Below are 45,930 nucleotides of genomic sequence, written 5' to 3'. Positions count from 1 at the left end.
GAACCCACCGGCAACCTCGACTCCCGCTCCGGCGCCGAGGTCCTCAGCTTCCTGCGACGCTCCGTCCGCGAGCTCGGGCGCACCATCATCATGGTCACCCACGACCCCGCAGCCGCCGCCTACGCCGACCGCGTCGTCCTCATCGCCGACGGACGCATCGCCGGCGACATCGCCAACCCCACCCCCGAGTCCGTCCTCGCCGGACTCGACGCCCTGCGCACCTTCGAGACCACCGCCGCCGTGACGACCGAGGCACGTGATACGCACTGATGCTGCGCCTCACCCTCGCCCAGATGCGCCGCAGCATCGGGCGGCTCACCGCCGCCGGCATCGCCATCGCGATCGGCACCGCGTTCGTCGCGGCCACGCTGCTGGCCGGTGACCTCATCAAGCGCGCGACGTACGACTCCGTGACGGCGTCCTTCGGGGACGCGACCGTCGTCGCCCAGCTGCGCGACCCCTGGCAGTGGTCCCCGATCGACACAGACATGATCGAGGAGGTCCGGGCTCTGGGATCCGTGGTCGCCGCCGACGGCCTCGCCCGTGCCGGCGTCGACCTGCGCGTAGGACCACGCACCGTCTACCAGACGGTGAACCCGGTGCGTTCCGACCCGAGCCTGCAACCGTTGGTCGTCGGCGACGGACGCTTCCCGTCAGCCGACGACGAGATCGCGCTACCGCGGGACACCGCCGAGCGCCTGCGCATCGAGATCGGTGACACCCTCACCCACGAGAGCGGCTTCTGGTCCGAGGCCGACGAGACCTGGGTCCCGACCGACACGACCATGACGCTCGTCGGCCACGTGGACGACCCGAACGGCGCATTTCTCGTCGCCGGAGGCTCCGCAGTGGTCACCGACGCGACGTTCGAGGCACAGCTCGTGCTCGGCGGGGGCGGGCCGCCCGGCTACGAGGGCATGCTCGTGCGCACGCAGGACGGCGCCGACGTCGAGACGGCCATCGCTGACATCGGCGCGGCGCTCCCACCGGAGTACGAGGTCCGGACCAGGGACGACGCGGCGAGCGCCAGCCTCTCGGCCCGGACCGGTGGTCAGGACGTCCTGACCTACTCGATCCTCGCGTTCGCGGCGATCGCGCTGCTCGTCGCCGCGCTCGTCATCTCCAACACCTTCCAGGTGCTCGTGGCCCAGCGGACCCGGGCGCTCGCCCTCCTGCGGTGCGTGGGTGCGGGCAAGCGCCAGCTGCGCCGGTCGGTCGTGCTCGAGGCGACGCTCCTCGGGCTCGCGTCCTCCGTCGTGGGCATCGTGCTCGGCTCGATGATCGTGCTGGGCGCGCTCCTCGCCCTGCGCGACGTCGACCTCAGCGTCCCGCTCCCCGACGCCCCGTCGCTCTCCCTCCCGGCGATCGTCTGGCCGCTGGTCGTCGGGACCGTCGTCACGGTCACCGCGAGCCTCGTCCCTGCACGCGCCGCGACGCGTGTCGCCCCCCTGGCAGCCCTGCGACCGGCGGACACACCCGGCGTGGACACGAGCACGGGTCGGGTCAGGCTCGTCCTGGCCGCGCTCCTCGTCGTCGGCGGGGTGGCCCTCATGGCACTCGGCCTCGTGCTCGCCCAGCAGAACCAGGTCGAGATCGGCCTCGTCGCCGCCGTGCTCGGTGGCGCCGCGTCGTTCGTGGGCATCCTGCTGAGCGCGGTGCTCTGGGTGCCGAAGGTCGTCTCCGCCGTGGGTCGGCTCGTCGCCGCTGCTGGCCCGGCCGCTCGACTCGCCGCCGCGAACACGAGCCGCAACCCGCGGCGGACAGCTGCGACGAGCACGGCGCTGCTCATCGGCGTGACGCTCGTGGCGATGATGTCCGTCGGCGCAGCGACGGCACGCAGCTCCCTCGACGACGCGCTCGATGCCCAGTACCCGTTCGACATCACTGTCACGAGCCTCGGGGACGAGCGTGGAGATCCCGGCCTCACTCCCGAGATCGTCCGGGACCTCCAGGCGGTCGACGGGCTCGACGCCGTCGTCCCGGTGCAGTCCCACGAGGTCGAGCTCGGGCAGGGCACGTCCGAGTGGACGTTCGTGCAGGTCCAGGCGGTGAGCGCTGCCGACGCGTCCGTGGCGTCCCGCAACAGCGCGTACGTCGCCGGTCTCGGGCCCAGCACGGTCCTCGTCGCCGCGGGCGCCGCGGCCGACTTCGGCATCGGCGCTGACGAGCCGGTCGTCCTGTCGACGCTGTCCGGCGGAGAGGTGCACCTCGATCCGGTGCTGAGCGACATGCCGGGGTGGGCGATCCTCGTCACCCCGCAGGTGTTCGCCGCGCTCGCTCCGGACGCCACCGTCACCGACGCGTGGATCCGCCTGAGCGACCCGGACGACGCAGCAGCCGTCATCAGCGACATCCGGGACGCGATGGCCGAGCGCCAGGTCTACGTCACCGGTCCCGCGCTCGAGCGGGTCGAGATGGACAACCTCATCGACGGGATCCTCGGGGTGATCCTCGGTCTGCTGGGGGTCGCCGTGCTCATCGCCCTCATCGGCGTGGCGAACACGCTCTCGCTCTCCGTCCTCGAGCGCCGTCGTGAGTCCGCGACGCTCCGGGCGATCGGGCTGAGCCGCCGCCAGCTGCGTCGCACCCTCGCGATCGAGGGCATGGTCATCGCCGGCGTCGGAGCAGTGCTCGGGATCCTCCTCGGTCTCGTGTACGGCTGGGTGGGCTCGACGGTGGTCCTCGGGGTGGTCGGCGACGTGCGCCTCGAGGTGCCGTGGACGGACCTTCTCCTCGTCGCCGGGATCGCTCTCGCGGCCGGGTTGCTCGCATCGGTCCTGCCGGCCCGTGCGGCGGCACGGACCTCCCCGGTGGAGGCGCTGGCCGTCGAGTAGCGCGGAGCTGAGGGCGCCGGGCCTGTGGACAGACGCCGCTCGTCCACAGACCCCGTGCCGTCCCCCCTCCCCGGAGCCACCGGCGACCGAGGATCGGGCGCGTGCCCCACCCCACGACCGGATCCGGCGGTCCCCGCAGCGCGCCCGGCGGTCCCCGCAGCGCGCCCGACCCTGCGGCCGGTGTCCCGGTGACGATCCACCCCGGCCAGGACGTCCACCTGCTGCAGGGGCGTCCCCTGGCAGCACTGCGTCCCGCGCTGGCCCGGTGCACCGGGAGACCGGAGCTCGCGACGGCTGCCCTCTACGTCGATGACGTGCGGCTCGACGAGGAGCACGTCGTCGGGCAACCACCGCTCGTCGCGGGCGCGACGCTGCGCGGCGTCGCGTGCCCGGCCGACGGGGTCGGTGCTGCTCTCGCGGCGGATGCCCACGTCGCCGTCCTCACCGGTTCTCGTACCGGGGAGCTCCGGGCGGTCAGTGAGCAGGAGACGGCCGTCGGCGGCCTCGTGGTCCGCGCACGCCGCCACCGGGACGGCCGGACGTCGGTACGCGTCCGCGCCGCCTCCGGGTACCGCCTCGTACGGTCGCGACGCCGGGCCGCCGGGACGTCCCACCGCGTCCGGCGCTGGCACCGCTGGCGCGAGGGGACCCGTGTCGAGGTCGTCGGTGCGCACGGGGTGCGCACGGCGCTCGAGCTCCGCCCGCGCCCCGACCCCGCGCGGGTCTCGCTCGCCGCGCTGCTCGCGGAGCACGCCGCACCGGAGGCGTCGACGGGTGCGACGGCACGCGACACCGCGGTGGGCGGGACGACGACCATCGTGACGGCGATCCTGCCGGGCGTGACCGGGATCGTCCTCGCGGTCGTGCTGCGCAATCCCCTGTTCCTCGTCATGGCCGTCATGGGCCCGCTCATGGTCCTCGCGCCCCTGGTCGTCCGACGCGTCGCGCACCGACGCCAGGTGCCGGGCATGCTGCGACGTTCGCCGTCCGCCCCCCTCGCCCGGGCGGGTGGCACGCCCTCACCGGGGGCGAGCACAGCGCCCCACCCCGCGGACCTGCTCACGGGCGTCGCGCTCGCTGCTCGCGCCCGGTCGACCGGACACCCTGGGCTGCGGGGCTCCCCCCACGCACCCCCGGGTCGGCACGGGCTGGACATACCGGCTCCCGCCCGGGACCTGGCGGACGACTGCGTCTGGATCGGTGGGACACGGGCCTGCACCCTCGCGCTCGCAGGCCGGATGGTCGTGACGCTGCACGCCACGGGTCGCGCCCACGACATCCACGTCGTCGTCGCGGCCGACCGGACGGACGACTGGACATGGGCACGGTGGTTGCCGGGCTCCCGGGGCCGGCTCACGCATGCACCGCTGCCAGCGCCGGACAGGTCACCGGCCCGCCGGACGGTGCTCGTCGTGGACGCGCCGGTGTCGCCCGACCTCGCCGCCCGCCTCGGCGCCTGGCACGCGGCGCACGGCGAACGGGCCGCGCTCCTCGTCGTCGCCGAGCCTGGCGACCCCGTCCCCTCCTGGTGCCCGTCCCGCGCCGTCGTCGGCGAGCACGGCACGGTCCTGACCGGGCCCGACGGAGTACCGAGACGCTCGGCCTTCGACGGAGTGTCCCCTCGCTGGCTCGACACGTACGCGCGCCGGGTCGGCGACGTCGTGCGCCGCGGCCGGTGGACGCACGTCGCACCGACGCGCGCGGGCTCAGCGTCGACTCCCGGCGCGGTGACCGAGGACGGCCACCCGTCCCTGCCCGACACCGTCGCCCTGGCGGACACGCCGTCCGCAGCGGAACCCGGCGCCGCCTGGCGTGCCCCGCGACAGGGCGGGCTGCGCACGACGATCGGGACCGGGGCCAGCGGACCGGTGACCATCGACCTCGTCGACGACGGACCGCACGCGCTCGTCGCGGGAACGACGGGCGCCGGCAAGTCCGAGCTCCTCCAGACCCTCGTCCTCGGCCTCGCGCTCGGCCACCCGCCCGACGAGCTGGCGATCGCGCTCGTCGACTACAAGGGCGGCGCCAGCTTCGGTGCGTGCGCCGCACTCCCCCACGTCGTCGGCCAGGTGACCGACCTCGACCCCGGTGCGGCCGGGCGCGCGCTCACGGGCCTGCGGGCGGAGCTCCGCCGACGCGAGCACCTCTTTCGCGCCGTCGGCGCGACCGACCTCGAGGAGTACCGAGGCCGGTCCGCGAGCGCTCGGACGGAGAACCTCCCCCGGCTGCTCATCGTCGTCGACGAGTTCCGCGCCATGGCCGACGACCAGCCGGACTTCATCCCCGGCCTGGTCCGCATCGCTGCCCAGGGACGGTCCCTGGGCATCCACCTCGTCCTGGCGACGCAGCGCCCGAGCGGCGCGATCACGGCGGACATGCGGGCGAACATCTCCCTGCGGGTCGCGCTGCGCGTCGCGGACGAGTCCGACTCCACAGACGTCGTCGGCATGCCGGGCGCGGCCCACATACCCGCTGGCCTGCCCGGGCGGGCATACCTGCGGCGGGGGCTCGACACGCCTGAGCTGGTGCAGACCTCCTACGCGGCAGGTCCGCCGTCCGGGACTCTCCCCGGTGCCTGGCCCGCGCCCGGCTGGCTCGCCCCGCCGACGGCCGCGTGGCGCGCCGCGACCGCTGGTGGGAGCGGAGCCGGTGCGGAGACGCTCGGCACCGTCGCCGCCCTCGTCGCGGCGATCGGCGCCGCGGCGCGGGAGGCCGGCGCACCACGGCCCCGGGTCCCGTGGACGCCCGCGCTCCCGGACGACCTGCGGCTGTCCGACGTCCCGGTGACCCCAGCGGGCCCCGGGGCCGCGACCACGCTGACGCTCGGGCTCGTCGACGAGCCCGAGCGTCAGCGCCAGCGGGCGTTGACGTGGGACTGTGCGTCGGGCCACCTGCTCGTGCTCGGCCGAGCCGGCACGGGCCGGAGCACAGCCCTGCGGACGGTCGCGCGCGCCGGGGTCGCAGCCGGGATGACCGTGCACCTCGTGGGTTCGTCCACGCTGCACGAGGGCCGGACGGCGGGCACGGACGGCGTGGGGACGATCGTCGGGCCCGGGGATCCCCGCAGGATCGCGCGGCTGCTCTCCGTCCTGGCGGGCGCTGCGGGGCAGCACCTCGTCGTCGTGGACGGGCTCGAGGAGGTCCAGCGGAGCCTCGGCGCCGTGCTGCGCGGTGCGGGTGCCGACGTGCTCGTGTCCGCACTCCGTCAGGGCGCAGCGCGGACGGCGTTCGCCGTCGCGGCGAGCGCGGCGCCCCCCTCGGGCGTGTCGGCTCTCCTCACGCACCGCGTTCTCCTGTCCGGGAGGGACAAGCACGACGACCTCTTCCTCGGGATCCCGAGCGCTCTCGCTGGCCGGGGTGGGGTCCCGGGGCGCGGGGTGCTGCTCTCCGGGACGTTCCCTCCTGCCGCGTGCCAGGTGGCACGGGAGGACCCGTCGTCCCGGCCGGGCACGGACGCAGCCCGTGGCGACCCCCGTGACCTGATGCGCAACGACAGGCCGGTCCGCGCCGCCCCCCGGTCACCGACGACGATCCTGCCCGTGCCGCGCGACGTCCCACCGGACGCCGTGCTCGCCCACCCGGCGAAGATCGTCGTGGGACTCGGCGGGGACGGTGCGCAGGCGTCGGGGCCACCCCGCGACCGCGACGTGCTCGTCTGCGGTCCGCACGGCTCGGGTCGGACCACCGCGATCCGCCACATCGCCACGGACGCCCACCAGCGTGGCACCCTCGTGGCCGTCGCCACGCGCGACCCAGCGCTGGCTGCGACGGTTGACGCCTGGGCGGGCGTGCACCTCCTCCCGCGCTTCTCCGCCGCCACCGTCCCCGCCTTCGTCGAGGCGGTGTGCGGCGCAGCCCAGGGTCGCCAGCGGCACCGCTCAGGACTCGTGGTCGTCGTCGACGACCTCGACGTGCTCGGTCAGCTGCACCCCGTCGCTGTCGAGACGTTGCGCGCACACCTGACCGACCTCGACGTGCGGCTCGTCGCATCGGCGACGACGACCGCGGCCTCGTCAGCGTTCCGCGGTCCGCTCGCGGACCTGCGGGCCGGGCGCTGCGGGATCCTGCTGCAGCCTGGCTCACCCGGCAGCGCGGAGATCTTCGGCACGGAGCTCGGATGGCTCGTGGAACCGGACGTGCGCGCCCCGGGACGAGGCGTGCTCGTCGTGGGGCGCGACGCGGAGCTCATCCAGGTGGCACGGGCCGCGCACGGCTGACGGAGCTGCGACGCGGCCCCGTCAGTCCTCGTCGAAGGGTCGCGCGTCACGTCCGATGAACCGGGCGACCCCGGGGGTGAGCAGCCCGACGAGCGTGAGACCAGCGAGGACAGCGATGGCGACGGCCGCGACCGTCTGCTCAGCGCCGAAGAGGGTGTACGCCACGAGGAGCGCCAGAAGCTGGACGGTCACGGCGGGACCACGCACCCACGCACGTCCCGAGCCGAGCGCCCCGGCGCACACGAGCAGGAACCACGCGGCCGCGCCGGTGCACAGCGCCAGGACAGCCGTGACGGCCACGTCGCTCGCCTGCGTGTCCAGGAGGCTCAGCAGACCGAGGGCGGTGATCACGACCAGCGCGAGGGCCTCGGCGCCGAGGCCGACGCTCGTGAACGACACGACGGGAGGACGGGGCGCGGCGAGCCACCGGCGCACAGCGGCACCCCGTGACGACGCCGACGGGTCGGAGGGCACGTCGTTAGGCATAGTGGTCTCGACCATAACCGACGTCGGCCGCGGAGGAGGACAATAACCGCGGCGCGGGCAGGTGATCGTCAGCGACAGCGATGCTCCTGCGGGACGCGCAGGACAACGACTACGATATTTCGGCCAGATTCCGCGGCCCGTGGCACGTGCCCGGCCGCGGCGGCGACGCCGATGCACCTGACGGCTACGTCACAATGTGACGAACACCTCACGGGTCACTCGGAGGAAACCTCCTGGTAACCCTTGTGCCCCCCGTCGTTGGGGTGTGAACTGGTTACCAGCAGTCACACCTGCCCCACCCGTTCGGGTCACCCACCTTTTTTCTCGGTGACCCTCCCCTGCCTAGGAGATGACATGGACTGGCGTCACCGCGCAGCATGCCTCGACGAAGACCCCGAGCTGTTCTTCCCCATCGGCAACACCGGTCCTGCCATCCTGCAGATCGACGAGGCCAAGGCGATCTGCCGACGCTGCCCCGTGGTCGACACGTGCCTCAAGTGGGCGATCGAGTCCGGCCAGGACGCTGGCGTCTGGGGCGGACTGTCCGAGGACGAGCGCCGCGCGCTCAAGCGCCGCACGGCACGCGCCCGCCGGGCCAACTGAGCTCCTGCCACCCGTGCGGGGTGGCTGCACGACGACGCAAGGCCCGGTCCCACGGACCGGGCCTTGCGTCGTCGTGGCATGCAGCTCCGGTCGCCGGAGGCCTCAGCCCGCGACCCCCCGCAGGACCATCGACACAGACACCACGGTGCCGCCCGACTCCCCCGGTCCCCACTCGATCGATCCCTGCAGCTCGTTCGTCACGAGCGTCCGGACGATCTGGGTCCCGAGGCCACCCGCGGGCCCGTGGCCGTCGGGCAGGCCCACCCCGTCGTCGGTCACCGTCACGTGCAGCGCCGTGCCGTCGCGCTGGGCACGGATCTCGACGGTGCCACCACCCGCCTCGCTCAGGCCGTGCTCGACAGCGTTCGTCACGAGCTCGGTGAGGACGAGGGCGAGCGCCGTCGCGTCCTGAGCAGGGACCATCCCGAACGACCCGCTCGCCACCGTCCGGACGCTCACCCCGGCCGCCGCCACGTCCGCTGCCAACCGCAACGCACGTCCCACCATGTCGTCGAACTCGACCTCCTCGTCGAGTGTCTGCGACAGGCTGTCGTGGACGAGCGCGATCGTCGCGACCCGACGCATCGCCTCTTCGAGCGCCTCCTTGGCCTCCGGTACCGTCATCCGACGTGCTTGCAGGCGCAGGAGCGCCGCGACGGTCTGCAGGTTGTTCTTCACACGGTGGTGGATCTCGCGGATCGTCGCGTCCTTGGTGATGAGCTCGCGCTCGCGCCGCCGGAGCTCGGAGACGTCGCGGCACAGGAGCACGGCACCGATCCGTTGACCACGGTCGGTGAGCGGGACAGCGCGGGCGGACAGGCAGACCCCGCGCGACTCGATCTCGGTCCGCCACGGCGCCCGTCCCATGACGACGAGCGGCATGGACTCGTCGACGGGCATCTTGTGCTCGATGAGCTCCGCCGTCACCTCGATGAGGGACTCGCCGACGAGGGCACCGATCACCCCGAGGCGGTGGAAGCAGCTCAGGGCGTTCGGGCTCGCGTAGAGAACCTCGCCCTCGGAGTTCATGCGGATGAACCCGTCACCGACACGCGGCGCTCCCCGCCGGGGGCCGGTCGCGGAGTCGGGGTACGGGAAGTCGCCGCACGCCACCATCGCCATGAGGTCGTCCGCGGCCTCCACGTAGTTGAGCTCGAGCCGGCTCGGCGTCCGGCCGCTGCCGAGGTTCGTCTGACGCGCGACGACCGCGATCGTCCGTCCGCCGTGCGCGACCGGCACCGCTTCCTCGCGGACCGCATACGTCCCGAACCATCGGGGCTCGCGCGACTTCTGCGTGCGCTCCTCCACCATGGCCCGCTCGAGCTGCGGTCGCAGTCCTTCCGGCGCGAAGGTGCCGACGATGTCGTCGTAGTGGACCGTCGCGCCCGTGCTCGGGCGGCACTGCGACACCGCGATGAACCCACCGTCCGAGGTGGGCAGCCACAGGACGAGGTCCGCGAACGCCAGGTCGGAGATCACCTGCCAGTCCCCGACCAGCAGGTGGAGCCACTCGACGTCGGCAGGCGCGAGGCTGCCGTGCTTCATCACCAGATCACTCATCGTCGACACACGCGTGAGCCTACGCGCGCTCGACCCGGCACCGACGTTCGGTACGCTCCACGAGCGGATCCTTGGAGGAGAACCTGATGGACATGAGCATCGACGTGCACTTCCCGGTCGGTACGGACGAGGCGGTCCGGCTCGTCAACGACGCGGAGTTCATCCGGTTCACGGCCCAGCGCGCCGGTTCCCGCCTCCTGCAGCTGGACGTCACCGCCGGGCCGGACGGCAGCTACACGTCGGCCGTGCGACGGAGCCTGCCGAGCGACCAGATCCCCGCGCAGGTGCGGCCCTTCGTCGGCCGCGAGCTCGAGCTCCGCCACACGTCCGCGTGGGCGGAGCCGCGAGAAGGGCGCGATGGCAGCCGGTTCGGCACGGTCTCCCTCGAGATCACCGGGGCTCCGGTCCGGATGACCGGGTCCGTGCGGTGCTCCGCCGTGGACGGGGGCTGCGTCATGACGTACTCCGGTGACGTCCGGTCCTCGGTCCCCGTGTTCGGCGCTGCCGTCGAGGCAGCGGCGGCCGAGGCCGTCCGGCAGACCCTCGCCGACGAGCAGGACGCTGCGCTCGAATGGCTGCGGCGCAGCGGCCCGCGCGACTGACGGAGCACCGTCACCGCTCACCGCGGTAACAATTGCGCAACATCCGGCTCAGCCCAGCCGTTCTACCTGCGGAGATGCGTTTTCTGCAACGCTTGCAGGAATCCTCCTGAACGCCGCCCTTGACACGTGGGAGCGCTCCCCCTCAGGATCATGGCAACGCATGGGAGCGCTCCCAGAATGTCTTGGGCAGGCTGCACGTGCGAAACGAGCGGACTCGCTTCCGTGCCCGCTCGCGTTCTTTCCGGCCAGAACACCAGCGGCGTCGCCGCGAGCGTTGACAAAGGAGTCCTCGAAATGATCCGTACCACCCGTACGCGACGGCTGACAGCAGCCGTCGCTGGCGCTTCCCTCTTCACCCTGGCCCTCGCAGGGTGCTCCAGCGACGACGACAACGGCGGCGGCGACGACGGCGAGATCACCCTGACGATCTCGACGTTCAACGAGTTCGGCTACACGGACGAGATCCTCAAGGAGTACGAGGAAGCCAACCCCGGCATCAAGGTCGTCCACAACAAGGCCGCGACGACCGATGATGCCCGCACCAACCTCACGACGCGTATCGCCGGAGGCGGTTCCGGCCTGGCTGACATCGAAGCCATCGAGGTCGACTGGATGCCGGAGATGAGCGAGATCGCTGACGGCTTCGAGGACTTCTCGGGCGAGGTCGACGGACGCTACATGAAGCACACCGACGCGCAGGGCAAGACGGAGGACGGCAAGCACATCGGCCTGGGCACCGACACCGGCCCGCTCGCGGTCTGCTACCGCGCCGACCTCTTCGAGGCTGCCGGCCTGCCGACCGACCGTGAGGCGGTCGCAGAGCTGCTGGGCGGCGAGGACGCCACCTGGGACGACTACTTCGCGGCCGGAAAGACGTTCACAGCCGCCAGCGACGCTGCGTGGTTCGACTCCGTGGTCGCCGTGCACCAGGCCATGATCGGCCAGATCGGGGCACCGTACGAAGACCCGGAGACGGGCGAGCCGAAGCCGCTCGAGAACAACACCGAGATCAAGGCGATGTACGACTCGATCCTCGAGGTCGCGCCCGAGCTGTCAGCGGGCTACGAGCAGTGGGGCGACGACTGGAAGAACGGCTTCGCGAACAACGGCTTCGCGACGACGCTCTGCCCGCCGTGGTTCACCGGCTCCATCCAGACCGAGCTCGCTCCCACCATCGACGGCTGGGACATCGCTGACGTCTTCCCCGGCGGCGGTGGCAACTGGGGTGGGTCCTTCCTCACGGTCCCGTCCGGCGGCGAGAACGTCGAGGAGGCCCGCAAGCTGGCCCTGTGGCTGACGGCCCCCGAGCAGCAGACGCGCCACTTCCAGGCCCACGGCAACTTCCCGAGCCAGGTCGACGCGTGGGAGGACCCGGCGGTCGCCGACTTCGTCAACACGTTCTTCAACGACGCGCCCGCTGGCGCGATCTTCGTCGAGCGCGCGAAGGCGGTCAACGACCTCGAGACCCCCTACAAGGGCCAGGCGTACTTCGCCATCAACTCGCTCGTCACCGACGCCCTGCTCCGCGTCGACGTCCTGGGCGAGCAGGACCCTGCCACTGCCTGGGACCAGGCCGTTGCCGGGTACGCGGACCTGGGCTTCAGCTCCTGAGATCAGGCCTCCTGAGCTCGTCCGCCTGAAGACCATGTAGCGGGCGCCGCCGGGATCACCTGATTCCCGACGGCGCCCGCTGCGTCACGCCATCGCCCACCGAGCGCCCCCGCGCATCTCCGAAGGAACCTCATGGCCGTCCTGTCCCCACCGAAGTCCTCTCGTGATGCGGACCGCACGCCTCGGCGCATCGCGTTCTCGCAGAACCGCGGCAAATGGGATGTCAAACTCTCCCCGTACCTCTACATCTCGCCCTTCTTCATCCTGTTCGCCATCACGGGGCTGTTCCCGCTGATCTACACCGCCTACGTGTCGGTGCACGAATGGAAGCTCCTGAGCGGACAGGGGGAGTTCGTCGGCTTCGACAACTACCTCGCGGTCTTCGACCAGCCGAACTTCTGGAAGGGCCTGCGCAACACCTTCTCGATCTTCCTGCTCTCCTCAGTACCCCAGGTCATCACAGCACTGCTGCTGGCCGCGCTCCTCAACGCCAACATCCGCGCCAGGACCTTCTGGCGCATGGCTGTGCTGCTGCCCTACGTCGTGGCTCCCGTGGCCGTCGGCCTCATCTTCGGCCGCCTGTTCGCCGAGGACTCCGGCGCCATCAACGCGCTGCTCGAGATCTTCGGCATCGGGCCCGTGAAGTGGCAGGCGCAGGCGTTCCCGAGCCACCTCGCGATCGCGTCGATGGTCAACTTCCGGTGGACCGGGTACAACACCCTCATCTTCCTCGCCGCCATGCAGGCGATCCCCTCAGAGCTCTACGAGGCCGCGATCATCGACGGCGCAGGCCGCGTACGGCAGTTCTTGTCCGTGACGGTCCCGCAGCTGCGCCCGACCATCATCTTCATCGTCATCACCGCCACGATCGGTGGGCTCCAGATCTTCGACGAGGCCCGTCTGTTCGACGTGAGCGGACAGGGCGGCGCGAACCGTCAGTACATGACGATCACGATGTACCTCTACGAGCTCGGCTGGGGCAACCAGAGGAGTTTCGGAAAGGCAGCCGCCGTCGCCTGGATCCTCTTCGTCATCATCATCGTCATCGGCATCATCAACTTCGCGATCAGCAGCAAGATCGCTTCATCAGGCAGCGCCCCGGCGAAGAAGCGCAAGGGCCTCTCGAACAACCGGAGGACGCGATGAGCTCCATCCCCGTCATCGCCCAGACCGCTGGCAAGGGTGCCGCCCGGAGCGTCGCCAGACGCCGCAAGCTCCCGGGCGCCGGACCCAATCGCCGCCCGGGCTGGGTCACCTACGCGATCCTCACCGTCGTCGTCCTCATCTCCGCGTACCCGATCTACTACACGTTCCTCCTGGGGTCCTCGACCCAGGCCGAGATCTCCGTGCACCCGATCCCGGACGTCATACCGGGCGGGCACCTGCTGGAGAACTTCAGCCGGGTCTTCGACTCGAACCTTCCCTTGTGGAAGGGGTTCTTCAACTCGCTCATCATCTCGACGCTGCAGTCGCTCTCCGTCGTCCTGTTCTCCACGCTCGCGGGCTACTCGTTCGCCAAGCTCCGGTTCCGCGGTCGGCGGCCCCTGCTCGTCTTCGTCATCGCGACGATGGCGATCCCCACCCAGCTCGGCATCGTCCCGCTCTTCATCGTCATGTCGGAGATCGGCTGGTCCGGCAAGATCATCGCCGTCATCGTGCCGGGGATGGTCACCGCATTCGGCGTGTTCTGGATGACGCAGTACCTCGAGGGCGCGCTCCCCTACGAGCTCATCGAGGCGGCCAGGGTCGACGGCGCGTCGATGATCCGCACCTTCTGGCACATCGCCCTGCCAGCGGCACGTCCCGCCGCAGCGATGCTCGCGCTCTTCACGTTCGTCGGGAGCTGGACGGCCTTCTTCTGGCCGTTCATCATCCTCAACGGGCAGAATCCGACCCTCCCGATGGTCGTCTCGCTCCTGCGCGGCGGGTTCCGGTCGGACTACTCGCTCATCATGGCCGCCGTCCTGCTGACGACCCTCCCGCTCATCCTGCTCTTCGTGCTTGCCGGCAAGCAGCTCGTCGCAGGAATCATGCAAGGAGCTGTCAAGGGATGAGTTCCGACAACGCACACGGATCCCTCGTCTTCCCCGACGGCTTCCTCTGGGGCGCGGCCACGGCCGCGTTCCAGATCGAGGGCGCCGGTCACGTCGACGGGCGGCGCGACTCCATCTGGGACACCTTCTGCAAGGTGCCCGGGGCGGTCCTCGACGGTCACGACGGGGAGGTCGCCTGCGACCACTACACCCGGTACGCGGACGACGTCGCCCTCATGCAGAGCCTCAACGTCGGCGCCTACCGCTTCTCGACCTCCTGGTCGAGGATCCGGCCGGACGGCGTCAGCGGGGCCGCCGGCATCAACCACACAGGTCTGGACTTCTACTCGCGGCTCGTGGACTCGCTGCTGGAGAAGGACATCCTCCCCTGGCTCACGCTGTACCACTGGGACCTCCCGCAGGCGCTCGAGGACAAGGGCGGGTGGACCAACCGGGACACCGCCTACCTCTTCCAGGAGTACGCAGCGACGGTCCACGACGCCCTGGGTGACCGGGTCGGCGTGTGGACGACGCTCAACGAGCCGTGGTGCTCGTCGTTCCTCAGCTACACGGCGGGCGCTCACGCGCCGGGGCGGCAGTCGCGGCCGGACGGCCTCGCTGCGGCGCACCACCTCATGCTCGGGCACGGTCTGGCGATCCAGGAGCTGCGCTCCCGCGACGCGGGCGCCGACCTCGGGATCACGCTGAACTTCACGGTCGCCGACCCGGTCGACGCCCAGAACCCGGACGACGTGGACGCGGCCCGCCGCATCGACGCGCAGTTCAACCGGGTGTTCACGGACCCCATCCTCACGGGCTCCTACCCGGCGGACCTCATCGAGGACCTGGACGCGCAGGGTCTTGCCGAGGGTTTCCTTGCGCTCGTCCAGGACGGTGACCTCGAGATCATCTCGTCGCCGATCGACGCGCTCGGCGTGAACTACTACCACGGGGAGGCGGTCAGCACGACACCCCCGTCGTCGTCGTTGCACGGAAGTGCGCCGGTCCCCCGCGCGACATCCTCGCCCTACCCGGCCGCCGACGGCGTCTACACCCACCCGCGGGGCCTCCCCGTCACGGACATGGACTGGGAGGTGCAGCCTGAGGGCCTCACCCGGCTGCTGCTGCGCCTGCAGGCTGACTACACGGGTCCCCGTGGTGTCCGCCTGTACGTGACGGAGAACGGATGCGCCTACGATGACGTCGCGGACGCGGACGGCTTCGTCGACGACCAGGACCGGCTCGAGTTCTACGACGTGCACCTGCGCGCTGTGCACGACGCCATCGACCAGGGAGCGGACGTCCGCGGGTACTTCGCCTGGTCCCTCCTGGACAACTTCGAGTGGGCGTGGGGTTACCACAAGCGTTTCGGTATCGTGCGGGTGGACTACGAGACGCAGGAGCGGATCGTCAAGGCGAGCGGCGCCTGGTACTCCCAGGTGGCGGCGAGCAACACGCTCGCAGCTCGCTCCGTCGTGTCCGGCTGACCTGCAACGCACATCGAGGGGGGACACCGGTGTCGCCCGGAGGAGAACCATGAGCATGCACGCTCCGACGTTGGAGGAGGTCGCGCAAGCGGCGGGCGTCTCACGCTCGACCGCCTCACGCGCCATCAACGGCGGCTCACGGGTCTCCCCGGAGGCACAGGCCGCGGTGGACGACGCGATCGCCCGGCTCGGGTACGTCCCGAACCGGGCGGCGCGGTCCCTCGTCACCCGCCGCACCGACTCGATCGCACTCGTGGTCCCGGAACCCGACGAGCGCGTCCTCAACGATCCGTTCTTCGCGGCGACCCTCCGTGGGATCAACTCGGCCCTGCGGGCCACGGACCTGCAGCTCGTGCTGCTCCTCGCCCAGCCCGGCGAACGTACGGGCCGCATCGCGCAGTACCTGCGCAACGGTCACGTGGACGGAGCGATCGTCGTCTCGCACCACCGCGAGGACGAGCTGGAGTCGGCGATCGAGGCGTCCCGGCTGCCCGCCATGTTCGTGGGGCGCCCCTTCACGCTCCCCCCAGGTGTCCGGTTCGTCGGGGTCGACAACCACGCCGGCGGTCGCCTCGCGACAGAGCACCTCATCGAGACCGGACGTCGTCGGATCGCCCACATCGCCGGGCCCAGCGACATGACAGCGGGTGAGGACCGCCTCTCGGGATGGCGTGAGGCACTGGAGCGCGCAGGCCTGGAGGAAGGCCCTCTCGCGCGAGGAGACTTCACGACGGCCGCGGGTGTGCACGCGATGGAGGCGATCCTCCGCGAGGACCCGGCGATCGACGCCGTGTTCGTCGCGTCGGACCTCATGGCGCTCGGTGCGCTCCGCGTCCTCGCGAAGCACGGACGCTCTGTGCCGGGCGACGTCGCCGTCGTGGGATACGACGACCTCGGCGTGAGCGAGGGCACCGTCCCGCCCCTGACGACCATCACGAACCCGGCCGTCCGCATGGCGCAGTACGCGGCAGAAGAGCTTCTCACGATGCTCGGCTACCGCCTGGACGACAGGGACGAGGACCTCCTGGATCGGGCGCGACCGTCCGTCCACGCGGACGGGCACCTCGTCCTGCGCCCGGAGCTCCGTCGGCGCGCCTCCAGCTGAGGACCGGACGCGGCACGACCTGCAGCCACGGCCGGTCGAGGGCAGACTGGGGCGATGACCTCAGCAGACATTCCCACAGCCCCCCTGCCCGGAGGGGCCATCCCGCTCCTCGGCTTCGGCACGTGGCAGTCGGAGGGCGACGACGCCTTCACGTCCGTCCTGCACGCCCTGCGCACCGGATATCGGCACATCGACACGGCCACCGCCTACGGCAACGAGGACCAGGTCGGCCGGGCGATCGCCGAGTCCGGCGTCCCCCGCGACGAGATCTTCGTGACCACGAAGCTGCCGCCGGACCACGCTGGCAAGGAGCGGGAGACCCTCGAGCGCTCCCTCACGAACCTCGGACTGGACCATGTCGACCTCTGGCTCATCCACTGGCCGCCGAACAAGCAGGCCAGCCCCCAGGTCTGGGAGCAGCTGCGTCTGCTCCGGGACGAGGGACTCGCCTCCTCCATCGGCGTGAGCAACTACTCCACCGCGCAGATCGACGAGCTCGTCGACGCCACGGGGGAAGCCCCCGCGGTCAACCAGATCCCCTGGGGCCCGAACGACTACGACGCGACGCTCGCCGCGACCCTCGGGGCACGCAACGTGGTCCTCGAGGGATACAGCCCGTTCAAGCGGACCGATCTGGACGACCCCGTGCTCGCCGAGATCGCGCACGCCCACGGGGTCGATCCCACCCACGTCGTCCTGCGCTGGCACATCGACCACGGGTTCGTCGTCATCCCGAAGTCGGTGACCCCCGCGCGCATCGAGTCCAACTTCCGGGCGCTCGATCTCACGCTCGGCGCCGACGAGATCGCCCGGATCGACGCGCTGGGCGGCGCCGGCGAGGTCGAGGAGCCCTAGCGGTCGGCGCCCCGGCCGACGAGCTCCGTGCAGCACCACGAGGAGAGACGACGATGACGAGCCGCGTCCGCGCAACGACGCCCCCGCACGTGAGCCCGTGGGCGAACGCTCTCGGCCAGCTTGCGGGCGCGATCGAGATCCTCGGGTACGACGAGGGGCTGCACGAGATGCTCGCCACCCCTCGTCGGGAGATCGCCGTCGCGGTACCCCTGCGTCGCGACGACGGTCGCACGGAGCTCTTCCAGGGGTACCGGGTGCAGCACAACGTCTCCCGGGGCCCCGGGAAGGGCGGACTGCGGTACCACCGTGACGTGCACATCGACGACGTCCGCGCACTCGCCATGCTCATGACGTGGAAGTGCGCGATCGTCGAGCTTCCCTACGGTGGTGCGAAGGGCGGCGTCGGGATCGACCCGCACGCGTACAGCCAGTCCGAGCTCGAACGGGTGACCCGCCGCTACACGAGCGAGATCATCCCGGTCATCGGCCCCGAGCGCGACGTCATGGCCCCGGACATGGGGACGAACGAGCAGACCATGGCGTGGGTCATGGACACGTACTCGGTCAGCCAGGGGTACACGATCCCCGGCGTCGTCACGGGCAAGCCGCTCGCGGTCGGCGGGTCCCTGGGGCGCACGACGGCCACCTCGCGCGGCGTGGTCCACGTGACGGCTGCAGCACTCTCGGCGGCGGGGGGCACCGTGCGCGGTGCGACGATCGCCATCCAGGGCTTCGGGAAGGTGGGCTCGCACGCGGCCGCGATCTTCGTCGAGGAGGGCGCCCGCGTCGTGGCCGTGAGCGACGAGTACGGCGGCGTCACCGACCCCGCCGGCCTCGACGTCCAGCGTCTGCTCCAGCACGTCGGCGCGACGGGGTCCGTCGTCGGCTTCGACGCCGCCGATCCGATCGACAACCGCACGCTCCTCGCGCTCGACGTCGACGTCCTCGTTCCCGCGGCGGTCGACGGGGTCCTCGATGCCCGCACAGCGCCCGACGTGCGCGCCCGGATCGTCGTCGAGGGCGCCAACGGACCGACGACGGCCGAGGCCGACGCGATCCTCGCGTCACGTGGGGTGGTGGTCGTCCCGGACATCCTCGCGAACGCCGGCGGCGTCATCGTGTCGTACTTCGAATGGGTCCAGGCGAACCAGGCCTACTGGTGGACGGTCACCGAGATCGAGGAGAAGCTCGCACGCCGCATGCGGTCCGCGTACGCGGACGTCGCGCAGCTCGCCCGCGACCAGGGCCTCACCCTGCGCGACGCCGCGCTGGCCATCGGCGTGCGGCGCGTCGCGGAGGCCCACCAGATCCGCGGCCTGTATCCCTGACCGCGGATCCGAGCGGCGCTCGTCAGTCCTCGTCAGTCCTCGTCTGCCAGCGGCTGGCGGTCGGCCCACGCGTGCAGGTCGGTGCGCGGACCGGTGAAGAAGGGCACCTCTTCCCGGACGTGCCGACGGGCCTCGGTCGCGCGCAGGTCCCGCATGAGGTCGACGATCCGTTCGAGCCGTGACGCCTCGAACGCGAGGATCCACTCGTAGTCTCCCAGCGCGAACGCTGAGACGGTGTTCGCACGCACGTCCGCGTACCCCGCCGCAGCCATGCCGTGGTCGCGGAGCATCGTCGACCGCTCGGCGGGGGGCAGCAGGTACCAGTCGTAGGAGCGGACGAACGGGTACACGCAGATGTACGCCTCGGGGGCCTCGTCGGCCATGAACGCCGGGATGTGCCCCCGGTTGAACTCGGCGGGCCTGTGCAGCGCAGCGACGGACCACACGGGCTCGAGGTGTCGACCGAGCTCGGACGCGCGAAGGCGCTGGTAGGCGCCCTGCACCGACTCGATGCTCGGTCCGTGCCACCACACCATGAGGTCCGCGTCGGAACGCAGGCCACCGACGTCGTACCACCCACGGACCGTGAGCTCGGTGTCGGTGCCTGCGCTGGCACCGCCCACCGCGGCGAGCGCGTCGTCGACGAGCGTCCTGCGCGCCGCGTCGTCGGCGGGCAGCGTCTGCACGGTCGAGAAGACCGACCACATGACGTACCGCACCGTCGCGTTGATGTCGGAGGTCTCGATGACGTCACCCGTGTCGGGGCGGTGGTGGACGTGGGCACTGTCGGTCATGTGAGGTCAGCTCTCTGCAGATGGGGGTGGACGCGTCGGTGGATCAGCTCATGAGGTCGACGCTGCACAGCGCCGGGATGCCGCTGTCCTCGCCGTCACGGCGCCGGCAGCAACCCGCTCGGCACACCGACCGGAACGCGGGGAGCGTCCCTACGGTGGCCTCGGTGACGTCCTCGCCCCGGGCGAGGGCGGCGCGCTCGAGCACGAGGTCGACGAGGCCAGCGATGAACGGGGCCCGGGTGCTCACCGTCCCGGCCCGCACCGCCGCCATGCCGAGGTCCCGGGCGGTGGCGAGCGCCTCGGTGTCGAGGTCGTACGCGACCTCCATGTGGTCGGAGACGAACCCGATCGGTGAGAGCACGACGGACCGCACCCCCGCTTCCGCGAGCTCACCGAGGTGGTCGTTGACGTCGGGCTCGAGCCACGGCTGGCTCGGGGGGCCGGATCGCGAGCAGTAGGCGAGGGACCACGGGACCTCGTGGCCGAGCTCGGTCGCGACGCCCGCGGCGACGACGGCCGCGAGGTCCAGGTGCTGCGCGGAGTACGTGGCACCCGAGACGGCGGACGCGGCCTCCATCGTGTCGGGGATGGAGTGCGTGACGAACACGAGCCGCGCCTGCGCCGGGTCGCCGTCGGGGCGGGCTGCGAGCGCCCGGTACCCCTCCACGACCGCGTCGATGTTGGCCTGCGCGAACCCGGGGTGGTTGAAGTACGACCGGATCTTGTCGAACTGGACGCTCGTCGACCCCTGCGGGCCGAGCTCCCCGGCCGCGTCGAGGGTGACCGCGAGGTCCTCGCGGTACTGACGGCAGCCCGAATAGGACGAGTACGCGCTCGTGACGAGCACGACGGCCCGCTCGGCCCCCCGCGCCTTGAGCTCGTCGAGCGCGTCCCGGGTGTACGGCTCCCAGTTGCGGTTGCCCCACACGACGGGCAGGTCGATGCCGCGGGCGGCGAGCTCGGCCTCCAGCGCCGCCTTGAGCGCGAGGTTCTGCTCGTTGATGGGGCTCTTCCCGCCGAAGCCGTAGTAGTGCTCGCCCACGGCTTCGAGCCGCTCGTCAGGGATGCCCTTGCCGGCCGTGACGTTGCGGAGGAACGGCACGACGTCCTCCGGCCGGTTCGGCCCCCCGAAGGAGTAGAGAAGCAGAGCGTCGTACGGCGTGGCAGGCGTGCCGGCTGACCCGGTCGTGGCGCTGGTGAGCATGCCCACCATCATCCCACCCTCGGCGCAGAGGTTCCTGGGTACGTGGGGTCGTGAGATGTGACGTTCCACCCCGGTCGGCGGTCACCGACCGAGGCGTCGCTCGCGGGCTGCGTAGGAGCGCAGTGCACGCAGGTAGTCCACCCTGCGGAAGTCCGGCCAGTACGCCTCGCAGAAGTAGAACTCCGAGTGGGCGCTCTGCCACAGGAGGAAGCCGCCGAGGCGCTGCTCGCCCGACGTACGGATGACGAGCTCGGGGTCCGGTTGCCCCTTGGTGTAGAGGTGCTCGGCGATGTGCTCGACGTCGATGTTCGCGGCGATCTCCTCGATCGTCTCCCCCGCCGCGGCACGCTCGCGCAGGAGGTCACGGACCGCGTCGGCGATCTCGTGGCGCCCGCCGTAGCCCACGGCCACGTTGACGTGCATCCCCTCGACGGACGCGGTCTGGGACTGGGCACGCCGGAGCGTCGCGGCGACGTCGTCGGGCAGGAGGTCGAGCCGCCCGACGACCCGCAGCCGCCAGCGCCGCGCCTCGGCGAGAGCCGTGACGGACTCCTCGATGATGCCCAGGAGGTCGGCCAGCTCCTCCGCGCTCCTGGACAGGTTGTCGGTGGAGAGCATCCAGAGCGTGACGACCTCGATGCCGAGCTCTTCGCTCCAGGCGAGGAACTCCTCGATCTTGTCCGCACCGCGGCGGTGGCCCGTCGCCGCGGGCGCGCCGGAGGACCGCGCCCAGCGCCTGTTGCCGTCGAGGATCACGCCGACGTGCCGCGGCGTGGCGTCGCGGGGCAGCGAGTCGGCGAGGCGCTGTGCATAGAGCCCGTAGAGCAGGTCAGGCATGCGCACGGGAGTGCCTTTCGAGGTGATCGGTGAGAGTTCACACGCTACCGCTCACCACGCGCCCGAGCAGGCGTGTCCACCGCTCGATGTCGAGCACTCCTCCGACGTAGGCATAACCTACGGAGGCGTAAGTTACGCTCGAGGCGACCCACCACCGACCGAGGAGAAGCACTGTGGCCCGAGGAGAACCTGGACCGACCGGGCCCGCCGACCACCTGGCGGACGCCGCCGATCACGTCGCCGATGCCGCGTCTGCGGTCGCCGAGGCGGTCAAGCCGAGGCTACGGGGCTGGATCCACGCCGGCACGGCACCGTTCGCCCTCGCCGCGTGCATCGTGCTCGTCGTCCTCGCGCCCCCCGTCGCAGGTCGGGTGTCCACCGTCGTGTTCGGCCTGAGCGCGGTCCTGCTGTTCGGCACCAGTGCCGTCTACCACATCGGCAACTGGTCGCCGCGGACGGCCGCCCGCCTGCGCCGCGCGGACCACTCCAACATCTTCCTCATCATCGCCGGGACGTACACGCCGCTGGCGGTCCTCCTGCTCAAGCCGTCCACGGCGACCGTGCTGCTCGTCATCGTGTGGACGGGCGCCGTCGTCGGGCTCGTCGCCCGTGTCGTCTGGCTCGACGCCCCGCGCTGGGTGTACGTCCCCATCTACCTCGCGCTCGGGTGGGTCGCCGTCGGCTACATGCCACAGTTCTGGCAGGCTCCCGACGGGCCGCTCATCGTGTGGCTCGTCGCTGTCGGCGGGCTCGCGTACACGCTGGGAGCGATCGTGTACGCGACCCGGCGCCCGGACCCGCGCCCGCGGTGGTTCGGGTTCCACGAGATCTTCCACGTGCTCACGGTCGTCGGGTTCTGGTGCCACTACGCGGCGATCCTCGTGGCGACGCTCGCCGCCCGCTGACACCTGCGACGGCCTCCCGGGCGAGCAGCCGGTCAGCCGGACGCCGCAGGACCGCCGACCTCCGCGGGGACGACGCGATACCGGCGGTTGGCGAGCGACGGGTTGCGTTCCCGCTCCGCGCGGATCCCCGCCGGGTCGACGTCGGCGGTGCGCAGCTCGGCACGGTCCCCGAGCTCCATCTCGACGCGACCGTCCGGCCCCACGAGCACCGAGTGCCCGCACACACCCCGGCCCGACTGGCCGACGCCGACGACAGCGCAGGTGTTCTCGATGGCCCGGGCCTGCGCGAGCACCCGCCACTGGTCCACCTTGCCCGGCCCTGCCGCCCACGCCGCGGGGACGACGAGGATCTCCGCCCCGGCGTCGACCAGCCGGCGCGCGGACTCCGGGAACCGGAGGTCGTAGCACGTGAGCACCCCGACGCGGGTTCCGGCGACGTCGACGACGAGCGGCGGTGCCGCCGGGTCCCCTGCCTCGAGCCGCTCCGACTCACGGTGACCGAACGCGTCGTAGAGGTGGACCTTGCGGTAGGTCCCGACGAGCTCCCCGGCAGCGACGGCCACGACGACGTTGCTCGCCGTCCCCGGGGCGTCCCCTGGCAGCACGGTGCCGGCGAGCACCGCCAGGCCCGTGCCCGCCGTCGCCGCGCGCAGCGCCCGGACGAACGGTCCGTCGAGCGCCTCCGCCTGCGCGGCCCCCGACCCGGCCGGCTCGTACGCGCTCGCGTACTCGGGCAGCACGAGCAGGTCGCTGCCCAGGCGGAGCGCCTCGGTCACCGCCTGGCGCGCGACGAGGAGGTTCGCGGCGCGGTCAGGGCTGACCTCGATCTGAGCGATCGTGACGCGCACCTCAGGCCCGGCCGTCGTCCCCGGTGCCCGTCTCGGGGTCACCGTCCGCCGTGCTGGGGGCACGGTCGGAGAACTGCCCGTCCACGCGGGTCTCCGTGCCGGTACGGTGCGCCACCCGGCGCAGCTTCCTCGTCATCGACAGGATGAGGAAGATCGTCACGACGACGACCGCGAAGATCGCGAGGAAGCCCTCGAGGCCGGGTGAGACGTCCGTGGGCTGGAGGTCCTCGCGCATCGGGTCCTGCGTCGTCGACTCCTGCGGGGTCGGGTCCCCCGTCGGGTCGTCGGCGAGCACGAGCTCGCCGACCCACAGGGGCGCCGGGGACGTGGCGGTGGTGGGCTCATTCATCGGGTTGTCTCCTCGTGGGTCGTGACGCCTGCGAACAGGTCGTCCTCCGGGAGGGTCGTCGTCACGCGGGACTCCGCGAGCTCGTACTCCTCGTACGGCCACACGTCGATCTCCAGCTCACGGGGGATCGCGAAGAAGAAGCCGTCGGGGTCGATCTGTGTGGCGTGCGCGCGCAGCGCAGCGTCGCGGGCCGGGAAGTACTCGGCACACTCGATCCGGGTGGTGACCTGGCGCTCGGGGATCTCCCTCGCGGCTCGCGACTCCACCCAGTCGCCGAACGGTGAGACGAGGCCGGCGTCGATCATCGCCTCGTGCATCGTGCGGATGCGCGCCATGGAGAAGTCGTGGTTGTAGTAGAGCTTCGACGGGGTCCATGCCTCCCCCCGGCCCCGGTACCGCTCAGGGTCGCCCGCCGCGGCGAACGCCTCGACAGAGATCCGGTGGCACATGATGTGGTCGGGGTGCGGGTACCCGCCGCTCGGGTCGTACGTCGTCATGACGTGCGGCCGGAAGTCGCGGACGATCTCGACGAGGGGGGCGGCCGCGTCCTCGAGCGCCTCGAGCGCGAAGCATCCGGGGGGCAGCGGGGGAAGCGGGTCACCCTCGGGCAGACCCGAGTCGACGAAGCCGAGCCATCGGTGCTGGACCCCCAGGGCGCGGACCGCCGCGGCCATCTCCGCCGTCCGGATCTCGTGCATCTCTGCCGGGTCTGTGACCTCGCGGCCGTACGCGGGGTTGAGGATGCTCCCGGCCTCTCCGCCGGTGCAGCTCACCACGAGGACCTCGACGCCCTGCGCCGCGTAGCGCGCCGTCGTGGCCGCTCCCTTGCTCGACTCGTCGTCCGGATGTGCGTGCACGGCCAAGAGCCGCAGGGGCGACGTGGTCACCTGGTTCTCCTCGGGTCACGGCCCGTGACGCTGTCACAGCTGCGTCACGGACACGACGATAATGGTCTGAGACCCATGATCCCCTACGTGGCGCCGCGCCACGTCCTACGCTGAGCAGATCGTCCGGAGGCGCCCACATGCACGATCCTGAGCCGCAGGCCCAGCCGCGCACACCCCCGCCCCTGCCGCCCGGCCGCTACGGCCCGCAGCGGCCGCCCGTCCGGCGCCCGGTCGCGGTGGTCGGCGCGGTCCTCCTCCTCGCGGCAGCCGTCGTCGTCGCTGCGTGGTTCGCCTTCGGATCGACGTCGAAGGACGTCCGCGGGAAGGAGGTCGGCTTCGAGGTCCTCGGACCGGAGAGCGTCGTCATGACCTTCGACGTCGCGAAGCCCAAGGATGCGACGGTCGTGTGCACGCTCGAGGCGCTGAGCACGAACTACGCGCAGGTCGGCACCAAGGACGTCACGGTGGGCCCGGCGGACGTCACCGAGCAGCGGATCCGGACGGAGATCGCCACCTCGGAGGAGGCCGTGACCGCCGTCGTCGACTCCTGCCGCCTGCAGGACTGACCCGGCGTTCGACGCGCCGTGCGGCGACCGCTGGGTTAGCGTGACATCCGCGCAGCCGCGGCAGAGCGAGCCCGGGACACCGGTCCCGTACCGCCACGGTGGGCGCGCCAGCGCACACCGCGCGGCTGGTCCGCCCAGCCGAGCCCTGATCCCCACGGAGACCTCATGCCGGCTCCCCTCGACCTCGTGCACCGCCCGGCCCCGCACGGCCGTCCGGAGTCCAGCCCCGCTGACGACCGGCACGGGACCATGCCGTTGCCGACCCCGCGCGGGCCGGTGAGCACGGCCCTCCTCACGCTCCTCGTGGGGGATGCGTTCGACGACGCGACCTCCGCCCGAGAGGTCGAGCGCGCGGTCGCGGCTCGCGTCCCCGTGCCGGCACCAGCGGGCGGCCCGCCGGCGATCGTCCTCGACGAGGACGCGCAGCTCACGCTGACCTGCCTGTACGAGCTGCACTACCGCGGCATCGCGGGGGTGGACGACCGGTGGGAGTGGCACCCGGGACTGCTCGCCGTGCGCAGCACGCTCGAAGCCGAGCTGGAGGCCGCGGTACGCGCCCACGTCGTCGTCCCACCGGCGCCACGGCCCGTGCGTGCCGCCGTCGCCGCCGCGCTGTTCGACCTCGCCGGGCAGGAGAGCGGCCCGAGCCTCTCGCGGTTCGTCGCACGCAGTGCCACCGTGGACCAGCTCCGGGAGCTCATCACGAGCCGGTCGCTCTACCAGCTGAAAGAGGCCGACCCGCACACCTGGGCCATCCCGCGCCTCGGCGGTGCGCCGAAGGCTGCCCTCGTCGAGATCCAGTCGGACGAGTACGGCGCGGGCCGACCCGAGCGCATGCACGCCGCACTGTTCGCGACGACGATGCGCGCGCTCGGTCTCGACGACTCCTACGGGGCGTACGTCGACGTGGTCCCTGCGCCCTCGTTGGCCTCCCTCAACGTCATGTCGCTGTTCGGTCTGCACCGTCGCCTGCGCGGCGCTGCCGTGGGGCACCTCGCCGCCTTCGAGATGACGTCGTCGATCCCCAACCGGCTCTACGGCAACGGGTTCCGGCGCAACGGGTTCGACGCGAGCGCGACCGAGTACTTCGACGAGCACGTCGAGGCGGACGCCGTCCACGAGCAGATCGCCGGACGCGACCTCGCCGGGCGGCTCGCGGAGCAGGACCCGTCGCTCCTCGACGACATCCTCTTCGGGGCCGCCGCGTGCCTCGCGGTCGACGGATGGGCCGGCGGGCACCTCATGGCTGCGTGGAACCGGGGAGAGTCGGCGCTCCGGCCCCACGACGCGGCAGGACGGACGAGTGCGACAGCCTCCTGACGGAGCGACGTACATCCTGCCCCTGCGCTGGTCCCACCCGGAGCCGGCCTGGGAGCTCACGGCATACCTCCGCCGCCTGAGCAGGTGGATCGACGTCATCGTCGTCGACGGTTCCGCGCCGGACGTCTTCGCACGGCATGACGAGCTGTGGCGGGACGTCGTCCAGCACGTGCGCGTCGACCCGCGCCTGCCTGGGACGAACGGGAAGGTCCGCGGAGTCGTCACGGGCATGCGTCTGGCGACCACGGACCGCCTTGTCGTCGCGGACGACGACGTCCGCTACACGCGCGAGTCCCTCGAGCGGGTCGTCGGGCTGCTCGACGAGGCCGAGCTCGTCCGACCGCAGAACTTCTTCGACACGCTCCCCTGGCACGCCCGGTGGGACACCTCACGCACGCTCGTCAACCGGGCGCTCGGCGCCGACTACCCCGGCACGCTCGCCGTACGACGCACGGCGCTGCCCGCCCACGGCTACGCCGCCGACGTCCTCTTCGAGAACCTCGAGCTCATCCGTACCGTGCGTGCGGGCGGCGGGCGGGAGGTGCGAGCGCACGGCGTCTATGTCGCGCGGCGACCCCCTCGTGCCCGACACTTCTGGGAGCAGCGGGTCCGGCAGGCCTACGACAGCCTCGCCCAACCGACCCGGCTCGCGGCCGAGCTCGCGCTGCTGCCGCTCCTCGCCGTCGGCACCCGGCGGCCGGGCTGGCTCGCCGCAGGACTCGGGGCAGCCGTCGTCCTCGCCGAGACCGGCCGACGTCGCGCCGGGGGCAGGACCGTCTTTCCCGCGTCCTCGTCGGCGCTCGCGCCGTTGTGGCTCACCGAACGGGCGGTGTGCGCGTGGCTCGCGCTCGGCTACCGCCTGCGCGGTGGCGTCCCGTACGCGGGGTCCCGCCTGGCGGTCGCCGCCCACGGCATGCGGGAGCTGCGTCGCCGTCGCGCGGATCCCTGCGACGCACACCATGATGAGGACTCACCACGAAGAACGGGGAACCGATGAACGACCGGACGACGATCGTCGGCGAGGACGACGTGGAGATCACCCTCTGCCCAGACGGCCCACTTCTTGTCCGGGGCGCCGTGACGCTCGTGGACGCCGACGGGCTGCCCGTCCCCGGACGCAGGTCGACGATGGCGTTGTGCCGCTGCGGTGCATCAGCGATCAAGCCGTTCTGCGACGGCACGCACAAGGTCAACGGATTCACGACACAGGGGTGAGCGGGACGGACGCGGCTCCGCCCGTGGCTCCTCCCTTGATATACTGGCCTATTCAGCGGTCGGCGACGCCGGCCTGCTGACCATCTCTGTCAGACCCGGACCGGTCGAGAACTGTCGAGCCCGTCCCGGCACGAGCCGTCGGACCCACCGACGAGCTCGTGCAGGACGGGCTCGGTGGCGTTCGGACGAGACCGGACCGGGGACGGACAGCACGTGACACCCACGACGCGCGCACGGTGCGCCCGTCAGGCAAGGAAGGAGCGACCTGTGACCGAGACGAACGTCACCTGGCTGACCCAGGAGGCTCACGACCGACTCCAGGCCGAGCTCGCACACCTCAGCGGACCCGGACGCGCCGACATCACGGACCGCATCGCCGCGGCACGTGACGAGGGCGACCTCAAGGAGAACGGCGGATACCACGCAGCTCGCGAGGAGCAGGCCAAGAACGAGGCCCGCATCCGCGAGCTCACCGAGAAGCTGCGCAACGTGCGGATCGGCTCGCCGTCCGACGACGGGGTGGTCGAGCCTGGCATGGTCGTCACCGCGCTCGTGGGCGGTGACGAGATGGTGTTCCTGCTCGGCTCGCGAGAGATCGCGGAGACGGCGGACATCGACGTGTACTCCGAGCGCTCCCCGCTGGGTGCAGCCATCAACGGCAAGCGCGTCGGCGAGAAGGCCAGCTACACCGCACCCTCCGGCGTCGAGATCTCCGTCGAGGTCACGGCAGCCACGCCCTACACGGGCTGACGGCCCGCGGCGCGGTTCCCGCCGCGCCGCGGCGCCCGGGCCTCGACGAGTGCTCAGTGCTCCGCGAGGTTGTACCCCTGGCTCCGCAGATGGTCGAGCAGCGCGGCGCAGTGATCTGGCCCCTTCGTCTCGACCTGCATCGTCACCTCGACCTCGTCGATCGCGAGGTCGACCCCCGTCCGCACGTGATCCACGTGCATGACGTTGCCGCCCGATCGCGCGAGATCCTGCAGCAGCCCGGCGAGGGCACCGGGCCGGTCGATGAGGCGCACCCGGACCTGCAGGTACCGGCCCGCTGACGCGAGCCCGTGCCGCAGCAGCCGCAGGAGCACGAGCGGGTCCACGTTGCCGCCCGACAGCACGACGACGACCGGACCCGGATACGCCTCGCCGTGCGCCATGAGGGCGGCGACACCGGCGACGCCGGCCGGCTCCACGACGAGCTTCGCCCGCTCGGCCACGAACAGCAGGGCCCGCGAGAGGTCTTCTTCTGTCACGGTCCGCACCTGCGCGCCGGAACGGTGCACGATCTCGAAGGGGAGCCGCCCCGGGGTGCTCACGGCGATCCCGTCGGCCATGGTGGACAACGGCACGGTCTGCATGGGCGCACCACCGGCCAGGGACGCCGGATATCCGGCGGCACGCGCAGCCTGCACACCCACGACACGTACGTGCGGCGCCAGCGCCGCCATGGCCGCGACGACACCCGCGAAGAGTCCTCCCCCGCCGACCGGCACGAGCACCGTCCGCACGTCGGGCACCTGCTCGAGGATCTCGAGCGCCACGGTCGCCTGTCCGGCGATGACGTCGGGGTGGTCGAACGGATGGATGAGCACCGCGCCCGACCGGGCGGACTCCTCGCGTGCCGCGGCGAGGACGTCGTCGACGCTCGTCCCCACGAGCCGGACCTCGGCACCGTACTCCCGGGTCGCCGCGATCTTCGGCAGCGCGGCGTCCGTCGGCATGTACACGACGGAACGCAGACCGAGGAGATGAGCGCCGAGGGCCACGCCCTGGGCGTGGTTGCCCGCGCTCGCCGCCACGACGCCCCGGACCTTCTCCTCGGGCGACAGGCGGGCCATGCGCACGTATGCACCCCGGATCTTGAACGACCCCGAGCGCTGGAGGTTCTCGCACTTGAGCAGCACCCGGGTGCCGGCGAGCTCGCTGAGCGCACGGCTCGACTCGACCGGTGTCACCTGGGCCACCCCGTCGAGCATCGCCGCCGCAGCGCGGATCGCGGCGAGGTCGACCCCGTGTGCCGACGCGTCCGCGAGCGTGGCACTCACGCGCCCGTGCCCTTCTCGTCCGTGCCGTTCTCGCGCGCACGGTTGCGTCGCGCGCGGAGCTTCTCGAGGGCGGCGCGGCCAGCCTCGGCCGTCGACGTGAGCAGCTGCGGTGGCTGGCCGGCCTCGTCCGGCGTACGGTCCTGCGGCTGCCAGCCCTTGTCGTCCCCGATGTGGCGTTCGGCGCTCGTGATCATGATCGCCCGCCGGGCGTTGGGTCGCATCGTGATGTGGTCCTCGAACCCGAGCTCGGGGAACTTGTCGTGACCGTGGAAGTACAGCACCACGGTGTTGAGCACGGCGACGATGGGCACGGCGAACAACGCACCGACGATGCCCGCCACGAGGGTCCCGCCCGTGACGACGAGGAGGACGGCCACGGGGTGCAGGGAGACGGCGTGCCCCATGAGCCAGGGCTGCAGGACGTTGCCCTCGATCTGCTGGACGAGCAGGACGACGCCGAGCATGATGAGCGCGGCCACCCACCCGTTCGCGACGAGCGCCACGAGGATCGCGATCGACCCCGTGATGATCGCCCCGACGAACGGGATGAACGAGCCGATGAACACGAGCACCCCGAGCGGCAGCGCCAACGGCACACCGATGATCGCGGCACCGACGCTGATGCCCACCGCGTCGATGAACGCCACGAGGATCTGCGTCCGCGCGTACGACGCAAGAGTGACGAGCCCCCGACGGCCCGCCTGGTGCGTGCGCTCGCGGGTGTGCCGCGGCAGGAGCCCCACGCTCCACGTCCAGATCCGGCGTCCGTCGATGAGGAAGAACAAGGTGCAGAACAACGCGATGACCGTCCCGGCGAGCACCTGCCCGACCGTCGTCGTCACCGACAGTGCCCCCGAGACCAGCGTCGAGGAGTTCGTCTGCGCCGTCGCGACGAGCTCGTCCCAGTAGACCTCGAGGCTCGCGCTCTCGATGTGCAGCGGGCCGTCCGAGAGCCATCCGAGCAGCTGCTCGAACCCCTTGACCGCCTGGTCGCTCAGCTCGCTGAGACCGCTGGCGATCTCCCGTCCCGCCACGACCGCGAGCGCGACGACGGCGGCGACGAGCGCGAGGACGGACGTCGCAGCCGCGAGCGCGTTGGAGAACCGCAGGCGGGTGCGCAGGAACCGCGCGAGCGGCTGGAGGAGCACCGTGAGCAGGAGGGCGACGGCGACGGGGATGACGATGACCTTGAGGTACGCCACGACGTAGAAGAGCAGCGCCACGCCGAGCGCGATGGCGACGAGCCGCCACGACCAGGCCGCGGCGGTCTGCACGCTCGGCGCGACGCTCTCGGCCCCGACGGGGCGCGCCTTGGCGTGCGCAGCCGTGCCCAACGTCTCGCTGCTCACGCGGACCGCGTGGCCCTCGACCGCCGCGGGGCGGTCAGCCTGCGGGGTGCGCGCACCCGGTTCCGTGCTCATACGTGCTGCCCTCTCGTCGTGGCAGGTTGTCGTGCGGTGCTGCCGTTAGGTTGTCGTGCGGTGCTGCCGCCCGGTGTGTCGTGCGGCGCTGCCGCCCGGTGTGTCGTGCGGCGCTGCCGCTAGGTTACGGGGCGCGGACCGGGAACAGCGCGGACCCCCCGTGTGTTGACGCCGGAGAGAATCATCCCCGTCCGCACCCGGGCGGACCATCCAGGAGGTCACATGTTCGGATCACTGTTCGGGTCGCCACGTACGACGACGATGGTCACTGCCGACCGCGCACTCGCGGGCCGCCCCCTCCCGACGTACACGGTGCCCGCACTCCACGCGGTGCTCGGCACGCCGCTCGCCGGACCGTGGCCGGAGGGGACGCGTGTCATCTACCTCGGGCTCGGGTGCTTCTGGGGTGCCGAGAAGGAGTTCTGGCAGCTCCCGGGCGTCGTGACGACAGCGGCGGGCTACCAGGGTGGCTTCACGCCGAACCCCACCTACGAGGAGGTGTGCACCGCGATGACCGGGCACACCGAGGCGGTCATGGTCGCGTACGACCCGACCGTGCTCAGCGACGCACAGCTGCTCAAGACGTTCTGGGAGTCGCACGACCCGACGCAGGGCTTCCGCCAGGGCAACGACGTCGGGACGCAGTACCGGTCGGCCGTGTACTGGACCACGCCCGAGCAGGAGCAGCTCACCCGGTCCACGCTCGAGGCCTTCCAGACGAGCCTGTCGGAGCGGGGCTTCGGTGAGATCACGACCGACCTGCGCCCGGCGGAGGAGGCCGGGACGTTCTACTACGCCGAGGGCTACCACCAGCAGTACCTGCACAAGAACCCCGCGGGCTACTGCCCGGTGCACTCCACGGGCGTCTCCTGCCCCGTCCCCGTCTGAGACGTGGTGGTCCGGTCGGTAGGCTCGGACCGTGCGACACGCCCTGCGGATCGTCACCGCCCTCTATCTCGGGCTCGTCCTCGTCGTCACGTGCTGGCCGTCACCTGAGCAGTCCGCCGCCCCCCGGTGGATCGAGACCGCGCTGGCCTGGTGCGCTGCGCATGGCGTCCCGCTGACGTTCGACGCCGCCGAGGCGCTGGGGAACGTCGTCATGTTCGTGCCGTTCGGTGTCCTCGTGCTGCTGCTCGTGCGCCCCACCGGGGGCGAGGCGCGGCATGCGCCGACGGGAGGCAGCGACGATCGTCGGGGTGCTGGGGGCGGCCGCCCGACGACCCGGACGGCGACGCTCGTCGTCGCCGGAGCGGGATGCTTCTCCGCAGCCGTCGAGACGGTCCAGCGCGTCCTGCCCGGGCGGGTGTCCACCGTCCAGGACGTCGTGCTCAACACAGCAGGCGCCGCGGTAGGGGTCCTGCTCGTCGCCGCGCTCGCGCTGCGTGGCGTCAGCGGTGCCCGCGCTTTCCCCCGGACTTCCCGGGCTTCCGGCCGCTAGAGCGAACCCCGCCCCTCGCGGCGGCCTTCCGCTCGGCAGCCGCCTTCCGATCCGCGGCCGCCCGCGCCGCAGCCCGCTTCGCCGCGGTCGCCTTCGAGACGACGGGCTCCGCCGAAGCCCCGGCCGCGGCCTGCGGAACGGCGGCCTGAGAAGCGGCGCCGCGCCCTCGGGAGCTGTTCGCCGTGCGGCCCCGCACGATCCCGATGAACTCCTCGACGAGCTCCGTCGTGCGGTCCACGTGCCACGCCAGGGCGACCGAGGACGTCGGACCGTCACTGACCGGTCGGTACACGACGTCCCTGCGGTGGTGGAGCCGTGCCAGGGACTGCGGGACGACAAGGAGCCCGGCACCGGCGGCGACGAGCTCGACGGCGTCGGCGATGGTCTCCGGGCGCTCGCGCGCGGGAACTCCCGGACGGGTCTCCCACTCGAGGAGGTCGTCGAGCGGGTGGAGCACGGTCTCGTCGGCGAGATCGTCCGCGCGCACCTCGTCCACGGCACTGACGACGTGGTCGGTGGGGACGAGGACGACGGGAACCTCGCTGTAGAGCCCGATGGCGCTGAGCTCGGTCGTGTCCACCGGCAGGCGCAGGAGCGCTGCGTCCACGTCACCGGAGCGAACTGCTCCCCGGGCCTCGAGGACGGGCAGGGGAACGAGCTCGAGACGCACCTGTGGCAGGCGGTCCCGCCACACTCCGACCCACTTCGCCGGAGTGACGCCGGGGACGTAGCCGAGACGGAAGGTCGGCGGCGCCGGAAGGTCTGGCTCCGCTGGCCCGTCGGGCGGCGTCTCGTTGTTCACGTCAGTCAGGCTACCGGTCGCGCGGCCGATATCCTTGGTCCATGACCCCGCCGAAGACGCCCCAGTCCATGAAGCCCGCGACCGCGGCGAAGAAGCTCGGCGTGTACCTGCCTGCCGCACCCGAGGAGTTCCAGCACTCGTCGATCACCCGTGACGAGCTCGATGCCCTGCAGACGAATCCGCCGGAGTGGCTCGTCGAGCTGCGCCGCAACGGCCCGCACCCCCGACCGACGGTGGCGGCCCGGCTCGGTGTCTCGATCGCCGGCCTGGCTCGCGGGGGCATCACCGAGGCTCTCACCACGGAGCAGATCAACGAGCTGCGCGAGGAGGAGCCGGAGTGGCTCGTCCGTGAGCGCGCGGTCCAGGCGCAGGTGCGAGCCGAGGAGGACCGCATCCGCGCGCGTGACGAGAAGCTCGCGCAGAAGAACGAACGACGCGACTGACCGCTCGTCAGGACGCGGGGGCGCCGGCGTCCGCGTGGCCGAGCGAACGGCCCGGAGCCACCCGGTCCCGGACCCGGCGCTTGAGCTCGGTGATCTCCGGGAACCCACCGTCGACCTTGCGGTTCCAGATCGTCTCGCCGTCGACCGCGACGCGGAAGACCCCACCGGCGGCCGGGACAAGAGCCACCTCGCCCACGTCGTCCTGGAACGTCGTGAGGATCTCCTGGGCCATCCACGCGGCGCGCATGAGCCATCGGCACTGCGTGCAGTAGGTGATCGCCACGCGCGGGAGGGCGCGGCCGGTCACGCTCGTGCGTGCACCCGCCGTCGTCACCGTCGGCTCAGGGGTGGGAAGGGCTGTGGGCTGCGTCATGCTCTGCTCCAGCTCGTCGTCGTCCTGCACACTGTAGCCACCACCTCAGAGCCGGGGGGTGACCACCGGGCCGTCGGGTCCGACGCGGACGTCGAAACCCCGGACCGCATCGCCCCCCTCCTGCACCGCGTAGAGGGTGTGCTGGTCCCCGAGCCTGGCCGAGGGGATCTCGATGAGCGTGTACCTCGGGAACCGCTGGAGGAGCGACCGGAGGGCCGAGCGGACCTCGTCGGACGTGTGGATCGACCCCTCGAGCCGATCGACGGTGCTCGCCCTCCCGGTCGCGACCGCGCGGAGGTACTCGGTGACGACGCCGCTGGGAGACCGTGAGCCGTTGCCGCTGTCGAGCGCCGGCCTGCCGTCCTCGTCGTAGAGCGGGTAGACCTCGAGCATGCGGACGCCGTCGAAGTTCTCGCCGGTCACCGCCCTGCCCTCCGCGTCGACGCCAGGCTCGTCCGTCTGCATCCAGGTCGTCGCGTACCGGGTGCTCACCGACGTGTCGACGCCGTCCGCGCGCTCGTAGGTGACGTCGATCGTCACGCCGACGACAGGGTCGTCGCTCGACGTGCGACCCACGACGGAGACGTCCGACGCCGTCACCGACACGTCTGCGGGACGTTCCACGCCGGTCCACTGCTCGACGAGGTACGCGGCGTGCGCGGTGGCATAGGCGCGCGACTGGTTCGACAGGTACAGGTGCTCGGACAGCCGGCCTGCGACGTCGGCGACGGCGAGCCCGGGTGGCAGCACGACGTCAGCGCGCGGCGGTGGGTCGACGGCATACCGGAGCTCGACCTGCTCGATGAGCGTGACGAGGCGCTCCGCCTGGGCCACGGCCACGTCGTCGTCCGCTCCATCGACGCTCGGGAGGATCGCGTAGGTCGCCGACGAGCACGCCGCCAGCAGGCTGGTGAGGGCTGCTGCTGCCAGCCACATGCTCCGTGCGCGAAGGTTGGTCACCCTCCAAGCGTGGCCCGCAGTGCGTGACCTTGACATCCGTCCGGGGGCGGAGATATGTCCCGGTCGCTCCTCCGATGGGTGGAGACGCGCCGACGGCCGCACCCCGTGGGAAGCGGCCGTCGGCAGCGGGCAGCGCGGGAGCGTCGCCTCGTGGGATGCGGTCAGGAGACTCCGACGACGTCCACGACGAACACGAGGGTCGCGCCGCCCTCGATGCCCGCCTGGGGGACGCCTCGCTGGCCGTAGCCGAGCTCCGGCGGGATGGAGAGCAGGACGCGGGAGCCGACGAGCTGCCCGACGAGCCCCTGGTCCCAGCCGCCGATGACAGCACCCACGCCGATGGGGAAGTCGATGGTCGCGCCGCGGTCGTAGGAGTTGTCGAACACCCCGCCGTTCCACGACTGTCCGAGGTAGTGCACGACGATGGTGTCGCCGGCGGACACCTCGTCGCCGCTGCCCTGGACGAGGACCTTGACCTGCAGCCCCTCGGGGGCTGCGGTGTCGGGGAAGGTCAGCGTCGGCTTGTCGCCGAATCCGCCGGATACCTGGGGGAGCTCGTTCGTCATGGAGAGACCTCTCGTGTGTTGGTGGGGAACCTTCACCCTAGGGCGAGGACGCGACGAGGGCCACGTACGTCCGTCGGACGTACGTGGCCCTCGTGGCCGTGCCGTGTCTAGCGGGCGGTCACTCGCTCTGGAAGATCGCGATGAGGCGCAGGAACTCGAGGTACAGCCACACGAGGGTGACGACGAGACCGAACGCCGCGGTCCACGCGAACTTCGCCGGGACGCCGTTGCGGACGCCCCGCTGCACGGCGTCGAAGTCGACGATGAGCGACGCGGACGCGAGGCCGACGGCGATGAGGCCGACGATGATCCCCAGCGGACCGCTGCGCAGCCCGAAGTCACCGCCACCACCGGCGAGGACGACGACGAGGTTGATGAGCGAGAACGCGAGGTACCCGACCATCGAGAACAGCAACCACCGCGTGAACCGCGGCGTCACCCGCACGCGACCCGAGCGGAAGAGGAAGAGGCAGGCGGCGAAGGTTGCGACTGTCGCGACGACGGCCTGCAGCACGATGCCGTTCCACTGGTTCTCGAAGAACTTGCTGATCCCCCCGAGGAAGACACCCTCGGCGACCGCGTACGCGACGATGAGGGCCGGGCTGGGCTCGCGCTTGAAGGCGTTGACGAGACCGAGCACGAGGCCGACGATCGCCCCGACGAAGAAGAGCTGGGGAACCGTGACCCAGGTGATGGCACCGACGACGACGATGATCGCGAGGAGGCCCGACGTCTTGATGATGACGTCGTCGTAGGTCAGCCGGCCCGTCTGGACCGGCGTCGCGGACGGGGCGTTGTACATCGAGTTCATCGTCGCCGCGTCCATGCCCGCCTGGGCCGCGCCGTACTGACCGAACTGCGGCTGCCCGTACTGCTGGGGCTGGCCGTACTGCTGTGCGCCGGCATACTGCGCGGGGCGCGCGTTCGCACTGAACGCGTCGCTCTTCGAAAATACTGGGCTTCCCATTCCTGCCTCCTGGTCGCGGTTCCGGTCCGACGTCTGCGACGCCGGCCGAGGGGATCTCGCTGGCCGGATCATCACACGTGCTCACAGTAGTCAACGGACGAGCACGTGCGCTTGTTCCCACCCGATTCTCGGTCCTGGCGGCCTGCGCCAGGGCACGTCACAGCTCGACGACGGACGCCACCGCCCAGGGGGCGAGCGTGAGATCGAGGTCGAGGACGCCGTCCTGGCCGACGACGGCCGTGCTGCGCATGAGCGCGTCGGCGTGCTCGCGGAGGAACCGGGTCTGCTCCCGCGTGAGGTTGAGCGGCGCCCCCATGGCGTCCCACGCCTCGGCGACGTTCCCGTGGTCGGCGTCGAGCACCTCGATCGCGAACACGGCGCCAGGTGTCAGGCCGCCGATCGTGTGCCGGACACGGCGCTCGGGTCCCAGGTCCGCGAGGTCCCGGGTCTCGCGGAACGAGTTACGCGATCCCACCGACCGCGTCCCCATCTCCTCCGGGTAGTTGTAGAAGACCGCCGCGACGCGCGACGTCGCCGAGTCCTGGGAGATGACCCCGTGCGGGGTCGCCACGAGCAGGCGGTCGCCGAGGCGCGCGAGCATCGAGAACGCGTGGAACGTCGGCTTGTGGATCCCCTGCTCGTTGACGAGGCCGAATCCCCCGTGGAACGGGCCGAGACCCGCGCCCCCCTCCTCGAAGATGTCGGTGAAGGTCCAGTAGGAGATGGAGTCCGCGAGCTCGGTGCAGCGCAGGTAGCTGCGCGTGATGTACGTGGCTGCGTACACCGTGTCGTGCATGCGGTCGCGGCTCGAGGGCGAGCTCGACCACTCGGTGATGTGGACCTCCGCGTCCGGGTAGGCGCTGGCACCGATGAGGTCCCGCAGAAGGGTGAGGTCGTCGGCCGTGGCGTCCGCGTGCCTGCTCAGGTGCACGCCCTGCCCGTTGGAGTCGAACGCGAAGTCGGTCGGGTAGAGGTGGGTCGTGACGAAGTCCACGGGCAGGTCGCGCTCCGCGCACCAGACGAGGAACTCCTCGATCCACACCGGCCGCCAGTCCAGGGCGTCGATGTCTTCCGCTGCCGCCGTGGCGGCCTCTGCGGCGCGGTCCTCCGTCTCGCCCGCGTACCGCGCGTCGGGGACGAACACGCTCGTCGACGGTCCACCCACCTTGAGCCCGGCGTCGATCGCCTTGATCGCGGTCACGGTGCGGGCGTAGAGCTCGAAGTACTCCGTCTTCGTGCCGGTCCAGAAGTGCGGGACGAGGTTCGGCTCGTTCCACACCTCGAAGCGCCACTCACGCACCTCTTCGAGCCCGTACCGCTCGATCCAGTGCTCCACGGTGCGGACGACGAGCTCGACCCACCGGTCCATGTCCTTGGGCGGGCTGCAGTGGGCGCCCCACCAGAACACGGTCTCGGTCTGGGTGGCGAGCTCCCGGGGCATGAACCCGAGCTCGACGAACGGTCGCACCCCGAGGTCGAGGAGGAAGTCGAAGACCTTGTCGACGTAGGAGTAGGTGTACTGAGGCGTGTCGAGGGGGACGTCCGGCCCGAAGCCGCCGCCGTAGGAACCGCGGTAGACGAACATGTCGTCGTGGAACACGCCGTGGAACCGGACGAACTGGAACCCGAGCCGGTCGACGGCCTCCCGGAACTGGCCCTGCCAGTCGGCACGGAGGGCCTCGTTCGCCCGTCCGGCACCGGCGCAGTAGCTCCACACGTGCCGGAGCGCCGTTGCTTCTGGTGTCTCGCCGTCGATGACGACGGGCGACGGGTGACGGGTGGGGGCGGTCGTCATGGTGATCTCCTGTGATCTCTGGACGAGGTGCGCCGACGGTGGCGGCATGTCCTGCGGTCTGGTCGACCGAGCGTGCCCCCACAGGGACTCGAACCCTGACTGTGCCGATTTTAAGTCGGCTGCCTCTGCCAATTGGGCTACGGGGGCGGCGTTGACCTGCGACGCGAGCACGGACCCACGGCGGACCCGGGAACGACGAAGGAGACGCACCCACAGGGTACGTCTCCTTCGTCACGTCATCGCAGGACGATCAGCCCGCGACCTCGGAGGGCTTGCCGCCGGGGAGGACCGCGGAGTCCTGCGGCCCGCCGGCCGCCGATCCGTCGTGCTCGGGCTTCTTCGCCTGCTTGGGCGGGGCGGACGCCGCACGGAACTCGGCGCGCGGGTCGTGGATCGCCCCGACCGAGACGAGCTCACGACGGAACAGGTAGGCACCCACCCACCCGGTGGTGATCCGGACCTTGCGGCTGATGGTCGGCATCGCGGAGACGTGGTACGCCCGGTGCATGAGCCATGCGGGCATCCCACGGAGCTTGATCTTGCCGAAGAGGATCGCGACGCCCTTGTGCAGCCCGAGGGACGCGACGGTCCCGACGTTCTTGTGCTTGTACTCCTTGACCTCGCCGCTGCGCAGCACCGCGAAGAGGTTGTCCGCCAGGACCTTCGCCTCGCGGATGGCGTGCTGCGCGTTGGGCGGGCAGAACTTGCCCTCGTTGTAGAGGTCCGGGACGGCGGCGCAGTCGCCGGCTCCCCAGGCGTCCGGCACGACGTTGCCGTCGGCGTCGGCGACCTGGAGGGTCGGGAGCACCATGAGGCGGCCCATCTTGTCGAGCGGCAGGTCCGACGTACCGAGCACGGGGTTCGCCTTGACTCCTGCGGTCCACACGATCGTGTCGGAGTCGAACTCGACGCCCGTCGAGGTCACGACGTGACCGTCGACGCAGGAGCTGAGGAACGTGGAGAGGTGGAACTCGATCCCCCGCTTCTTCAGCTGCTCGAGGGCGTAGAGAGCCATCTCGAGCGTGAGCTCCGGAAGGATGCGGTCGGTGCCCTCGATCATGACGAAGCGGAGGTCGGACTGCTCGACGCCCGGCAGGTTCTTCACGGCGGCGCGAGCCATGTCCTCGGTCTCCGCGAGCGCCTCGACGCCGGCGAAGCCACCTCCGACGAACGTGAACGTGAGCATGCGCTTGCGCACGTCCTGGTCCCAGGTGGAGGTCGCGAGGTTGATGCGGTTGAGCACCTGGTTACGGACGGCGACGGCTTCCTCGACGTTCTTGAACCCGATGGCCTGGTCCGCGAGGCCGGGGATGGGCAGCGTGCGCGCGACGGAACCCAGACCGACGATGAGGTGGTCGTACGTGATCTCGTAGGGCTCGCCCTCCTCGGGCGTGACCTCGATCTTGCGGGCGCCGTGGTTGATGTTCGTCACGCGGCCCTGCAGGGTGTCGATGTTCTTGAGCGCGCGGAGGTGCGGAGCGACGACGTCACGGTCCGAGATGGAGCCTGCGGCGACCTCGGGGAGGAACGGCGCGTACGTCATGTACGGGCGCGGGTCGATGACGACGATCGCCGCCTCCTGGCGACCCAGGCGGTGCCGGAGCCGACGCGCCGAGTAGAGGCCCACGGACCCGCCTCCGAGGACGACGATGCGGGGAACCTTGCGAGGGCGCGGCGCCGCGGGCTTCGCGGAGACGGCAGCGCCCGTCTGGTCTGTCGTGTCCGTGGAGAGGTCAGTATCAGGCATACGGCCATCGTATTACCGGGACCTTTGGCCAGCGAGCAATCGTCTGCGTGATCCCGGGCACATCAGACGTGATCCCCAGCACACCGGGGCGCAGGCGCGCCGGGGATCGCCGACCGTGCGCCCGCCCGGCTCATCCCTGCGGCGCGGGCGAGGGCTCGGGCGCAGGCTCAGCACCGTCCTGCGCAGGGGCATCGGGCACCGGCTCGGGGTCCTGCGTCACCGGTGCGTCGCCGGTCCCTGGCGCGGTCGGGTCGGAACCCTCGCCCTCCCCTGTTCCCGCGAGCGGCGCCAGCGGCGCGAGCTGCGCGACGGGCGGGGCGGGCACGTCGGGTGCAGCGCCCTCCGGGAGCACGCGCCCGACCCCGTCCTCCCAGTAGCCGTCCCCCTCGAGGAAGCTCGGGACGGGATAGGCGTTCTCGACGGCGCGGCCGTACTCGTCCTCGCGCGGCGCGAAGTAGCGGGAGGAGCCGGACTCCGCGTCGTAGATGTCGCTCCGCCCGATGCGGACGGGCCGGCCCTCGTCGTCGACGATCTGCGCCCCGTCGAGGAAGGTGCCGTCGGGGCCGTACACGAAGAGGTTGCCGACGAGCTCGCCGTCGACGTACACGCCGTCCTCGGGGACGTCGTAGCCGTAGGAGGTGATGCTCGACCCTCCCTCACCGTCGGTGGCAGCCGCGGCGAACGGGAGGAAGAGCACGAGCGCCAGCGCGCTGAGCAGGGTCGGGGCCCACGACCACCGGTCGGGGACGGTCCACCGGCCGCGCCCGTACTGGACGCTGACGACGGTCAGGGCGACGAGTGCGAGCACGAACGTCGCACCCCCGAACATGCCCCCGAGAATGCTGGCCAGGACCCAGGCGCGTGCCACCCACCAGACCGGCCGGAGCACGAGGAGGAAGTCCTTGACGGCCGGCCATCGCGGGTGCTGCACGACGGCCCGTCGGGCGTCCGCTGCCGTCTCACGCAGACCCTCCCCCACGGCCCGGAACGCTCCGACCGGCCCCACGCGCTTCGCCGACGGAGTGGGAACGAGCATGGGCAGCCCCGCCGCGGCGCGCAGCTCCTGGGCGTAGTCCGCCGGAGTTCCGAAGCGGGTGGTGAGGTCGAGGACCGGCACTCCGGCACCGGGCTCCTGCCCGTCGTGCGGGGCGGCGGGGACGACGACGGGGATCGGGCCCGACGGGGACGCGGGATCCTCGACAGCCTCCATGAGGTCCGCCTCGAGCCCGTCGGTGAGGTCGTCCACCTGCTCCGGGGTGAGGTCGGCGAGATGGGAACGCACCTGCGTCGCGTACTCGCTCACGTGGTCGTAGAGGAAGATCGTCGTGGCCATCATGCCGCTCCTTCGCTCGCGAGGAGGGCTGTCATGGCCCCCGAGAACTCGTGCCATTCCTTGCGCTGGGTCTCGAGCATCGCCCGGCCCTGGGGGTTGATCCCGTAGTACTTGCGGTGCGGTCCCTCGTCGGACGGCACGACGTAGCTCGAGAGCATCCCGGCCGAGTAGAGGCGCCGGAGCGTCCCGTAGACGGACGCGTCGCCCACGCCCTCGAGGCCGGCGGCGCGCAACCGGCGGACGACGTCGTAGCCGTAACCGTCCGCCTCCGCGACCACGGCGAGGACCGCCGCGTCGAGCACGCCCTTGAGCAGCTGGGTGGTATCCATCGATCCTCCGTGCCGGGTCCTGACCATCCGGGACGGACGGTCGGTGGTGCAGCACACACAGTACTACGCACAGCGCACTACCGGCTAGACCGCACTACCCGGAGGGAGACAAACGGGCACAGAAGGACCCCCGTCGACGGCTGCTCGACGGGGGTCCGACGCGCCGGGGCGCTCGCGTCGCCTGGCGGAACCGATCGACTAGCTCGTCGGCACGAGGCTCCAGGCGATGCCGTCGAGGATGTCGTGCTCGCTCGTGACGACGGTCGCGAGCTCCCCGCCCGCTGCGGCCACCTCGTCCCGGACCCGCGCGACGACCTCTGACCAGACGAGTGCACCCGCGCCGATGACGTCGACCCTGCCCGGGTGCATGAACCCGAGCTCCGCGCGCTCGGCGCCTGTCCGCGCCAGCAGGTCCTCGCACGCCGCCAGCGTCGCGTCGACGTCGAGCACGGCACCGTTGATCCGCTCCCGGTCGTACTCGTCGAGCCCCAGCGCGTGCGCGGTGACCGTCGTGACGGACCCCGCCAGCCCGACGAGCGTCGCCGCCCGGCCGAGCGGCACCGTCTGCGCCGCGACGTCGAGAGCTGCCCGCACGTCCGCGCGGGCGCGGTCGGCCTGCTCGGACGTCGGGGGGTCCTGCACGAGGTGCCGCTCCGTCATGCGCACGCATCCCACGTCCATGGAGAAGGACGCCTCGGGCTGCTCGACCCCGAGCACCAGCTCGGTGGACCCGCCGCCGAGGTCGACGACGAGGTACGGCGCCGGGTGCGCCGTCCCGAGCACTCCCGTGGCACCGCGGAACGACAGAGCTGCCTCCTCCTCCCCCGAGACGACCTCCGGCTCGACACCGAGCGCGGCGACGACGCCGTCGACGAAGTCCTGGCGGTTCTCCGCGTCGCGGGACGCGGACGTCGCGACGAAGCGGATGCGCTCGGCACCGAGGTCCCGGCAGATCTGCGCGTACCTCGTCGTGGCGTCGAGGGTCCTCTCGAGAGCGTCAGGGGCGAGGCGGCCCGTGAGGTCCACACCCTGACCGAGACGGACGACCTCCATCCGGCGGTCGACGTCGACGAGCGTGCCGGCCACCGGGTCGATGTCCGCCACGAGCAGACGGATCGAGTTGGTACCGCAGTCGATCGCCGCGACCCGCACGGTGGCGGTCTCGTCGGCGGAGTCGGGGAAAGCGTCGGAGAGCCGGGGAGCGGGTGCCGATGTCATGGGGACAAGACTGCCACCCCTGCTCGGATCCGCAGAGCGGACCGGGCTCAGCAGGTGCAGCGGTCCGGCCGCCACGTGTCCCGCATGCGCTCGAGCGCCTCGTCTCCCAGCGGGTTCACCCCGGGGCCCGCCGCCAGGGCGTGGCCGACGAGGACGTGCAGGCACTTCACTCGCACAGGCATCCCGCCCGCGGAGATGCCCGCGATCTCCTCGACATGACCGAGCGCCTCACGCTCGGCGAGGTAGTGCTCGTGCGCCGCGGCGTACCGGGCAGCGAGGTCCTCGTCCTCCAGCAGCCGCTGGGACATCTCTCGCATGACACCGTTCGCCTCGAGGGTGCTCGCGCCCGCGACCGCGCCGGGACTCGTGAGGTAGAACGTCGTCGGGAAGGGCGTGCCGTCGTCGAGCCGGGGCGCGGTCCGCACGACGAGGGGGCGACCGCACACGCACCGGGCCGCGATGCCGACGACCCCGCGGGGCGGACGGCCGAGCTGCTCGGCGAGCACCTCGAGGTCGGCCGGGGTGACGGCGCGCGGGTCGATGTCGGCGGCGGGGGCCGGGTCAGTCACAAGCAGTCCAATCAGGGTGGGGGCGGGTTCCTCCGGGAACCTGTCGCGGCAACCATTGTGCCGTCACTGCGGAGCGTTGCCCGCAATCTGCACGGAGTCCCACACGGTGGAGTACCACGTCTGGTCGGCATCGAGCCCCGTCGTCACCGGGCCGTCGGCGACCTCCTCGCCGGCCTCCGGGTCGATGACCTCGACCGCGGACTCGGGGTCGAGCACCCGGTAGGGCGTCTCGCCGGGGAACACGAACGTCAACCTGCCGCGCGCCTGCGCGATGACGTACTTGTCGTCCTGCCACCGGCTCAGCTCGTTCTGCATCTCCTCGTTCGCCGCGCGCGTCGCTGCGAGCTGGGTGCGCAGCTCCTCGTTGGCCGCCTGCTGGCTCATGAACGGCAACGCTGTCGGGGTGATGAGGACGAACCCCGTGAGCGCCGTGAGGACGAGAACGACGGAACGGACGGTGAGGATCCGCACCCAGCCCGAGGGGCGGCCCTGGGTGGCTCCGAGCCGGGCAGAACCCCGGACCGCCGAGCGGCGCACGCGCGGCGACGCGGTGCGGGTGGAGGGGCGTCGGCGCGAGGAGCGTCCGGCAGGTCCGGTGGTCCCGGGTGTCCCTCCGGGTGGCGTGGCGGTCGACGCGCGCGGGCGCGGGCGCGGGTCGGGTTGTGTGGCGGGCTTCACCGCCGGCGCCTGCCGCGACGCGGGGCGGGCCGGGGTGCGCGGCGTGGCGCGCCCCGTCGTCCCAGCGCCGGAGGGGCGTGGGACGGGAGGACGGGATGCGGGAGCCACGCCCTGATTCTCCCCCGGGTACGCAGGTCCCGCCGACCACGACGCGCCGCCTCCACCGTGCCGACACACACGGACTCGCCGTACCGGGAGACGACACAGAGCTGCCCGGCGGTCGCGGGGACCACCGGGCAGCTCTGGCGTGCCGTCCCGCACGTGGTGCGGGACGGCTCAGGTCGAGCGGGTCAGCGGTTCCAGCGGGGGAACGCTGCAGCGCCGGCGTAGCGCGCGGAGTCGCCGAGGCTCTCCTCGATGCGCAGGAGCTGGTTGTACTTGTTGATGCGCTCGCCGCGGGCGGGCGCACCGGTCTTGATCTGGCCGGCGTTCGTCGCGACGGACAGGTCGGCGATCGTCGTGTCCTCGGTCTCGCCCGAGCGGTGCGACACCATCGCGGTGAAGCCGGCGCGCTGCGCCATCTCGACAGCCTCGAGGGTCTCGGTGAGCGTCCCGATCTGGTTGAGCTTGACGAGCAGCGAGTTCGCGCTGCGCAGCGCGATGCCCTTGGCGAGGCGCTCGGGGTTGGTGACGAACAGGTCGTCGCCGACGATCTGCACCTTGTCGCCGGTGGTCGCGACGAGCTCGGCCCAGCTGTCCCACTCGTCCTCGCTCAGCGGGTCCTCGATGGACACGAGGGGGTAGTCGGCGACGAGCTGGCGGTAGTACTCGACCATCTCGGCCGGGGTCTTCGCGGCACCCTCGAACTGGTAGGCGCCGTCCTTGAAGAACTCGGTCGCTGCGACGTCGAGCGCGAGGCCCACGTCGACGCCGGGCGTGAAGCCGGCCTTCTCGATCGCCACGAGGATGAGGTCGAGCGCAGCGCGGTTGCTCGAGAGGTTGGGGGCGAAGCCGCCCTCGTCGCCGAGGCCGGTGGACAGGCCCTCGCTCTTGAGGACGGACTTCAGGGAGTGGTAGACCTCCGCGCCGGTGCGCAGGGCCTCACGGAACGTCGTGGCGCCGATGGGGGCGACCATGAACTCCTGGATGTCGACGTTGGAGTCGGCGTGCGACCCACCGTTGAGGATGTTCATCATGGGGACGGGCAGCACGTGGGCGTTGGGGCCACCGACGTAGCGGAAGAGCTCCAGGCCGGCCGACTCTGCAGCGGCCTGCGCGACGGCGAGCGAGACACCGAGGATCGCGTTGGCGCCGAGCTTGCCCTTGTTGGGCGTGCCGTCGAGCTCGATGAGCGTCGCGTCGATCTCGCGCTGCTCCTCGGCCTCGAGGCCGATGAGCTCGGGGGCGATCTCCTCGTTGACCGCGTCCACAGCCTGCTGGACGCCCTTGCCGAGGTAGCGGCCCTTGTCGCCGTCGCGGCGCTCCACGGCCTCGAAGGCACCCGTCGACGCACCGGAGGGGACGCCCGCGCGGGCGGAGGAACCGTCATCGAGGACGACCTCGACCTCGACGGTGGGGTTTCCGCGCGAGTCGAGGATCTCGCGTGCGTACACAACTTCGATGCTGGCCACAGATGCTCCTTGGGAAGGACTTGAGGTTTACCTCC

The 45,930-nt window shown here is 71.5% G+C and carries 43 protein-coding genes, 1 tRNA gene and 1 pseudogene; 21 read left to right on the top strand and 24 right to left on the bottom strand.

Annotated elements, in window-relative coordinates; translation table 11 throughout:
* From AC54T1_RS14160 to AC54T1_RS14150, 3 genes and pseudogenes are all read left to right on the top strand, one after another.
* Positions 1–270: pseudogene (locus AC54T1_RS14160) on the top strand (ABC transporter ATP-binding protein); the annotation flags it as partial.
* Positions 271–293: 23 nt separating this feature from the next.
* The gene (locus AC54T1_RS14155) at positions 294–2,834 is read left to right on the top strand and encodes an ABC transporter permease (RefSeq protein ID WP_496912321.1); all 2,541 of its coding nucleotides are present in this window, start codon (positions 294–296) and stop codon (positions 2,832–2,834) included.
* Positions 2,835–2,935: 101 nt separating this feature from the next.
* Positions 2,936–7,051 carry an FtsK/SpoIIIE domain-containing protein gene (locus tag AC54T1_RS14150; RefSeq protein ID WP_496912320.1) on the top strand — a complete coding sequence of 1,372 codons (4,116 nt, stop codon included), beginning with the start codon at positions 2,936–2,938 and terminating at the stop codon, positions 7,049–7,051.
* 21 nt (positions 7,052–7,072) lie between these two features.
* Here the strand turns inward: AC54T1_RS14150 and AC54T1_RS14145 are convergent, their stop codons facing one another.
* Positions 7,073–7,537 carry a hypothetical protein gene (locus tag AC54T1_RS14145; protein WP_496912319.1) on the bottom strand — a complete coding sequence of 155 codons (465 nt, stop codon included), beginning with the start codon at positions 7,535–7,537 and terminating at the stop codon, positions 7,073–7,075.
* 354 nt (positions 7,538–7,891) lie between these two features.
* On the opposite strand from AC54T1_RS14145, the gene AC54T1_RS14140 reads away from it, so the two are divergent.
* Positions 7,892–8,140 carry a WhiB family transcriptional regulator gene (locus AC54T1_RS14140; protein ID WP_484345795.1) on the top strand — a complete coding sequence of 83 codons (249 nt, stop codon included), beginning with the start codon at positions 7,892–7,894 and terminating at the stop codon, positions 8,138–8,140.
* Positions 8,141–8,242: 102 nt separating this feature from the next.
* Here the strand turns inward: AC54T1_RS14140 and AC54T1_RS14135 are convergent, their stop codons facing one another.
* A complete protein-coding gene (locus AC54T1_RS14135) occupies positions 8,243–9,700 on the bottom strand; it encodes a sensor histidine kinase (protein WP_484345930.1) in 1,458 nt (485 codons plus the stop codon).
* Positions 9,701–9,786: 86 nt separating this feature from the next.
* On the opposite strand from AC54T1_RS14135, the gene AC54T1_RS14130 reads away from it, so the two are divergent.
* From AC54T1_RS14130 to AC54T1_RS14095, 8 genes are all read left to right on the top strand, one after another.
* Positions 9,787–10,302, top strand: coding sequence for a DUF2505 domain-containing protein (locus AC54T1_RS14130; protein ID WP_496912318.1), 516 nt, complete (start codon positions 9,787–9,789; stop codon positions 10,300–10,302).
* A gap of 294 nt (positions 10,303–10,596) precedes the next feature.
* Positions 10,597–11,913 (top strand): ABC transporter substrate-binding protein, encoded by a 1,317-nt coding sequence (locus tag AC54T1_RS14125; protein WP_484345797.1) that lies wholly within the window; start codon positions 10,597–10,599, stop codon positions 11,911–11,913.
* Between the two features lie 132 nt (positions 11,914–12,045).
* The gene (locus AC54T1_RS14120) at positions 12,046–13,059 is read left to right on the top strand and encodes a carbohydrate ABC transporter permease (protein ID WP_496912317.1); all 1,014 of its coding nucleotides are present in this window, start codon (positions 12,046–12,048) and stop codon (positions 13,057–13,059) included.
* Positions 13,056–13,967, top strand: coding sequence for a carbohydrate ABC transporter permease (locus tag AC54T1_RS14115; RefSeq protein ID WP_496912316.1), 912 nt, complete (start codon positions 13,056–13,058; stop codon positions 13,965–13,967). Before AC54T1_RS14120 ends, AC54T1_RS14115 begins: the two co-directional genes overlap by 4 nt.
* Positions 13,964–15,433, top strand: a complete 1,470-nt coding sequence (locus tag AC54T1_RS14110) for a GH1 family beta-glucosidase (protein ID WP_484345800.1) — start codon at positions 13,964–13,966, stop codon at positions 15,431–15,433. The genes AC54T1_RS14115 and AC54T1_RS14110 overlap by 4 nt, the downstream gene beginning before the upstream one ends.
* Positions 15,434–15,482: 49 nt before the next feature.
* Positions 15,483–16,538, top strand: a complete 1,056-nt coding sequence (locus tag AC54T1_RS14105; protein ID WP_484345801.1) for a LacI family DNA-binding transcriptional regulator — start codon at positions 15,483–15,485, stop codon at positions 16,536–16,538.
* 54 nt (positions 16,539–16,592) lie between these two features.
* Entirely contained in the window at positions 16,593–17,393 is an 801-nt protein-coding gene (locus AC54T1_RS14100; RefSeq protein ID WP_496912315.1) for an aldo/keto reductase, read from the top strand.
* Positions 17,394–17,446: 53 nt separating this feature from the next.
* Complete coding sequence (locus AC54T1_RS14095) at positions 17,447–18,721, top strand: Glu/Leu/Phe/Val family dehydrogenase (protein ID WP_496912314.1); 1,275 nt, start codon at positions 17,447–17,449, stop codon at positions 18,719–18,721.
* A gap of 32 nt (positions 18,722–18,753) precedes the next feature.
* Here AC54T1_RS14095 and hemQ read toward each other — a convergent pair whose 3' ends face one another.
* The 3 genes from hemQ to AC54T1_RS14080 form a co-directional block, all read right to left on the bottom strand.
* Positions 18,754–19,515 (bottom strand): hydrogen peroxide-dependent heme synthase, encoded by a 762-nt coding sequence (gene hemQ, locus AC54T1_RS14090; protein ID WP_484345804.1) that lies wholly within the window; start codon positions 19,513–19,515, stop codon positions 18,754–18,756.
* A gap of 43 nt (positions 19,516–19,558) precedes the next feature.
* The gene (locus tag AC54T1_RS14085) at positions 19,559–20,719 is read right to left on the bottom strand and encodes a ferrochelatase (protein ID WP_484345805.1); all 1,161 of its coding nucleotides are present in this window, start codon (positions 20,717–20,719) and stop codon (positions 19,559–19,561) included.
* Positions 20,720–20,800: 81 nt separating this feature from the next.
* Complete coding sequence (locus AC54T1_RS14080; protein ID WP_484345931.1) at positions 20,801–21,556, bottom strand: isoprenyl transferase; 756 nt, start codon at positions 21,554–21,556, stop codon at positions 20,801–20,803.
* 215 nt (positions 21,557–21,771) lie between these two features.
* Here AC54T1_RS14080 and trhA point away from each other — a divergent pair, with 215 nt between their 5' ends.
* Positions 21,772–22,461, top strand: coding sequence for a PAQR family membrane homeostasis protein TrhA (trhA, locus tag AC54T1_RS14075; RefSeq protein WP_484345932.1), 690 nt, complete (start codon positions 21,772–21,774; stop codon positions 22,459–22,461).
* 32 nt (positions 22,462–22,493) lie between these two features.
* Here the strand turns inward: trhA and AC54T1_RS14070 are convergent, their stop codons facing one another.
* Genes AC54T1_RS14070 through mca form a run of 3 tightly spaced genes read right to left on the bottom strand, consistent with a single transcriptional unit; the run spans position 22,494 to position 24,545 of the window.
* A complete protein-coding gene (locus AC54T1_RS14070; protein ID WP_496912313.1) occupies positions 22,494–23,351 on the bottom strand; it encodes a carbon-nitrogen hydrolase family protein in 858 nt (285 codons plus the stop codon).
* Positions 23,311–23,658: a hypothetical protein gene (locus AC54T1_RS14065; RefSeq protein ID WP_496912312.1), complete on the bottom strand. Its 348-nt coding sequence runs from the start codon at positions 23,656–23,658 to the stop codon at positions 23,311–23,313. Before AC54T1_RS14065 ends, AC54T1_RS14070 begins: the two co-directional genes overlap by 41 nt.
* Positions 23,655–24,545 carry a mycothiol conjugate amidase Mca gene (gene mca / locus AC54T1_RS14060; RefSeq protein WP_484345808.1) on the bottom strand — a complete coding sequence of 297 codons (891 nt, stop codon included), beginning with the start codon at positions 24,543–24,545 and terminating at the stop codon, positions 23,655–23,657. Before mca ends, AC54T1_RS14065 begins: the two co-directional genes overlap by 4 nt.
* A gap of 137 nt (positions 24,546–24,682) precedes the next feature.
* On the opposite strand from mca, the gene AC54T1_RS14055 reads away from it, so the two are divergent.
* The 5 genes from AC54T1_RS14055 to greA all read left to right on the top strand — a co-directional run bounded on the left by AC54T1_RS14055 (position 24,683) and on the right by greA (position 28,396).
* Positions 24,683–25,111, top strand: coding sequence for a DUF4307 domain-containing protein (locus AC54T1_RS14055; RefSeq protein WP_484345809.1), 429 nt, complete (start codon positions 24,683–24,685; stop codon positions 25,109–25,111).
* 249 nt (positions 25,112–25,360) lie between these two features.
* Positions 25,361–26,431, top strand: coding sequence for an iron-containing redox enzyme family protein (locus tag AC54T1_RS14050; RefSeq protein ID WP_496912326.1), 1,071 nt, complete (start codon positions 25,361–25,363; stop codon positions 26,429–26,431).
* Positions 26,415–27,428 (top strand): glycosyltransferase family 2 protein, encoded by a 1,014-nt coding sequence (locus AC54T1_RS14045; RefSeq protein ID WP_496912311.1) that lies wholly within the window; start codon positions 26,415–26,417, stop codon positions 27,426–27,428. Before AC54T1_RS14050 ends, AC54T1_RS14045 begins: the two co-directional genes overlap by 17 nt.
* Positions 27,425–27,646 (top strand): CDGSH iron-sulfur domain-containing protein, encoded by a 222-nt coding sequence (locus AC54T1_RS14040; RefSeq protein ID WP_484345811.1) that lies wholly within the window; start codon positions 27,425–27,427, stop codon positions 27,644–27,646. The genes AC54T1_RS14045 and AC54T1_RS14040 overlap by 4 nt, the downstream gene beginning before the upstream one ends.
* Before the next feature lie 267 nt (positions 27,647–27,913).
* Positions 27,914–28,396, top strand: coding sequence for a transcription elongation factor GreA (gene greA, locus AC54T1_RS14035; RefSeq protein WP_484345812.1), 483 nt, complete (start codon positions 27,914–27,916; stop codon positions 28,394–28,396).
* A 53-nt stretch (positions 28,397–28,449) separates the two neighbouring features.
* Here the strand turns inward: greA and ilvA are convergent, their stop codons facing one another.
* Complete coding sequence (gene ilvA / locus AC54T1_RS14030) at positions 28,450–29,616, bottom strand: threonine ammonia-lyase (RefSeq protein ID WP_484345934.1); 1,167 nt, start codon at positions 29,614–29,616, stop codon at positions 28,450–28,452.
* 65 nt (positions 29,617–29,681) lie between these two features.
* The gene (locus AC54T1_RS14025; protein ID WP_484345813.1) at positions 29,682–31,106 is read right to left on the bottom strand and encodes an AI-2E family transporter; all 1,425 of its coding nucleotides are present in this window, start codon (positions 31,104–31,106) and stop codon (positions 29,682–29,684) included.
* A 222-nt stretch (positions 31,107–31,328) separates the two neighbouring features.
* On the opposite strand from AC54T1_RS14025, the gene msrA reads away from it, so the two are divergent.
* Together msrA and AC54T1_RS14015 are read left to right on the top strand one after the other, a co-directional pair.
* Entirely contained in the window at positions 31,329–31,994 is a 666-nt protein-coding gene (msrA, locus tag AC54T1_RS14020; protein WP_496912310.1) for a peptide-methionine (S)-S-oxide reductase MsrA, read from the top strand.
* A gap of 31 nt (positions 31,995–32,025) precedes the next feature.
* Positions 32,026–32,544 (top strand): VanZ family protein, encoded by a 519-nt coding sequence (locus AC54T1_RS14015; protein ID WP_496912309.1) that lies wholly within the window; start codon positions 32,026–32,028, stop codon positions 32,542–32,544.
* On the opposite strand, the gene AC54T1_RS14010 is transcribed toward AC54T1_RS14015, so the two are convergent.
* Positions 32,495–33,346 (bottom strand): LysR family substrate-binding domain-containing protein, encoded by an 852-nt coding sequence (locus AC54T1_RS14010; protein ID WP_496912308.1) that lies wholly within the window; start codon positions 33,344–33,346, stop codon positions 32,495–32,497. The genes AC54T1_RS14015 and AC54T1_RS14010 overlap by 50 nt on opposite strands.
* 41 nt (positions 33,347–33,387) lie before the next feature.
* Between AC54T1_RS14010 and AC54T1_RS14005 the strand changes: the two genes are divergently transcribed.
* Complete coding sequence (locus tag AC54T1_RS14005) at positions 33,388–33,789, top strand: DUF5997 family protein (protein WP_484345817.1); 402 nt, start codon at positions 33,388–33,390, stop codon at positions 33,787–33,789.
* A 7-nt stretch (positions 33,790–33,796) separates the two neighbouring features.
* On the opposite strand, the gene AC54T1_RS14000 is transcribed toward AC54T1_RS14005, so the two are convergent.
* The 13 genes from AC54T1_RS14000 to eno form a co-directional block, all read right to left on the bottom strand.
* Positions 33,797–34,162: an Rdx family protein gene (locus tag AC54T1_RS14000; protein ID WP_496912307.1), complete on the bottom strand. Its 366-nt coding sequence runs from the start codon at positions 34,160–34,162 to the stop codon at positions 33,797–33,799.
* 45 nt (positions 34,163–34,207) lie between these two features.
* Positions 34,208–35,122 (bottom strand): hypothetical protein, encoded by a 915-nt coding sequence (locus AC54T1_RS13995; protein WP_484345819.1) that lies wholly within the window; start codon positions 35,120–35,122, stop codon positions 34,208–34,210.
* A 161-nt stretch (positions 35,123–35,283) separates the two neighbouring features.
* Positions 35,284–35,688 (bottom strand): FKBP-type peptidyl-prolyl cis-trans isomerase, encoded by a 405-nt coding sequence (locus AC54T1_RS13990; RefSeq protein WP_496912306.1) that lies wholly within the window; start codon positions 35,686–35,688, stop codon positions 35,284–35,286.
* Positions 35,689–35,806: 118 nt separating this feature from the next.
* Positions 35,807–36,655 carry a Bax inhibitor-1/YccA family protein gene (locus AC54T1_RS13985; RefSeq protein ID WP_484345821.1) on the bottom strand — a complete coding sequence of 283 codons (849 nt, stop codon included), beginning with the start codon at positions 36,653–36,655 and terminating at the stop codon, positions 35,807–35,809.
* 157 nt (positions 36,656–36,812) lie between these two features.
* Positions 36,813–38,450, bottom strand: coding sequence for a GH39 family glycosyl hydrolase (locus AC54T1_RS13980; protein ID WP_496912305.1), 1,638 nt, complete (start codon positions 38,448–38,450; stop codon positions 36,813–36,815).
* Between the two features lie 73 nt (positions 38,451–38,523).
* A tRNA-Leu gene (locus AC54T1_RS13975) sits at positions 38,524–38,597 on the bottom strand.
* Between the two features lie 103 nt (positions 38,598–38,700).
* Positions 38,701–40,197 (bottom strand): NAD(P)/FAD-dependent oxidoreductase, encoded by a 1,497-nt coding sequence (locus AC54T1_RS13970; RefSeq protein ID WP_484345823.1) that lies wholly within the window; start codon positions 40,195–40,197, stop codon positions 38,701–38,703.
* A 130-nt stretch (positions 40,198–40,327) separates the two neighbouring features.
* Entirely contained in the window at positions 40,328–41,530 is a 1,203-nt protein-coding gene (locus AC54T1_RS13965; protein ID WP_496912304.1) for an HAAS signaling domain-containing protein, read from the bottom strand.
* Positions 41,530–41,859: a PadR family transcriptional regulator gene (locus tag AC54T1_RS13960; RefSeq protein WP_484345825.1), complete on the bottom strand. Its 330-nt coding sequence runs from the start codon at positions 41,857–41,859 to the stop codon at positions 41,530–41,532. The genes AC54T1_RS13965 and AC54T1_RS13960 overlap by 1 nt, the downstream gene beginning before the upstream one ends.
* 198 nt (positions 41,860–42,057) lie before the next feature.
* Positions 42,058–43,077, bottom strand: coding sequence for a Ppx/GppA phosphatase family protein (locus tag AC54T1_RS13955; RefSeq protein WP_496912303.1), 1,020 nt, complete (start codon positions 43,075–43,077; stop codon positions 42,058–42,060).
* A 47-nt stretch (positions 43,078–43,124) separates the two neighbouring features.
* A complete protein-coding gene (locus AC54T1_RS13950; RefSeq protein WP_496912302.1) occupies positions 43,125–43,646 on the bottom strand; it encodes a DUF501 domain-containing protein in 522 nt (173 codons plus the stop codon).
* A gap of 63 nt (positions 43,647–43,709) precedes the next feature.
* A complete protein-coding gene (locus tag AC54T1_RS13945; RefSeq protein WP_484345828.1) occupies positions 43,710–44,324 on the bottom strand; it encodes an FtsB family cell division protein in 615 nt (204 codons plus the stop codon).
* 290 nt (positions 44,325–44,614) lie between these two features.
* Positions 44,615–45,895 carry a phosphopyruvate hydratase gene (eno, locus tag AC54T1_RS13940; protein WP_484345829.1) on the bottom strand — a complete coding sequence of 427 codons (1,281 nt, stop codon included), beginning with the start codon at positions 45,893–45,895 and terminating at the stop codon, positions 44,615–44,617.
* Between the last annotated feature and the right edge of the window lie 35 nt (positions 45,896–45,930).

This window comes from Sanguibacter sp. Z41_6 (assembly GCF_059621145.1).
The sequence above is the reverse complement of the archived record's forward strand: the minus strand, read 5'-3'. Positions and strand labels throughout refer to the sequence as shown.

What these genes read in the sequence shown, in the direction of transcription:
- AC54T1_RS14155 (WP_496912321.1), top strand. Translation starts at nt 294, where the DNA reads ATGCGCCGCAGCATCGGGCGGCTCACCGCCGCCGGCATCGCCATCGCG.
- AC54T1_RS14145 (WP_496912319.1), bottom strand. Translation starts at nt 7,537, where the DNA reads ATGCCTAACGACGTGCCCTCCGACCCGTCGGCGTCGTCACGGGGTGCC.
- AC54T1_RS14140 (WP_484345795.1), top strand. Translation starts at nt 7,892, where the DNA reads ATGGACTGGCGTCACCGCGCAGCATGCCTCGACGAAGACCCCGAGCTG.
- AC54T1_RS14135 (WP_484345930.1), bottom strand. Translation starts at nt 9,700, where the DNA reads ATGAGTGATCTGGTGATGAAGCACGGCAGCCTCGCGCCTGCCGACGTC.
- AC54T1_RS14130 (WP_496912318.1), top strand. Translation starts at nt 9,787, where the DNA reads ATGGACATGAGCATCGACGTGCACTTCCCGGTCGGTACGGACGAGGCG.
- AC54T1_RS14125 (WP_484345797.1), top strand. Translation starts at nt 10,597, where the DNA reads ATGATCCGTACCACCCGTACGCGACGGCTGACAGCAGCCGTCGCTGGC.
- AC54T1_RS14120 (WP_496912317.1), top strand. Translation starts at nt 12,046, where the DNA reads ATGGCCGTCCTGTCCCCACCGAAGTCCTCTCGTGATGCGGACCGCACG.
- AC54T1_RS14115 (WP_496912316.1), top strand. Translation starts at nt 13,056, where the DNA reads ATGAGCTCCATCCCCGTCATCGCCCAGACCGCTGGCAAGGGTGCCGCC.
- AC54T1_RS14110 (WP_484345800.1), top strand. Translation starts at nt 13,964, where the DNA reads ATGAGTTCCGACAACGCACACGGATCCCTCGTCTTCCCCGACGGCTTC.
- AC54T1_RS14105 (WP_484345801.1), top strand. Translation starts at nt 15,483, where the DNA reads ATGAGCATGCACGCTCCGACGTTGGAGGAGGTCGCGCAAGCGGCGGGC.
- AC54T1_RS14100 (WP_496912315.1), top strand. Translation starts at nt 16,593, where the DNA reads ATGACCTCAGCAGACATTCCCACAGCCCCCCTGCCCGGAGGGGCCATC.
- AC54T1_RS14095 (WP_496912314.1), top strand. Translation starts at nt 17,447, where the DNA reads ATGACGAGCCGCGTCCGCGCAACGACGCCCCCGCACGTGAGCCCGTGG.
- hemQ (WP_484345804.1), bottom strand. Translation starts at nt 19,515, where the DNA reads ATGACCGACAGTGCCCACGTCCACCACCGCCCCGACACGGGTGACGTC.
- AC54T1_RS14085 (WP_484345805.1), bottom strand. Translation starts at nt 20,719, where the DNA reads ATGCTCACCAGCGCCACGACCGGGTCAGCCGGCACGCCTGCCACGCCG.
- AC54T1_RS14080 (WP_484345931.1), bottom strand. Translation starts at nt 21,556, where the DNA reads ATGCCTGACCTGCTCTACGGGCTCTATGCACAGCGCCTCGCCGACTCG.
- AC54T1_RS14065 (WP_496912312.1), bottom strand. Translation starts at nt 23,658, where the DNA reads ATGAATGAGCCCACCACCGCCACGTCCCCGGCGCCCCTGTGGGTCGGC.
- AC54T1_RS14055 (WP_484345809.1), top strand. Translation starts at nt 24,683, where the DNA reads ATGCACGATCCTGAGCCGCAGGCCCAGCCGCGCACACCCCCGCCCCTG.
- AC54T1_RS14050 (WP_496912326.1), top strand. Translation starts at nt 25,361, where the DNA reads ATGCCGTTGCCGACCCCGCGCGGGCCGGTGAGCACGGCCCTCCTCACG.
- AC54T1_RS14040 (WP_484345811.1), top strand. Translation starts at nt 27,425, where the DNA reads ATGAACGACCGGACGACGATCGTCGGCGAGGACGACGTGGAGATCACC.
- ilvA (WP_484345934.1), bottom strand. Translation starts at nt 29,616, where the DNA reads ATGCTCGACGGGGTGGCCCAGGTGACACCGGTCGAGTCGAGCCGTGCG.
- AC54T1_RS14025 (WP_484345813.1), bottom strand. Translation starts at nt 31,106, where the DNA reads ATGAGCACGGAACCGGGTGCGCGCACCCCGCAGGCTGACCGCCCCGCG.
- msrA (WP_496912310.1), top strand. Translation starts at nt 31,329, where the DNA reads ATGTTCGGATCACTGTTCGGGTCGCCACGTACGACGACGATGGTCACT.
- AC54T1_RS14005 (WP_484345817.1), top strand. Translation starts at nt 33,388, where the DNA reads ATGACCCCGCCGAAGACGCCCCAGTCCATGAAGCCCGCGACCGCGGCG.
- AC54T1_RS14000 (WP_496912307.1), bottom strand. Translation starts at nt 34,162, where the DNA reads ATGACGCAGCCCACAGCCCTTCCCACCCCTGAGCCGACGGTGACGACG.
- AC54T1_RS13990 (WP_496912306.1), bottom strand. Translation starts at nt 35,688, where the DNA reads ATGACGAACGAGCTCCCCCAGGTATCCGGCGGATTCGGCGACAAGCCG.
- AC54T1_RS13985 (WP_484345821.1), bottom strand. Translation starts at nt 36,655, where the DNA reads ATGGGAAGCCCAGTATTTTCGAAGAGCGACGCGTTCAGTGCGAACGCG.
- AC54T1_RS13980 (WP_496912305.1), bottom strand. Translation starts at nt 38,450, where the DNA reads ATGACGACCGCCCCCACCCGTCACCCGTCGCCCGTCGTCATCGACGGC.
- AC54T1_RS13970 (WP_484345823.1), bottom strand. Translation starts at nt 40,197, where the DNA reads ATGCCTGATACTGACCTCTCCACGGACACGACAGACCAGACGGGCGCT.
- AC54T1_RS13965 (WP_496912304.1), bottom strand. Translation starts at nt 41,530, where the DNA reads ATGGCCACGACGATCTTCCTCTACGACCACGTGAGCGAGTACGCGACG.
- AC54T1_RS13960 (WP_484345825.1), bottom strand. Translation starts at nt 41,859, where the DNA reads ATGGATACCACCCAGCTGCTCAAGGGCGTGCTCGACGCGGCGGTCCTC.
- AC54T1_RS13955 (WP_496912303.1), bottom strand. Translation starts at nt 43,077, where the DNA reads ATGACATCGGCACCCGCTCCCCGGCTCTCCGACGCTTTCCCCGACTCC.